Here is a 42,915-nt window from a genome sequence, read left to right as displayed (position 1 = left end):
CGCTGCCGCGTGAGCCTGACGTTTCGCAAAGCGATGTGAGGCCTGTGCGATGTGGCGAGCCGACGCCATCCCGCGGATCCCCAGGCGCCGTGAGGCGACCTGTCGAGCCGGCTGGGCGTTCATTGCGTCCATTCGGTGGTCCGCTTCGCGCATGCGGCTCGGCGGGAGATTGTGATGACTCTCCCGCTCATTAGCAAATCGGACTGCCTAAACCGTGCCTGCACACGCGCGCGAATCACGCTCCTTCTCCTTATCGACCTCTCCCCGGCCTGCGCACTGGACGGAGTCCTGCCCGCGAAGGCAACGCCGATCGAGCGCCCGACGGTGGGCGATCCCTATGCTGATCCAGTGAAATCCTGTCCGGGTCGCGAAATCGGATCGATTTGGCGCTATGACGCCCCGGCCTCACAATGCCACCTAAAGCGGCGGCAAACGCCGCGGCACAGGCTGGGATTTTACAATAGCGGTGACGGTTCGGGCGCGCTCATGGAAGCGTTCGAGGATGGCGTCGAGATCTTCGATCGAACGAATGTAGAGGCGGGCCACGAAGCAGTCCTCCCCGGTCACACGGTCGCATTCGACGAACTCGGGGGTCTCGACGATCATGCGTTCGACGATGTGGAGGGCCCCCGGCAGCGGGTCGAGACGAACGATCGCCTGTAGCTCATAGCCCAATGTGCGAGGGTTTATCGCGACCGTGAAGCCTGACAGCTCGCCACGCTCTTGAAGGCGTTTGAGCCTCTCGGCCACCGCAGGGGAGGAAAGACCAACCGCTCCGGCCAACTGCTTCAACGCAATTCTTGCGTCTGCGGCGAGAATTCCGACGATCCGTTTGTCGATGGCGTCCATGGGCGATCGTTCCATATTCGGCCAGAATCTAATATCGCCATCATAAATAAGCCAAATCCGAAAATTTGCCTTCCATATCGCGTAGATTTGGCGGCGTCTGGCGAGGATAGTGGGGGCCTGTTTCAATCGTCGGAAATAGGTCGGAGCAAAGTCCATGCGCGTGCTTGAAGTTCCACGCTCACACCGGCTGGAAGATTTGGCGCCGACGGAGCGGCCTGAGCCGCCGATGCCAGGACCAGGACAGGCCCTGGTCCAGATCAGCGTCGTGAGCCTGAACTACCGTGACCTGTTGGTCGCCATGGGACATGACCGCTGGCTGTCGCCCGATGGGCGTATCCTCGGCTCGGACGGGATCGGAAAAGTCATCGCCGTCGGGCCGGGCGTGGAACGGCTCGAGCCGGGCGATCGCGTGCTGACCACGATCCTCCCCAACTGGATTTCTGGCCCGTTGACCATAGAGAAGCGTAGCGGCGGCCTCGGCGGCCCGGCGGCCGATGGGGTTTTCGCCGAACGGGTCCTGCTCGATGCGTCAGGCCTGACGCTCGCCCCAGACTATCTGACCGATGCGCAGGCCGCGACATTGCCGGTCGCCGCCCTCACGGCCTGGCATGCGCTCACGCGGGCCGGCGCGCTTCGCGCCGGCGCCGAGGTTCTGGTGGAAGGGACCGGAGGCGTCTCCCTGTTCGCCCTGCAGATCGCCGTCGCCGCCGGAGCAAAAGTCATCGCGACGTCGCGCTCGAACGCGAAGCTCGCTCGCCTGCGCGAGCTCGGCGCGACGGCGACAGTGAACTATCGCGACCAGCCCGATTGGGGCCAAGCGGTTCTGACGCTCACCAGCGGCCGCGGCGTGGATCTCGCGATCGACATCGGCGGCGCCTCCTCGCTCGACCAATCGATCCTCGCCACCGCGATCGGAGGCGCGGTCAGCATCGTCGGTCTGGTCGGCGGCCTGCGTGCGGAAATCGATCTCGGAGAAATTTTCCAGAAAAACCTTCGCCTCGACGGGATCGAGACGGGCTCGCGAACCATGCTGGAGGAGATGATCGCCTGGTTCGAAGACCGGCGCATCCAGCCGGTCATCGACTGTGCCTATCCGGTCGATGAATGCAGAGACGCGTTTCTGCGCATCCGCGACGGCGCCCACTTCGGCAAGATTTGTCTCACTTTCTGATCGATGGCCTCATTTCGAAAATTCGGCTGAGTGCTCGATCGGAGACGGCGTCGCCAAGACTCCCGACGCGATTTCCCTTCCGCCGTCTACAGCGTCGCCGGCCCATCTCTCGCACAACTCTGCGACAGCGCCGGCAGCGGGGGCGGGCGATGTCGAGCAGTCCGGGCGTTCTCATTGCGCCTCTTCGGTCGCCCTCGCGGCTTCACGCATTCGGCTCGGCGGGAGATTGTGATGGCGTCCCCAGGCGCGACGCAGCTGGCGCGCCGAAGCGAAGCCGGCGCGTTCAGCGATCGTCTCCATGTCGAGACGCGAGCCGGTCAAAAGCTCCCGCGCCAGCGCGACGCGCATGCGGTTCACATAATCGGTGACGCTCATGCCCGCATGCGCGTTGAACAGGCGGGAGAGGTTGCGCGGACTCGTCGCCGATGCGCGCGCCAGCTGTTCGACCGACCACTCGCGCGAGGGATCGGCGGCGATGGCGTCCTGAGCGCGGTGAATCGCTGGATGGATGTGATTGCGCCCTTCGAGCCAGGGCGAGAGCTGCGGATCGTCGCCACCGCGCCGCAGATAGACGACGAGATGGCGCGCCACGGCGAGCGCTGTCGCATGTCCGGCCATTTGCGCGACGATGTGCAGCATGAGGTCGACGCCCGCCGTCACGCCGGCGCTGGTGAAGCGCTCTCCGTCCTCGACATAGAGGCGATTCTCGCGGACGCGCGCCGCGGGCGCGACGCGCGCGAGCTCGGCGACGCAGGCGTGATGAGTCGTGCAGGCATGGCCGTCGAGCAGGCCGGCGCGCGCGGCGAGCAGCGCGCCCGAGCAGATCGACACGAGACGAACTCCAGGTGGCACCGTGCGCGCGAGCCAATCGACGATCGCCGACTCGTGAATGACGTCCTCGTCGCGGCCTGCGCCCGCGACCGCGAGCGGCTCCTCGACGCTGCCGGGAACGACGACCAGCGCGCCATCCGGCAGACGATCCGGCAGCGGCGCCACGCCGGCGATCTCGAGGCCGATGGAGCTGCCGACGCTCGGCGCGGGACCGACATAGACAACCCTGAAGCGGACCGCGTCCTGTTCGAGATTCGCCTTGCGCAAAACCTCGATCGGCCCCGCGACGTCGAGCAGCAACAGTCGCGGCGGCGCGACGACAAAGACGTCGACGTCCTTCGCCCTCGGGCGGTCGCTAGGCCGCGATCTCTTCCGGGTGCCCAAGCAGAGCCTCCTCGACCGTCGCGATGCGTGCGAAACGTCCCGCGAGCACCAGTTCCGTGCGCGCCCGAATTTCAGCGGAGCTCCATTCGCGTCCAGCGGCGTCGGCCATCGGAAATGTCAGTGTCGCCTCGCCGACGAAATCAACCGCATAGCCGAGGTCCGAAGCGTGGCGCGTCGTCGTCTCGCAGCATTGTTCCGTGCGAATGCCGGAGACGATGAGGCGGCGCAAGCCATTCTCGATCAACCAGACGTCGAGCCCGCTGCCGACGAGCGCGCTGTGCCGTCGCTTGCGGAAGATCGCATCCGGTGCGATGGCGAGCGGCTCTAGCGTCCTAACGAAGCCGGAGTTCTCGGCGAATGGTCCGGAATCGGCGACATGGAAGACCTGGACGACCGGGATCGCGACGGCTTTCGCTCCGTCGATCAATGCTTGGAGACGGCCGACGAAAGCCCGCGCATCGTCGTCCCGCCAATAGGGACGCCGACGAAAAGATTCCTGAGCGTCGACGACGACGAGCGCCGTGTCGGAAGCGGACATTTCGATCCTCCCATCCGTTGAATGGAGAACATCTTACGCTCTATGATCCAAGGCGAAAGACCCTATCCAGACACAACGCGGACAATTCGCGCCATCCCGCCTTCGAGCGGCGCCTCAATAGACCGACACGATTTCCTTGTCGGAGCCGATCTCGATCTCGCCGAACTCTCCCAATCCTTCGCTTCGCCCCATCACGCTGGTCCCGATGAGTGTGAATCGGCTCAACGCCTTAACCTCACGAAACCAAGCCTTTGATTGCTCCGTTAAATTCTTATGGCCTCCACGCCGATAGGGGGTCAAGGCGCCGCGCCGAATGACACGCGACGAAGGCGAAAACGCTGGCGGCGCGCCATTCGGCAAATTGCAGATGGCCACAACTTTGGCGCGCCCAGACCGCCGTCGGGTCGCCGCCCAGCGGGACCACTTTCCGGGTGATCCAGGAGCGGTGGTAGCCGAGCCGTGTCCCGTCGCCGGCTATGCTATTACTTGCGCGCAGCGACGACTTCGATCTCCACGAGGAAATCTGGACTCGCGAGCCCCGCGACCTGGACGACGGTTCGCGACGGCAAAGCCGGCTGCTCGGCGGTTCCGAAGAACTGCTTGTAGGCCGCGTTGAAGCCGTTGAAGTCGAGTTTCCCGCCCGTCGCAGGATCTCCTACGAGATAGGCTCGCAGGAATACCACATCGCCCAGCGTCAAATGCAACGCCTCGAGAGATTGACGAATGCGTTCCAGCGTGAATTTCGCTTGCGCTTGCGTGCCTACCGGCGGCGGCAGCGTCTTGCCGTCTTTGTCGGGGAGCGAGAACGGCACCGCGCCGCTAAGAAACACGAGAGTCTTGCCAGCGGGAATCTCGACGCCGAGCGAGATCGGGACGATGGGCGTCGGTAGAGGATAGCGGATGATCTCCTCCGCACGCACCGTCGAGGAGACGAGCGTCCCTGCGATGGCGCCGATCGACAGAATTTCTAAAAGCTTCGACATATTCGTCTCCTGATTGAAGGCCCCGCGTCAACGCCGTGCCCGCCGCACGTCCGCCGCCTCCACGTTCGGTGAAAAACCGTTTCCGAGCGCCGCGCCGCGGGCGTAGTTCAGAACTGCAGCAACCTGCTCGTCGTCTAGCAGGTCCCTGAATGGCGGCATCGCCCCTTTGCCGGCTAGGACGATTTCTATCGCATGAGCCGAATGCTCGAGCGTCGCGCTTCCCGCCAGAACAGGATAGCGGCCGGCGCCGATCGCTCCTTCGCCACGCGGCTGGTGGCACCCGGCGCAGATCATCGCATAGACCTCGCCGCCGTCCCGCACCGTCTCGAAAGACGCCTCGGGAAGAAGGATGTAGAGTGAGTTTCTGCTCGCCGCTCGCGGAGCATTCGCAGAAGAAAAGAGCATGACGAGAGCCGCTGCGCCTCCAGCGACCAGAGCGATGAAATTTCTAATGCTTCGCCGCGACATGCTCGCTTTTCTCCAAAATGCGCTTGTGTAGACGAGTGACGGCGTCGAGTGCGGAGAGCGCCGCGCCCTCCTGCCACGCCGGCAGTAGCGAGACATGCTCGCCAGCCAGCACGAGCCGGCCATCGATTTCTGCGACATTCTTGTAATGCTCGGCGCGCGCCGCATCGCTCCAGAGGCCCGCGCAGCCAAGCGCGAAGGGAGCCCGATGCCAAGCGACGGCGACGCCATTCTCGAATTCAGCCGGATATTGCCGGTGAATACGAGCGCCGAGCGAGACCGAGCGCCGCACCCGCTCGGCGGCCGGAATTGAGGTATATTCAAGAGCCGGCGAGCCGAAGACATAGGCACCGAGAAGAACGCCCTTGCCGCTCCCCAGAAATTCTGAGTTCGGATAGCCGATCTGATGAATCGGCAGATCGGTCGTCGTCACTCCGCCGAAGATGAGGTCATCCTCCTCCCAGAAGCGGCGCTTGAACTGCAGGCCGACCTTGACCGCGGCTCCATAGGGCACCGCGGCGACGCCGGCCTTCAAGGCGTCGCTCGCGTCGAAATCGATCTGACTGAGGATCGAAAGAGGAATCGTGCAGACGACCCAATCGGCGGCGATCTCGCGGACCTCGCCGCGCGTGCGTAAATCCTCGTAGGCGACGCGCGCCTCGCGCTCGTCTTGGCGAATGGCCACAACCTTCGCATCGAAGCGAACGATATCCCCGAGTTCCCGATAAATCGCTTTCGAGATCTGGTCCATGCCGCCGACAGGCTGAAACAGAGTTGTCTGAAACAGCTGGAGCGATCCCGGCAGAAGCGCCTGCCAAAGGCCAGGGCGCAAAATATCCTCGAGCGCCAGCGGTTTCGAGACGGTGGGAAATGGGTCGACGCCGCCGCCGAGGGGCTTGTCGAAGCCGCGCCTCATGCTCGACGCGAAGCTCGCTCTATAGCGCAGCTCCTCGTCGAGCGCGCCCCAATTTCGCAAAGCCTCAATCAATATTTCCTTGTCTTCCTTGTCGACAGCCTGATCGAGCTTGGATTGGCCGAGGCTCTTGGCCAGAAGCTCCGCGACATAGCCTTGGAAATCGGCCGCCACCTCTCGATAACGAACCGGCCGGCCGTCGAGCGCCTTCGAGCTATGCACGAAGGCGTTGTGGTTGACCTGCACGAAGGGCTCGAGGGCGACTCCGAACTTGCGGCAATAATCGAGGATCGCATAATGATGATAGGGAATGCGCCAGGGGCCCGGATTAAAATAGAGCCCCTGGTCGAAAGCGACTGTCTGCCTCTCGCCGCCGAGCTCCGTATAGACGTCGCCGCCGCGCAGCGTCCAATTCCGGCCGCCGACGCGGGAATTATATTCGAGCACCTCCACCTCATAACCTGCCTTCCGCAACTCATAGGCGGAGACGAGCCCAGCCAATCCCGCGCCGAGCACGAGCACGCGCACGCCCCGGGGAGCGCCCGAGAGATTCGGCGCCGCCCGATAGCTCGATTCGCCGGCGAGGCCTAGGCTGGACATCGCCATGGTCATGGCGCCTGGCCCCGCTGTGGCACCGATCAGAGCTAGCAGATCGCGGCGCGACAAGCTGCGTATTTCCGACATGCTTTTCCTCACGTTCAATCGTCTTCCACGGTGAGCGCTCGAGATCACGAACACGTCGGCGCAGGGAATTTTGTGGCCTGCTCACGCCCTTCTTCGAGAACGCGCGAAAATCTCCGAACTCTTTCGTATCTCGGGCAGATCCGCACCTTACCGGAGGTCGTCGCCAATCGACAAAGCAGAAATTTTAAAGTGAGCAACGACGATCCACCACTCAATGGCTTATCGCCGAACTCGGCGCGGCCTCGGTTCTCGCTCGAGAGGCGAGCCGAGGCCATACGCCAAATCTAATCCGCGCGAGCTCCGCTCAAACGACCACGCCGCTCAAGAATTATCGCCTCTTCCTCCCTCCAGCGTGCATATCCAATAATAGTCGAAAATTCGCGAATCCGGCGTCCTTCCCGGCCAATAGCGTCGGAACAGCTCTGCGATCGAAAATCGATCGGCCACCTTCGCGCCGATTCTTTCGGCGAGACCCCCGATGTTGCTGACGCCATATGTCCAAGGCGCGCCCATCGCCGCGAACCGCGCCACGACGGCAGCTGTCTCCGGATCCCCGGTTTCGTTGGTGATCAGCGCCTGCGCGACATAGTCGAATGAGACCGAGAAACGTTGCAGGTTTTGCGCGATGCCGTCGAGAACGAGCGCGACTGCCGAGGCGTCGAGATAGGCGGTGTTTCCTTCCCAGATAAAATGCGTCGGTAGAGAAAAGTCGAAACCATTACGCCGAAGAAGCTCGGAGAGATCGTCCGCGATATAGTCGCCAGCAATATAGATCACACCTGGATCAATCCCATTCTCTAGAAGACGGGCACTTTTGAATGCGAGCGTAGAGCCATTGTCGATCTCGAAATAGGCGACGCCAGGCGAAGCCTTTCTCTGCGCACGCGTGTCCAGTCCTGCGCCGAGGATCACGACCTGCCGAAAACCTTTCTGCAATTGCCGGTCGAGCCAATCGTCGACATAGCGCGTTCTCACACGCACGCTCGCCTTCCATTGCGGAAAGGAGACGAAAATGCGATCCGCCGCACGCTTTGATTCCTCGTCGAGAAACAGACTCACGATAGGGTCGCGATAGAGAGGATGAGATTCGAGATTTTCCTCGGCGCGACATTCGGCGGCGACGAAGGCCGTGCCGGCGACGTTCTGTATGAGAGACATGATAGACCTCCGATTTGCCACGAGTCTGTGAATGCGCGCGTCGCCTGCATGTCAATTCGAACAAGAATGCGTCAATTCACGAATTTCCTTGAACCGACCTGATTGCAATCCGAGTTGCGCGCGCTCTTCGAGAATCGCCGCGAGATGCCTCGCGCGTTCGTCCGGCGACGACAGATATCCGGGAATCGTCGTGGCGCGACCACGTAGCGCGACGAGATCATCGAAGCGGTCATCGGCCTGCAGGATCGTTCTCGCGACCTTGGTGTCGACATTGCAAAGGCCGAGCACCGCGAAGAAGACGTCCGGATTTTCGATCCCGTAGATCTGCGCCAGCGCATTCAGCGCCGCCTTGGACACGGCGTAGGACAGCATGCCGGCGCGGGGGCGAATGGCCGAAATCGACGCCGAAAACGCCACGCATCGCGGCCGCTCGCTCCGGGACAGGCAGGCGTCCAGAACGGCTTTGACGGCGACCAGATTGATCGCCAAAATCTCTTGAAACTCGACGATCGACGTTTCGTCGGCCCGCTGCGGCGGCTGCCCGAATCCACCCGCGTTGAGAAACAATATCTCTGGCGTGGCGATATGGGCACGGTTCAATAGCTCATCGACCACTGCTGAGATCCCGTCGAAGCGGGTCAAATCATATTGGGCGAAGATCATGTCCGGATGATCGACCAGCTCCGAGGGCGTGCGTCGCGAAACGCCGCACACTCTAAAGCCTCGAGACAGATAGAGCTTCGCGAGCGCGTGCCCGATCCCCGCGCTCACTCCGGTGATGAGAACTGTCCGCACTCTCGCCTCTCAGAATTTTCCCGCATGATAGCCGCCGTCGACATCGAGTACGGCGCCCGTGATGTATGCGGCTCCTGGCCCGAGAAGATAAATGATGCTGTCGACAACTTCCTCGGGACGCGCGAAGCGCTTCATTGCCGTCACCGCGATTTTTCGCTTCGCGCTTTCCGGATTGGCGGCCAACCGCTCGACTGTGTTCATCCCCCCGAGAATTGGTCCGGGCGCTACAGCGTTCACGCGCACGGCGAAACCCCCGTCATGATCGGTCGCATTTTCGATCGCGGCCACTTGCGTAAGAATGTTCAACGCGGCCTTGCTGGAGACATAGGCAGCCTGATTGGGGACGGCGAGTCGTCCAGCGCAAGACGAGACGTTCACGATCGCACCGCCCGCCCCATGGCGAATGAGCTCGATCTCGCGACGCAGACAATAGAACGGCCCGCTGCAGTTCACTTGAATCAGCCGATCCCAGTCGCACGGATCCATGCTCCTGATCGGCGCGTGAAGGCCGGTGACGCCAGCGTTGTTGACCGCAAAATGCAATTGGAATCGTTCTGCGAGAGCGTCGAAGGCGTCATCGACGCGCCGCGAGTCGCCGATGTCGCATTCAATGAATTGGACTTGATCGCCGAGGGACGCCGCTGCGGCTTCGCCCTTCTCTTTTTGACGCCCCATGATCACGACTCGACTTTGGAGCGCCACGAGCTTCTTGGCGATCTCGAATCCCAGTCCCGTCGTGCCGCCGACAACGAGGCTCATCTTTCCTGCGAATGGCAAACTCGCCTCCTCACGCATACCGAATATGATCCGGGCGCTTGTATTTCGGATTCACGCAGCAATAGACTCTGTCGAGCGCCGGATTGCCTTTATCGCGGAAGCAATCGCCATCGAAAAGACATGCTTCGACAGCGCTCTGGTTCCCCGCCAGCGACTTTGCGACAAGATCATTGTCCGCGAAGATCGCGCGGGTCATGCCGATCAGATCCGCTGTTCGCTCGGCGAGAAGGCTTTCGGCCTGCTCGATCGACGCCGTGAATCCGGCAAAGCCTACGGGCAATGACGTTTGCGCGCGTATATGCCGTACCCCTTCGATCAGCCGTCGCCTCATCTCCGGCGTCGGATGGATCAGCGAGTGAAATGTCTCGCGGATGGATATGGAGCACATGATCGCGGCGACGCCCACGCGCTCGAGCGCGCGGACCACGCCGCCCAGAAGATGCGGTTCTTGTCCCTCTGAGCCGAGGCAGTCGTCGATGCCCAATCGTACAGATACATCGACGCCTCCGCGGGTCGCGGCGTGAATGTCATCGACGACCTCGAGAAGAAGGCGCGCTCTGCGTAAAGCGGATCCTCCATAGGCGTCCTCGCGTCGATTCGTGTACGGCGAGAGGAAGCTGCTCAGGAGATATCCGTTCGACGCCTGAAGTTGGATCATTTCGGCGCCGGCGCTTTGCGCGAGACGCGCGGCATTCACGAATTGGCGACGCACCTCGGCGATGTCGTGAACATCCATGATGCGCGACGTCCTATATTCGCCCGGCGCCCGCTGTGAATGATTTTTCGGCGCGCTTGGAACGAGCAGAGGCAGGCCGGTGAATCGGGTGCTGCCCTGCGCGCCATAATGCTGCAACTGTATAACGATCGGACAATTGCGAGAGGCTCCATAGGCGAGCAACGGCTCGAGCCGTCGCGCATGAGTCGCATCGTGCAGACAAAGACCGCGCTCATGCAAGCGAGTCGACGGGTCGATGGACGAATTTCCGAGCACGACCATCGCGCTGCCTCCGTCGATGACGCCATTGTAGAACTGCTCCAGCGGCTCGGACATGCGGCCGCATTCGTCGGCCATATCGAGGCCCATTGGCGCGAAATAGACGCGGTTCTTGAGGCTGAGGCGCCCGAGCCTCAGCGGCGCGCTCACCTCAGGAAATAGCTTCATAGCGTGACGCCGCCTGATCTACAGAGTTCGATGGTTTGGTCTCGTAGAGCCTCGTCGAGGAAAAATCTTCCCGCGTAACGAAGAAGAAATGCGATTTGATCGCCTCCTTCAACGCGATCGACTGGTCGCGAGACAATGTGTCGAATTGCAGCAAGATGCGATCTCCCGACACGACACGCGAGCCGATCGGTAGGCAGAGAAACCCGATTCCGTCGATGTGAATCGATACGCTCCTGATGTTGCCGATGTCCGCCAGCTCGGCCGAGCTTTTGACGGAAAGGCCTTTCAGCGAGAGCATTTGGAGATCGGCGCGCAAAGAGAGCCGCCCATCGGTTCCGACGAGCACATCGCGAAGTACCCGATCGGATGGCGCGAACCAATGGTCATCCGGAAAGTTCAATACGCGCATGCGCTTGAACAAAGGCATTTTCATCGCCCCGCCTTGCAGGCGGACTCTCGCGACCTCACGTCCGTTTTGAAAAAATCGAGCTGTCTTGTCCACGAATTTTGGGGTTTTACGGGCGATGCCTTCTGTCTGAGTAATCAGGACCTCGACCGCGTATGTCGACTCGACATAGGAAGAAAAGCGCACGTCGAGCTCGGACATGGAGATCGAGACCTCGCCTCGGTCGTATCCACTCGCGCTATAAAAATAATGATACATGGCTTGTCGCGCGACCTCGATGAGCATAAGGCCGGGCACATGCTCGTGCGATTTGCGATAAAAGAAATAGTTTTTGGTGTCGTTTAATATTCTGTACGAATTGACTCGGGCTCCGGCCCATTGTTCCGATTCCGTGAGCTTAGCGGCCAAAATCGTGGCGTCATCGCGGCTCATCGGCGTGACATGGGGCAGAAAAGTTCGCCGCAAGAGCTCCTCGACGCTGTCCGGCAGATACGATGCTACGAGATGCAGGCGCTCGCCGTCTCGACGATAAAATTCGGGGAGACTCAGCTCGAACTCTGACAGGGGCATAGTGGTATTCGAATCGATCGATGCAGGAACGCTTCGAAGAATGTAGAGAGGCCCTTCGGATCGATACGATTTGAAGAACAGTCGCTGGTCTTCAGGGCTCCAATCACGGACGACCGGGTCTGCCAATTCCCGGTCGATGCGAGCCGGAATTAGGGCGCGGACGTCGCTCAACAAAACGTCGTCGGCAAGGTCCTTGTGGAGAATTTGTGGGGTAATCGGCTTTTGAAAGGTCATGGCGCCTACGCCTCTTCATTGCGATCATAATGACCGTCTCCCGCTTCTCGGGACCGGAGTTCATTCGACTTCTTGCAAGGACAGAGTTTCGAGACGGCGTCTGCTCTTCGCGCTCACAGTGCTGATTGCTTCGATTCGGCCAGCACGACAATGCCGTCTTCGACGTTGTCGTGCCGACTTCTTCGTTCTGCGTTGGCGACGAGGATGGAGAGAACGACGCCCGGCACGATAAAGCCGAGCGAGATGACGAGACCCAGAAGCAGATGTGTGTACGGTTCCGGCAATGTGGCGATGAACTTCGTCGGCGACAGCCAGGGAGACAATTGGATGAACAGCGCACCGAGAAAAGCGGCCGGCCAAGCGAAGCTCACTCCGCGTCTGGCAGCGAGCCGCCAGGAAACGGCGACGAGGATTGCGGAAAAAGCGCCTTCCAGCAACCAGGATCCTATCCCCAGACCGGCCCAAAGGCCGCCACCGAGATGGCGCTCCGCGTGAGGATAGAGAGCGAGGTCGCTGTTGTGCAAAGGCAAGTCGAGCAGGAAATGAGAGAAGCTGGCGACGCCGGCGAGCAGTGCCAAGCGAGGGTCACGAAAAAACAGCGCGCCCCAGAGAATGGACAGGACTGTCGCCATGAGGAGGGAATGATCCCAATCGATGAAGGTCAAATCGAAATACAAATAAGGGCCGCTCGCGAGGTTCGGCGTGACGTGGTCGACGCCTGTCATGACCGCCAAACCGTTCACGATGTCGGGAAGGCCGACGCCGAGCAAGATCGGAAGCGGCTTCGCTTTCGGCGCCATGGCGACGATGATCAATCCGGCTGCGAAGTGCCCTACGTACATGACGCCGTCTCCCAATTTCACTGAGAATGAAAAGCTGATCTGCGATCGGCGAATGCGTCGAAGCATCGATCCGTATGCTCACCCCACTCAGAATTATCGAAAGCGGCCCAAAAGGTAGCTGCCGTCTATCGATCCAAAATACGAAAGCATAGCGCTGGGCCCAAATTTGTTATCGCGCCGCTCCCTTTGTCATTCGGCGGCCGAGACGGCCCGATCGGCGTCGCGACCGGAAGTCTCTTGCTTCACGATGGGGATCAACCTTCTGCCATATTCGACAGCGTCGGAAAGCGGGTCGAATCCACGTAGCAGAAATTGGCTTACGCCGAGCTCGTAATAATCCAGCAGCGACTCCGCCACTTGATCGGGCGTCCCGACCAGAGCGGTCGTGTTGCCGCTCGCATTTGGCAAGGAGACCATCTCGGTCCACAGCCGCTTGTCGACGACAGCTCCTTCTGCCGCGGTTCGCAGTAGACGGATCGTGCCGACATTGCTGGGAGCGCCTTGTTTGAGACGGCTGAGACTGGAGAGCGGTGCCTTGTTCGCGCCGGCCAGTGCCTTGGCGCGCGCCAAAATGCTTTCGGCGCGCTCCCACGCGGCCTTCTCCGTATCGGCCAGGACCGGTCGAACGGACAGGCTGAAGCGGATCTGATCCGCTCGGCCGTATTTTGCTGCGGCGGCCTTGATGCGCAAAATCTGGTCGCGCGTCCCGGCGAGCGATTCAGCCCACAACATATAGACGTCCGCGACACGCGCGCCGACAGAGATCGCCGCATCCGACGAACCGGAAAAATAGATTGGAATATGCGGTTTCTGCACCGGCTTCACCGGGGAAAAATTGTCGTTCAGACGGTAGAATTGTCCTTCGTGATTGAACGGTCTTTCGCTGGTCCACGTCGCTTTCAAGACATCGACGAATTCCGCCGTGCGCTCGTAACGTTCGTCGTGCGACACGTAGTCGCCGTCACGGCGCTGTTCCATATCGTGGCTGCCGCTGATGATATTTACGGACACCCGGCCATTGGTGAACTGGTCGAGCGTGGCGAACTTGCGCGCCGCGACAGTCGGCGCGACGAAGCCCGGACGATGTGCGATGAGCACTCCTAGCCGCTCCGTATGCGCCGCCGCATGCTGTGCCACGACAAAGCCGTCACCGGCATTCGAAGCATAGCCGATCAACACGCGATCGAAACCGGCGTCTTCCTGGACCCGCGCGAAATCGCGCACGAAGTCGGGTTGGACCTCAGGACCTTTCGGCTCGAGACTTTCGGACGTCTCGTGATAATGGACGAAACCGATGAACTGGACGGGCATGCGAGCCTCCATGGACAGATATTTCGAGTCCCGTTCCGCGCGGGTCAACGCCATACAGCCTATAGTTTAGTAGATTATTCGATTTTGAATATTTCATTCGCCAAATAGGAGTCTTGAGAAAAGCTAATCGGCTCAGGAATGCTTCACAGAGTGAGTCGCGCGGATGCACACCGCTCCCGCTCGACCCGCCGGGATGTGGTCGGACCGTTCCGACGCCTCTCCGTCCGGTCCGTCGGCGCCTCGGATGGCGAAGCTTTCGGCCCCGAGCGGCAAATCGGAACATACAATATATAAAGCCGAGCGATCTTGTAGACTAAAGTCCGTCGGAGTGTTAAGTTATAGGGAGAGTTGCCGGGCCCTCGGGCAGCCCGGAAAAGCAATTTGCCGCGTTCGCGCGTCGCAAAAGAAAGGCTGCACGATGCTGCCGATTAACCTCGACATGGACGTTCTTCGCTCATTGGTCGTCGCAACCGACCTCGGGAGCTTCGTCAGAGCGGCAGGCCGCCTCGGCCGCACTCAATCCGCGATCAGCCTGCAGATGAAGAAGCTCGAGGATCAGATCGGGCATGCGATCTTCCGCAAGAACGGACGAGGAGTCGCACTCACCGACACGGGAGACATGCTCCTCGGCTACGCCCGCCGCATTCTGGCGTTGAACGACGAGGCGGTGACAGCGATGCGCGGCGGCGCAGTCGCGGGCGTCGTGCGCCTCGGCCTACCGCAGGATCTCGCGGATCAGTGGCTGACGAGAGTCCTCGGGCCGTTTCACAGCGCATATCCGCATATCGTCTTCGAGGCGGTCATCGGGCGCAGTCGCGATCTTCGCGAGCAGGTGGCGCAGGGGGCGGTGGATATCGCGCTCGTTTTCGGTGAGATCGGCGGCGGCTGCGATGAGCCGGACGCCGTCGCCTATCTTCCCGTGGCGTGGATCGGCCCGCGCGGCTTCGTCGCTCGTCCCGAGGAGCCGGTGCCGCTCGCTCTGCTGGACGCTCCCTGCATGTTCCGCAATTTCGGCATCGGAGAACTCGACGCAGCGGGTCGGCCATGGCGAATCGCCTTCACCAGTCCCAGCCTCCCCGGACTTTGGGGGGCGCTCGAAGCCGGACTCGGCGTGACCGTCCGCACGGCGTTTCAATTGCCGGACTCGCTCTGCGTGCTCGACGCGCGCAGCGGCCTTCCCGCGATCGCCGACGTGACGCCCTTGTCGCTGCTGCTCACGCCCAACAGCCGCAGCGAAGCGCTCGAGCATCTGCGATCCATGCTGCTCGAATCCTTGCTGGCGCATTTGCCCGAAGGCGCGTTGCGCGGGCCGGCGCTGCCCCCCGAACCAAATGCGCGCCCGGGCAGGCGACCGCGTGTGATCGCCAGCCCCATCGCCGCCGAATGAATGGCGACCGTTGAAAACGAGTCATGGAAGGCTGGAGAAAAACTGACTATTCCGCCGCCTATCGATCGATATAGTGCCGTTAGCGCGCGTTGAACGAGGCGGCGGACATGATCTTTCTCGAAATGGAGCTCATTTGCGACGCGCAGGGAAGCGCAGGACGGACATCCGCGACGCCGGAGAAAGGCTCGTCGGCGTGAGGAAGAGATTGTCTGAGACCGCTTCTCCCATACTGGTCGTTCACCAGCTCGGCGAAAGATTTCAAGCGGACGTCACTCCGCTTCTGCCGCCCGACGTCGCGCTCATAGCGTTGTCGCCCCGGCACTTCTGGGATGTTCCGAACGAGGCGCAGGCGTTGATCGCAATTCCGCCGCGTGGAGTCGCGCGCCCGGAAATGCCGTCGGGCTGGCCCGGCAAACTGCGCTGGATTCAGGCCGTCTCGGCAGGTGTCGATGAATTTCCTCGATGGATCTTCGATGCGCCCGTGGTGACATGCGGGCGCGGAGCGACTTCCGTCCCATTGGCGGAATTCGTGATCGCAAGCCTGCTCGCCGTCGAGAAGCGCTTTCCCGAAATTTGGCTCACCGGTCCGCCCAAGGGCGCGCCGCCGGAACTCGGCGCATTGTTCGGCAAGACGCTCGGGCTGCTCGGCATAGGGTCGATCGGGATCGAAGTCGCGAAGCGAGCGCAAGTCTTCGGCCTCCGCGTTCTGGCGCATCGCCGCACCGACGCGCCGAGCCCCGCCCCCAATGTGGAGTTGGCGGCGCTGGAGGCGCTTCTCGCGCAATCCGATCATGTCGCCGTCCTGTTGCCCCTGACCGATCGAACGCGCCATCTGCTCGATGCGCGCGCGTTCCAGGCGCTCAAGCCCGGCGCGCATCTCGTCAATATATCGCGTGGCGGCGTCATCGATCATGACGCCCTCCTCGCCGCTCTCGAGACAGGGCGCGTCGGCTTCGCGACCCTCGACGTGACGGAGCCGGAGCCGCTGCCGACCGGCCATCCACTCTACTCGCATCCGCATGTGCGCATCTCGCCGCATGTTTCCTACGGCGGACTACCGCTCCGCGAGCTGTTGGTTCGACAGTTCCTCGCAAATCTGACGCGATTCCTCGCCGGCGAGCCGCTCGCCCAACAGGTCCGCCCCGAAATCGGATATTGACGCCATGAGCTCAGCCAGAATCGAGCCAGATCCCGCCATCATCGAAGACGCCCTCGAACTCGGAGCGAGATTTGCTCTCGACGCCGCCGCGCTCGACGAGTCGGCGCGGTTTCCGGTCGACAATCTCGCCGAGCTGCATCGGCGCGGCTTTTTCCGCGCCGCCGTTCCGCCGCCGTTCGGCTCGGCCGGAAGCCTCGTCGAAGCGGTGAAGGTCGTGTCCGCTCTATCGAAAGGCGAGCCCAACACCGGGCTGACGCTCGCTCTTCAATATCTCCTCCACATGCCCCTGCTGCGTCTCGATCGCGATGCGCCGTCCTGGCGGCTGCGCGCGCGCATCGCGGAGAGCGCCGTGGAGGACGGCTCGCTCGTCAATGTGCTGCGGGTCGAGCATGAGCTCGGCACGCCGGTTCGCGGCGGCCTGCCGGCGACGATCGCCCGACGCGTGACCGGCGGCTGGCGCCTCTCGGGAAGCAAAATCTACAGCACGGGCGCCGGCTTTCTCACCTGGAACGCAATCTGGGCCCGTAGCGACGATGACGCTCCTCTCGTGGGCGTGTGGGTGACGCCACGCGGAGCCGAGGGGATCGGTGTCGTGAAAAACTGGAACCATCTCGGCATGCGTGCGAGCGCGAGTGACGAGGTCACCTTCGACAATGTCTTCATTCCCGACGATCATGTGCTCGATATTCGTAAACCCGAAGAATGGGCGCAGCCGGACAGCTTCGAGTTCGCCTGGACATTCTCGCTCTTCTCCGCCATCTATGACGGCGTCGCGCGCGCCGCGCGAGATTGGTTCGTCGAATTCTTGAAGCGGCGCAAGCCGACCAATCTCGGCGCCGCCCTCGCCACCGTGCCTCGCCTCCAGGAGGCGCTCGGCGAGATCGAACGGTTGCTCTACATCAATGAGACGCTGCTCCTTTCGACCGCCGCCGCCGTCGATCGCGGCGCAGCGCCGTCAACGACGCAAACGAGCTTCCTCAAATGCACCGTCGCCGATAATTCGATCGCCGCGGTCGAGAAGGCGCTTTCGTTGACGGGAAATCATGGCCTTTCCCGGCACAATCCTCTGCAGCGTCACTATCGCGACGTGCTCTGCAGCCGTATCCACTCGCCACAGAACGACACCGTGCTCACCGCCGCCGGCGCTGCAGCGCTGCGCTGACCGCAGAAGCAAATTGTCTTTCGACCGGCGTTCGGGCGATGAATTTGGTCCGCACGGGAGTGATGTCGGAGGAGGGTCGTCTGTTCTGTTTTTCGAATGACCGAATTGAGAATTACTCGTTTTCGAGGCTCGATCGATCGTGCGAATGACCATTGTGTTTCAGTTAGGAGGGGAGCCCGCTCAGATTCTGAATCGATGAATATCGAAAGCACAGAAGGACCAATTGGATGAGCGCGATCGCTTTCGCTACTTCGAAGTCGGAAGGACTCGAGAGAAGCGTCGGTCCCAAGGAATGGGCGACGCGCGTGGAGCTGGCCGCGCTCTATCGGCTGACGGCGCTCCATGGCTACGACGATTTCCTCTACACGCATATCTCGGCGCGGATTCCCGGGCCGGATCGCCATTTTCTGCTCAACCCATTCGGGCTCTATTTCAGTGAAGTGACAGCGTCGAATCTCGTGAAGATCGACCTCGACGGCAATGTCCTGCAGGGCGATCATGGGATCAATTACGCGGGCTTCGTCATCCATTCGGCGATCCACGCTGCGCGAGAGGACGCGCGTTTCGTGGCCCATTTCCACACCGACGACGGCGTCGCGGTGTCATCGCAGAAGGAGGGGCTGCTGCCGCTCAATCAGCGCGCGCTCGCGCTTGTTCCTCGTCTCGCCTATCACGATTATGAAGGCGTTGCGCTCAATCTCGAGGAGCGCGCGCGTCTCGTCGCGGATCTCGGTGCGCAGTCGCTGCTGCTGCTGCGCAATCATGGGACTTTGGCGCTCGGGCCGACGGCGGTTCGGACCTGGCTCGACATCTGGTCGCTCGAGCGCGCGGCGACCGCGCAAATCCGAACGCTCTCGGCCGGGCGCGAGAATGTGCTGATCGCGCCCGAGGCGGCGCAGGCGGAAGTCCTGCGTCAGTTCGAACGCCTCGACGAAAAATTCATCGCCAATCATGACCGGCTCGCTTGGGCCGCGCTCCTGCGTCGCCTCGACAGGGAGCTTCCGGGCTATGCTGCGTGAAGACCAAGTGATCGCGGCGCAATGCGGCGCGCCGGTCGCGAAAGGACGAGGAGCGCCGACATGAACGGCATGCGACGATTTTTCATTCCATTGCTTTGCCACCGGGCCGCGTCGGCGATGATTCTCGCGCTCTCGGCGCTCGCGTGTTCGGCGTTCCCCGAGCAGGCGATGGGCGGGGGCTCGCGCGCCCAGACGTTGCGCATCGCCTTCAACGCGGACAATCCGCTTCTCACCAGCCTCGATCCGTTCCAGGTCTATTGGATCGAGCATCGCGTGACGCTGCGCAATGTGGTCGAATCCCTGACGGATCAAGACCCGGTGACGGGCAAGATCATGCCGTGGCTAGCCGAGAGCTGGGAGGTCGGCGCCGACGGCGCGAGCTATACATTCAAGCTGCGCGACGGCGTGACGTTCAGTAATGGCGAGCTCTTCGACGCGGAGGCGGTGAAGATCGCATTCGAGGCCGACAAGGCGTTTCTCGCGTCCTCTCCCGGCGCATTCGGCGCGGCCTATCTCGAAGGCTACGACCATGCCGAAGTGATCGATCCCCACAGGATCAAGATCGTGCTGTCGAAGGCGAACGCCGGCTTTCTGCAGGCGATCTCGACGACGACCCTGGCCATTCTCGCGCCCGAATCCTACAAGCGCAGCGCCAAGGAGCGATCCCTCGGCGCGATCATCGGCACCGGACCTTTCGTCCTCGCCAGCTACACGCCGGAAGTCGGCCTCGAGCTCGTCCGACGCAAGGGCTATGGCTGGGCGTCCCGGGCGGTCGAGAACGGCGGCGAGGCCTATCTCGACCGGATCGAGGTCCGCTACGTGCCCGAGGCGAGCGTCCGCAATGGGCAGTTTACTCTCGGAGAGACCGATATTCTCTGGCCGAGGGATCCTTTCAGCGAGGTCGATATACGCTTGTTCAAAAGCAGGGGCGCCGAGATCGCGAGCCGCTCGCTGCCGGGACCCGCTTATAATCTCTATCCCAATGTCGCGAGCGGGCGACCGCTCGCAGATCCCGGACTGCGCAAGGCAGTGCAAAAGGCCATCGACCGGACGAGCTATGCGAGGACCGTCTACAGCGACGACTTCCCCGTGGTGCAAGGCGTGCTCGACGCGACAACGCCCTATTTCAAATCCGAGAAAGAAAAGCTCGCCTATGATCCGGAAGGCGCGGCGCAGCTGCTCGAAGCAGCGGGCTGGACCCTCGCCAAGGATCGCTATCGATACAAGAACGGCAAGCGCCTCTCGCTGCTCTACGTCCTCTGGAGCAAGGAGACCGCGGGCGACCTGCTGCTTCAGGATCAATTGCGCAAGGTCGGAATAGAGCTCAAGTTGAGCTTTCTCGTCCCGGGCGAGATGATCACGGCGCTCTCCGCCGGAAAATACGATCTGGTCGCGCTCTATCTGACGCGCGGCGATCCGATCGTGCTGCAGAGCGTTCTCGATCCTCGCTTCGCGCCGACGGGCAGCCGCGCCGCGGCGCGCAACGTCTACCCGCCGGAAATCGGTCCGTCGGCGGAGAAATTGTTCGACGCTGGGCTTTTGGCCACGCGCGACGACGACAGGGCTCGCGCTTATGGCGAGCTCCAGGATCTTCTCATCGACAATAATCTCGCCTTTCCTCTCTTCGAGCGCGTTTGGCAGGCGGCGCTCGGCGACAAGGTGAGAGGCTTCGCCTGGACGGCCGAGGGATTCGCGACATTGAGCAACGTGAGGAGAACGCCTTGAAGCGTTATCTTCTTCTGCGCACGGCTCAAGCTCTGCTCGTGTTGTTGGGCGCCTACACCATCGCCTATCTCATTCTCTATCTACTGCCCGGCGATCCCTTGGCCATTCTCCTCAATGCCGCGGGCCAGGACATTGACGCATTGTCGCCTGTGGAAATCGCGGAGGCGCGGATTTTCTACGGTCTGGATGGGACGGCGCTCGAGCGTTATTTCAAGCTTCTCTGGAATGCCCTTCATGGCGACTTCGGATTTTCGGCGAGCAAGAATGCGCCGGTCGCGCAATTGGTCTCGGAGCGGCTGCCGCAAACGCTCGCGCTGGGCGGATTCGCCGTCGTACTTTCGGTCGTCGAGGGCGTCGGCTTCGGCTATCTCGCCGCCTCTGTGCGCTCTCCTGCCCTGGCTCGCCTTCTCGCCCGTCTGCCGGCCTTCGGCGTCTCCATTCCGAGCTTCTGGCTCGGGCTTCTGCTGATCCAGCTTTTCGCCTTCACGCTCGGCTGGCTCCCCGCAACCGGAAACGACGGCTTTCAGTCGCTGATCCTGCCCGCCTTCACCTTGTCGATCTACAGCGCGGCGATCTATGCGCAGCTTTTGATCCGCGGCTTCGAGGAGGTTTCACGCGAACCCTTCATCGCAACCGCCTACGCCAAGGGCCTGACCCGAGGCGAGGTGCGGTTCCGGCACGCCTTCGGCAACGCCGCACTACCCGTTTTGACTCTGGTCGGCCTCCAGATCGGCAACACATTCTCTGGAGCCGTTCTCACCGAGACCGTCTTCACCCGCACCGGCGTCGGGCGCCTCGCCGAAGAAGCTGTCCTTCGGCAGGATATTCCCGTAGTGCTCGCCGTGGTGACGCTGTCCGCGGCGGGCTTCGTGCTGGTCAATCTCCTCGTCGACCTCCTCTATCCGATTCTCGACCCGCGTATCGTCCATGCGCCGAAAGGATGACGACAATGGTCGACGACACGCGATCCGAACAGTCCTCGGCTCGCCTTCGCGTCGCGGGCGGCCGAGCGGTGCTCGCGATGGGACCGCGGAGATCGGCGCGCGGCGCCGCGCGCCTCGGATTTCTGCTGCGCAGACCAGGCCTCGTCCTGTCGCTCGCCATCCTCGCTTTCGTCTTCGTCGCTGCTGCGGCGCCGACGCTTCTCACATCCTATGATCCCTATCTGACCGCGCCGGCCGAAAGGCTGGCGCCGCCGAGCGCCGCGCATTGGTTCGGCGCGGACGAGCTCGGACGCGATCTGTTCGCGCGCATCGTCCATGGCGCGTCGCTGTCGGTGCAAGCCTCGTCGATCGCGGTCGGAATCGCCTTCTGGATCGGCCTCGCGCTCGGGGTAATCTCGGGCTTCATCGGCGGTCGCGCCGATGCGGCGATCATGCGCTTCATCGATGTAATTCTGGCCTTGCCGAGCCTGCTGCTGTCGCTCGCGATCATCACGGCAATCGGCTTCGGAACCATTCCGGTCGCAGTCGCGGTCGGCGTCGGAATCATGCCTGGCTTCGCGCGCACCACGCGCTCCGAGGTGCTGCGCGTCAAGACGCTCCCCTATGTCGAAGCGGCCCGGCTCGGCGGCGCCAGTCAAACGCGGACCTTGCTGCGGCACATTCTGCCCAATTCCTGCGGACCGGTGATCGTGCTGGCGACGCTCGATTTCGGCGTCGCCATCATCGCCGTCGCCGGCTTGAGCTTTCTCGGCTTCGGCGCCGCGCCGCCCGCCGCAGAATGGGGCACTCTGATCGCCAATGGGCGCAATTTTCTCGTCACGGCCCCATGGCTCTCGCTGATTCCCGGCTTCTTCGTCATGGCCGTCGTTCTCGCCGCCAATCATGTCGCGCGGACGCTTGAGGAGCGGCGGCCATGAGCATCCGCCCGCCGCTTCTCACGGTCCGAAACCTCTCCATCGCCTATCGCGCCGGAGGATCGCTCGTTCCCGCGGTCCAGAATGTGGAGCTTTCGATCGAGCGCGGCGAGACGCTCGCCATTGTGGGCGAGTCGGGTTCCGGCAAATCCACCATCGCTCATGCGATCCTCGGTCTTCTCCCCGTCAATGCGCAGATTCTCGCCGGCGATCTCTCGATCGACGGCGGCTCGTCGACGTCCGTAGCCGATGTGGAGACGCTCGGCCTGCGGGGCAAGGTCATCGGCTTCGCGCCGCAAGATCCGATGGTCGGGCTCAATCCGACCATGCGCATCGGCGGACAAATCGGCGAGGCGGTGACGAAAGCGAGCGGACTGCTTGGGCGCCGGGTGGAGGCGGATGTCGCCGCGCTGCTGGAACAGGTCGGCATCGACGAGCCGGCGCTTCGCGCGCGGCAATATCCGCATCAATTATCGGGAGGCATGCGCCAGCGTGTGCTGATCGCCATCGCGCTCGCCGGAAATCCGGCGCTCATCATCGCGGACGAGCCGACGAGCGCGCTCGACCCGACGGTCCAGAAGAGCATCCTCGACCATCTCGCTCGTTTGGCAGCGACGCGCGGGGTGGCGCTTCTCATCGTCACGCATGATCTCGGCCTGGCGGCGGATCGGGCCGATCGCATCTTCGTCATGAAGGATGGGCGCATCATAGAGCAAGGTCCGCCTCGCGCCCTTCTCGCGGCGCCCGAAGAGGCGTATACGCGCGCGCTCATCGCCGCCGCGCCCATTCTCGGCGGCAAAGGCGCTCTCGTCCCTCGGCGCGCGAGCCGGCCGCCCGGCGTCGAGCTTCTGCGTTTCGAGAATGTGTCCAAGCGCTTTCCCACACCGACTCCCGGCGCGCCGTCGCGCGCTTCGACGGCGCTGGACGATGTCGGCTTTGCGGTCCACGCCGGCCAAACCCTCGCCATTGTCGGGGAATCGGGATCTGGAAAGACCACGATCTGTCGGATCGCGCTCGGCCTCGAGAAGCCGAGCGACGGTCGCGTGTTGTTCGAGAATCGCGATATCGGCGGATTGAGCTGGCCCGCGTTTCGGCCCCTTCGTCGACGCATTCAGCTCGTGCAGCAAGATCCTTTCGCCTCGCTCGATCCGAGATTCACCATCGCCGAATGCGTGGTCGAGCCACTCGTCTCCTTCGGGCTAGAGAAGCGCAGGGGGCTGCAAGCCGCCGCGAGCCGACTGATCGATCTCGTTCAGCTGCCGCGCGAGGCGGCGAGTCGCTATCCGCGCGAATTATCCGGCGGACAGCGGCAACGCGTCGCGATCGCGCGCGCTCTCGCGCTGGAGCCCGAACTGCTGTTCCTGGACGAGCCCGTATCGGCGCTCGACGTCTTGATCCAGTCGCAGATTCTCGCCCTTCTCGACGATTTGCAACGGGCGCTGGGCGTCGCCTATGTCCTCGTGTCACACGATCTTTCCGTCGTGGCTTCGGTCGCCGATCACGTCGTCGTCATGCGCAGGGGCAGGATCGTCGAGCAAGGGCCGATCGCCGACGTTTTTGGCGACCCCGCCCATGCCTATACGCGGGAGCTGCTCGACGCTACGCCCGGTCGACGCTCGGCGGCGCTCGTCGCCGTGTGAAACCGCCGAGGCGTCAGAGAAGCGCTTCGGGCTCAGAGCGAGACATGACAAGCGACCGCCCGCGAATCCGCGCCGATGGAAGCGAGAGCCGGCGCCTCCTCACGACAGCGCGCGACCGCGGTCGCGCAGCGTGGATGAAAGGCGCAGCCGGACGGCGACGATACAGAAGACGGGATCTCGCCCTCGATCGGTGAGAGGTCTCGGCGAAGACGCGGGTCGAGCTTCGGGATCGCCGCGAGCAGAGCCTTGGTGTAAGGGTGCGCCGGATTATGGAACAGCGCTTCGGCGGGACCGATCTCGACGAGCCGACCGAGATACATGACGCCGATGCGGTCGGATACATGGCGCACGACGTCGAGGCCATGTCCGATGAAGAGCATGGTGAGGCCGAGGCGCTCCTTCAGCTCCTGCAGCAGATTGACGATCTGCGCCCGAACCGAGACATCGAGCGCCGAGACGGCCTCGTCCGCGACGACGAAGCGCGGGCGCAGCGCGATCGCCCGCGCAATGGCGACGCGCTGGCATTGACCGCCGGACAAGCGATGCGGATGCGCGCTCTCCAGCGCCGGATCGAGTCCCACTTCGGCAAGCAGCGCGGCGACCTTGTCGCGCCGTTCCGCAGCGGTCCCCCTCTCATGCGTCACGAGCGGCTCGGCGATGATCTCGCCAACGGTCCAGCGCGGATCGACCGAGCCGTGTGGATTCTGGAAGATCATCTGCATGTCGCGACGCATCCGCCGCAGCGGCGGCCCCCCGAGCCGCGCGAGATCGACGCCGTCGAAATCGACGCGGCCGGCGTTCGGTCTCTCCAATCGCAGCAGCAAGCGGCCGAGCGTCGACTTGCCGCTGCCCGACTCGCCGACCAGGCCGAGGGTCTCGCCTCTCGCGATCGTCAGGGACACGTTGTCGACGGCGCGCAGGCTCGTCCGCCGCGCGCCCGGCCGAGCGGAACCGATCGGATAATGCCGGACGAGCCCGACGGCTTCGATCAGCGGCGTGGCGGAGACCGGCCGCGGCGCGCGAGGCGGCGCGGGCTCTGCGACCGAGGCCGCGAGGCTCGGGCTCTCCACATGCGGATGCCAGCAAGCGACGCGCGTGGAGCCTGTCTCGACGAGCGGTGGCGTCTCCACCGAGCAGCGCCAGCTCGATATCGGGCAGCGCGGATGAAACCGGCAGCCGGTTGGCAGAGCGGCCAGGTCGGGAATGGCCCCCGGAATGGCGCGCAACGAACGGGAGGGCACGGCCTCTCCGATGAGGGACTGCAGCAGTCCTCGCGAATAGGGATGCGCGGGCCGCGTGAAAAGATTGGCCGTCGGCGCGTCCTCGACGATGCGCCCGGCATACATCACGACGATCCGATCGGCGATCTGAGCAGCGACGCCGAGATCATGGGTGATGAGCAGCACCGACATGCCCGTCTCGCTCTGCAGCTCCTGCAGCAGCCTCAGGATCTGCGCCTGAATGGTCACGTCGAGCGCCGTCGTCGGCTCGTCGGCGATCAGCAGATCGGGGCTACAGGCGAGCGCCATGGCGATCGACGCGCGTTGGCGCATCCCGCCCGACAATTGATGCGGATATTGATCGATGCTCAGCTCGGGATCCGCGATACGCGTCCGCCGCAGCAGAGCGATCGCGTCGCGCCGTGCGTCCGCGGCGCCGATGCGTCGATGGCGGCGGATCGCCTCGGTGATCTGGCCCCCGATGGTGAGGAGCGGATCGAAGGCCGTCATCGGGTCCTGGAGCACGACGCCGATCCGCCGACCGCGCAGCGCGCTCATCTCCTCCTGCGTCCGGCGCGCGAGATCGCGGCCGTCGAACCGTATTTCGCCGGACGTGATCGCGCCGCCCGCGTAATCGATGAGGCGCAGCGCCGAGAGCGCCGTCACGGTCTTGCCGCTGCCCGACTCGCCGACGAGACAGACCGTCTCTCCGGCGCCGATCGTCAGATCGATCGCGTCGAGCGCCTCGACACGGGCGCCGCGCCCTTGCAGAGTAACCGACAGTCCGGCGATCTCGAGGCGCGTCATCGCGGCGCCCATGTTTCGAGACGCGGGTCGAGCCGATCCCGCAGCGCGTCGCCGAGGAGATTGACGGACATGACGAGCGCCGTGACGGCAAAGCCGGGGAAGGCGGCGAACCACCAGGCGACCGTTATATAGCCGCGGCCCTGATGCGTCAGAAAGCCCCAATCGGGTAGGTCGTCGACGACATCCAGGCCGATGAAGCCGAGGGCGGCGCCCGTCAGAATGGAATCCGCGACGCCGAACGTCGCCATGACGAGCAGCGGCGAAAACGCGTGCGGCAGCACGTGACGCAGCAGGATCGAGCCGTGGTCGACGCCGATCGCGCGCGCCGCCTCGACGAATGGACGACGCGAGATGGCGAGCGATTGAGCGCGCATCAGTCGCGCATAGCGCGGCGCGCCCACTCCACCGACGGCGAGGATGATGCTCCAAAAGCCTGGCCCGAGCGCAGTAGCGATGAGGATCGCGAACAGGATCGGCGGCGTCGACAGCCACAGATCGACGAAGCGCATCGCCACGAGATCGAGTGCGCCGCCGAAATAGCCGCAGACGAGGCCGATCGCCCCACCGACCGCCGCTCCGAGCAGCGCGGCGAGCGCGCCCATCAGCACGGAGTGGCGCGCGCCGTGGATCACGAGGCTGAGCACGTCACGACCGAAGTGATCCGTCCCCATCCAATGGGCGAGACTCGGCGGGCGCAGGATGGCATCGGTATCGAAGTCGGTCGGGTCGTAGGGCGAAAGCCAATCCGGCGCGAGCGCGCAGAGCGCAATCACTGCGACGACGAGCGCTGGCAACGCTATCGCGAAACACGACGATCGACTTCGTCGCAGGCGCGTCGATGACGACATCGCGCCTTTCACGATTGCACTCGATCCGCGCGCCTCGTTAGGCTCCACTGTCCGGTTCACGACTCGATCCTCGGATCGATGACGCGATAGACGATATCCGTCAGAAGATTTACGATGCAGAAGACGATCGAGGCGAGCAGCGTCGCTCCGAGCGCCATCGGAATATCCTTGCCTCCGACCGCTTCCGCAAGCAGGCGGCCGAGACCCTGGCGCGCAAAAACCGTCTCGACGACGACTGCGCCAGAGAGCATCTCACCCGTGAGAACGCCGAACACGGTGACGGCCGGCGCCAAAGCATTACGCAGAACATGCCGGTAGAGCACCGCGCGTTCGCCGAGGCCCTTGCCGCGCAACGCAACGACGAAAGGCTCGTGCAAAGCCTCCAGAACATTGGCGCGAACGAGGCGCGCGAGGGGGCAAGCGGCGATGAGGCCGAGACAGAAAGCCGGCATCACGAGCTGCGCCGCCGCGCCGTTTCCGACCGCGGGCAGCCAGCGCAGGCTAACGGAAAACAAGAGGATCAGCAAGACGCCGAGCCAGAAGGGCGGCATGGAGGCGAAAAAAAGCAGCGACGATCGAATCGCGTAATCGCCCCATCGGCCGGCCTTGACGGCGCTGACGACGCCGAGCCCAATTCCGCTCGCGAGCGCCAGGACGCCGGCGGCGAGCGTGAGCTCGAAGGTGGCGGGCGCCTGCTCCACCAACCGCTTCGAGACCGGCTCGCCCGTCGTGAACGAAACGCCGAGATCGGCATGCGCGAGACGGACGACATAGCTCAAATATTGCTCGACGACTGGCTTGTCCGCGCCGAGGCGATTGCGGATCGCCGCGACTGTCGCCGGATCGGCGTCCGGCCCGGCGACGAGCTCGGCCGGATCGCCGGGCAACCAGAACAGAATGAGGAAGATGAGCGTGACCGCGCCATAAACGACGACCGCCGCGCTCAGCAGACGCTGGAAGAGAAAAGCGATCACGTTTTGCGTCTCAACTGCTCAACCAGGCTTCATGAAATTGTGGAAAGCCATGCGCGTCGATGACGACCCCCTGCGTCGAGGCGGAAACGGCGAGATTATAAAGCAGCACATAGATCGGTATCGCATAGACCTCGTCGATGATCCGTCGTTGTGCTCGCATATAGAGCGCTTTGCGGGCCTCCGGCTCGTCCTCGCGCGCCGCCTTTCGCAGCCAGTCGGCGAGCGGGTCATCCTCGATCTGCACCACCGATAGACGATTGCGCGCCTCGGGCGCAAAGACACGCCGCAGCACGTCGGGATCGTCCGCGAATTGCGCGCCGCCCGAAATATCGTAGTCACCCGCGAGCTGACGCTGGACGAGAAGCGGTCCGCTCTGGCTCTCGATCGTCAATGAGACGCCGATCTTGGCGAGCTGCCGACGGACGAGCTGCACGACGTCGAGACGCTGCTCGCGGTTGCCTTGAGCATCGACGAAGCCGAGCGCAAGCTTCTTGCCCGCCTTCTCGCGGACGCCGTCGGCACCGCGACGCCAGCCCTTGCTCTCGAAAATATCGGCTGCCTGCTTGGGATCTGGCTTCCACGAGCCTGCGAGCTCCTGCTCCGCGGAGGCGAACATCGAAGGGGAGAGCGGCGACCAGGCGCGGGCGAGCGAGCCGAGATAGACGGCGCGAACGATGGCGTCGACATCGATCGCGAGACGAAGCGCGCGGCGAAGATCGGGATCATCCCAGGGCGTGCGCCGCGGATTGACGAATAGCGCGTAATTGGTGTTGAGCAGCTCCTGCTGCACCAGACGGAGATCTGGCGAGGAGCGGATCGTCGCCAGATGCTGCGAGGGGACGAGGTCCGCCACGTGGACTTGCCCACTCTGCAGCGCGGCGACGCGCGTCGAATGGTCCGGCACATTCTTGAACGTCAGACGATCGAGCCGCGCCGGGCCTGAAAGAGTCGACGTCGACGGCGCCGAGCGATAGTCCCGATTGCGCTCGAGCCGAATCTCCGCGCCCGCCGCGAGGCCGATGAAACGAAACGGACCGGTGCCGACCGGATTCTGACCGATCCCCTCGCCGTATTTCGTGATCGCGGTGGGAGAGACGATCCCGAGCTTCGTCGAGCTCAAATTGCGCAGCAGCGGCTCGAAAGGCTCGGCGAGCGTGATGCTCAGCCGATTCGGAGCGAGCGCTTCCGTCGCGACGAGAGGGCCGAGCTCGCCGCGCGCATAGGTCGCGACATTCGGGTCGATGACGCGATCGAAATTGAACTTCAACGCCGCCGCGTCGAAGCGAGAGCCGTCGTGAAACAGCACATCCTCGCGCAGATCGAATACATAATGCCGGCGATCCGGCGAAATCTCCCAGGAGCGCGCCAGCCATGGGCCGACGGTCTGATCGGCGCGTAGCACGACGAGACTGTCGTAGATCGAGCGAAAGACGCGGTTGTGGGGCGCGAACAGCGAATTATGCGGGTCCAGCACGAATTTGACGATCGAGGCGCCGTCGAACGCCACCGTCAGCTCCCCGCCAGAGAGCGGCGATTGCGCCGCGAGCGAGCTCCCGAATGGCGCGGCGACGAAGGCGCTCGCCAGCAGCCCATTGAACCGACGCCTCGTCGTCATCGTGACGCGTCCTCACTCAGTGATCAAAGCCATATCAATCTACCATTTTCAGGCGCCCGGGCAATGCGATGATCGGACGTCGATCCGCGAGTTTTCTCAATCGATCGAGTTGGGCAAATCAACCTCTCACTGCGATGGGCGCTTCGGGATCCAGCGTCGTCGCCCCGACGGTCGCCGCGCGAAAATTCGCGACTCTCGATCAGTTCACCAGAGGTCGCGCGTCCGTCAACATCATCAGTGGCGGCGACGATCATGAGCGGCGCCGCGACAGCGACTATCTTATCCATGACGAGCGCTACGAACGCCGGCGAATATATCGAGATCTACAAGAGGATTTGGACGAGCGATGCTTCGATCGACCATGCCGGCCGGCATTGTCTTTTCGAAGATAATGTCTCGCGGTGAAGCCGGTTCAAAAGCCTCACGTTCTGATTTACTTCTCGGGATCGTCGGATGCGGCGATCGAAATCGGCGCGCGCTTAGCCGACGTCTATATGCTCTGGGCGGAATCGCTCGCAAGAACGCGCGATCAGATCACGCGCATCCGCGCCGCCGCCTCCAGGCACGGGCGCGCCGACGCGATCCGCTTCAGCCTCTCGGTTCGTCCAATCCTCGCTCCGACGGAAAAGAAGGCCTGGGAGCGCGCGCATTCCATCCTCGAGGCGGCGAAGGCGTTGCGCGAAGCGACCACGTCGATTGTGGCGGCCTTTCTTCGCCGGCGTAACGATGCTCCGGCCAATACGGGCTCGCTCCGCTTGTTGAAGGTCGCCGCCGAGGTCGCGGTAGTCGACATGAGACTTTGGACCAAGATCGCGCCGCTGACCAACCGGCGCGAGCGGCAATTCGACGGCACTCGTGGGCATGGCGGAGCAGGTCGCGGAATCTTTGCTCGACTATCGTGCGATCGGCCTCGACGCCTTTCTCATCCGCGGCTTCGATCCTCTCGCCGACGCCCTCGATATGGCGAGGAGCTCATTCCGCTCGTTCGGCGCGAAGCCGCGCTTCGATACGCTGTGCGCGAGCCCCACGAAACTCCGAAACTCGCGCCGCGGTCCGCCGACACGAGCTCCGCGACGATCGTCGGCCTCCTATCTCACGACGTGAAAGTTGGCAACGCCGTCATTGGCCAGCTGCGCGACGAGCTGAAGCTCCCAGTCGATATAGGCCCGCATCGCCTCGCGCGCATTGTCCGTTCCCTCATAGGGTCTCTTATAGACGTCGTCTGGCGCGCTGATCCAGATCGCGTCTTCCGTCGTCAGCACGCCGAAGGCGGCGTTCCCGCCTGCGAGCGCGAGAACTTCGTCCCCTCTGCTCGCTCTTGCGCGCGAGAGATTGTCGAGAGCGATCTCGCCGTCGGTCGACGTCAGCACGATCGTTCGCTCGCTCGGGAGCGCCGCGAGGTCGCGTTCGAGATGAGCGGCCGCCGCCCAATGGGCGCCCCGGATATGACCGGCGCGATATTCCGTGGAGCGGCCGATGTCGACGACGATGAATTCCCCGCGCCGCGCGACGACCTCCGCCGCGAGGATGACGTGTCCGGCGAGCGCCGGCGAGAGCGGACGTCGACGCGTCGGCGAGCCGAGCTTATTCGTGGCGCCGGCGTCGGGCGACAACACATAAGTCTCCCAGCCGAGTTGAACGAGCCAGGACGCCGTCGTCAGCGCGCGCGCCTCGGCGTCGTCGTAGAGCACGATGCGCGCGCCGCGCACGCCGATCCACTCGTCGGTCGCCTGCACGAGCTGGCCACCCGGAGCGGAGCGAAATCCTGCGACATGACCGGCCGCGAACTCCTCGGGCGTGCGAACGTCGAGCAGATAGAGAGTGCGTTCGGCGCGCTGCTCGAGAAGGGTTTCGAAGCGGGCCGCATCGATCGTCTCCACCCCGACATGCTCCGCCCGCGCGCGAGCGGCGGCGACCGCCTGCGCTCGGCCGATATCACTCGTCGGTGGGCAGCGGCGCGTCTGGCCGACATCGAGCGCGAGACCCTCGAGCGTCCAGCCGATGGTTCCGTTCCGAAGCGCGGCGACACGATTGGGAAGACCTGTATCGACGAGCGTCTGCGCGCCGATGATGGAGCGCGTGCGGCCCGCGCAATTGACCAGGATGAACGTGTTTGGCGAAGGCGCGATATCGAAGATGCGCAGCGCCAATTCGCCGCCGGGCGTGCTGACGCCCTTGGGGATGCTCATCGCGCGATACTCCTCGAAGCGACGGGCGTCGACCACGACGAGATCCGGCTCCTCCGCAATGAGCTTCGCCGCGTCCAGCGCCGGGAGCGAGGGCGTGTGGCGTATGGATTCGACCAGTTCGCCGAACGCCTTTGATGGAACATTGACGTCACGAAACAATTCGCCGACCTCACCATAGGCGGCGAGACCGCCTCGGAGCAGGCGCACATCAGCGTAGCCGAGCTCCTCAAGACGGCGCGCCGCTCGTTCGGCGAAGCCTTCGCCATCGTCATAGACGACGAGCGTCGCCGAGTGGCGCGGCGCGAGTTCAAAGATCCGGGCGTCGATTTCGGAGATCGGGAGGGATATGGCGAAGAACGGATGCGCCCGCGAATAGGGTCCTTCCTCGCGAGCGTCGAAGAGCGCGACCTCGCCGCCATCCCGCCAGATTTGCCTCAATGCGCGGGCGGAAATAGATCCTGCCATTCAATTCAGCTCCCGAGAACGATCCCAGAGATTGGGCGTCGCGAGGTTCGAATAGCCGGATATGAAGGCTTTCTCGACGCCCGTCGCCGGGTCGAATGTCGCGCGCCGCACGGCGCCAATATTTCCGCCATAGACGTGTATACTGATCGAAACGCCATCGGGCCGGGCGTTGGAAATTTCATGAATGTCGCCGAGGCGCGGCGAAACGGCGACGACCGCGCCTTGCTCCAGCCGCCGCGGTGCGCCGGCCGTCAGCCTTCCGTCTGGCGCGCGGCGATAGTCGATCGACTGTTCCGCGCCGCGCAGCAGGCCGACGAGGCCCCAGACGCGATGGTCATGCACGGGCGTCTTTTGGCCCGGTCCCCAGACGAAGCTCACGATCGACAGACGCTCGAGGGGATCGGCGTGCAGAAGGTATTGCCGGTAGAATTGCGGATCCGCGGCGCCATATTCGTCCGGCAGCCAGTCGTCATGGGCGACGAGCTCGTCCAATCGGGGAAGAATGTCGGCGAGCGTCTGGGCTTCATCCCATCCGCGATCGATGATTTGCGTCGTCTCCACGACGAAGTCGCGCAGCCGTCGGATCGATGTCATTCTCGCGCTCCCGAGCTTTCGTTTTCGATCTTCATTGGCGAGCGGGGTCGGCCCGACAAGTGAGTTCTTCGAATAGAACCCATGAGCGAGGTCGTGGGATTCCGACACGAATGTCTTGCATTGGCTTTGGTCCGCGCTCAGGCGAAGTGTCCGGCGCAGCAGCAGGCGGCACGGCTCTCCGCGACGAATTGCGTGCTGTGCCACCAATATTCGGACTCCCGAGCCGCCGTTTCGATCTCAACGCAGCTCATTCGCTTGCGCGCATTGGCCCCGGAAAATGGCGCTCGCAACGCCGCGGCCGTATGAACGACGCCATTTGCGACAATGGCGTCGATCGCCGCCGCATCCTCTATGCGGCTCAGTGGGTCGCCGTCGACAAGTAGAAAATCGGCGAGCGCGCCCGGTTCGATCACGCCGATCGGCTCTTCGAGGAACTCGCCCGAAAAGCGCGTCGCCGTGGACAGCGCTTCCCAAGGCGCGACGCCGAATCTCACCATTGCACGGAGATTGAGATGCAGGCTCAGGCCAGAGAAGTCGAGGGGCGCGTCGGTGCCGGTGACGACGCGACCGCCGGCGTCGAGCGTGTCGCGGATTTGCCGAACGCTGCGCTCGAGAAAGGCGAGCAGAACGGCGCGCGCCGTCCGGTCCTCGACGATACGCTTCGCCATCGCATTCAGCCGGGCCTGCTCCCAAGCGGGATAGAGCGTGCGCACACGCTCGTCATCGACGATCGATGGAGTCTCGCCCAGCAAGGCCCAGGCATGGAACAGGGTCGGCGTACGCGCCGCCTGCGCGGCGCCGAACAGACGAGTCACATCCTCATAGCCCGCGCCGAGCGCGCTGATGGTACGCGAATAGCCGAAACGGCTCGTCGCGCCCAAATGCTCGACGCCGTCGACGCCGAGGGCGAGCGCCGGATAATGATAATGTGAGGTGACGTGCCGGCCCCACCCCTGCGCGATCCGCGCGATCTCGGCCTGTGCGGCGTGCGGCAGGCGCACATAGGTCTTGATCAAGTCATAGGAGAGCGCTCGCGCCCGCGACAGCTCGAGGGCGAGCTGTCCCTCCTCGGTCACCGGCCGCATGAAATTATAGAAGATGCGCGAGCCATCGAGCGGCTCGCCGGTCCCGAAGAGACGCGGGCCGAGCTTCACGCCCGCTTCGGTCGCTTCGCGGTCCTCGACCATATGATAGGACGGCCCGCCGGGCGAGCGTGTCGTCGTCACGCCATAGGTGAGCAGCAGTCGCCCGAAGCGATCGCCGAAGCGTTGCGACTGGCGATGCAGATGCATGTCGATGAGGCCGGGAATGGCGGTTCGGCTCGAGGCGTCGAGGAAGCGCAGATCGCCATCGCCGGGCGGAGCGGCAGTCGACGGCGAGAGGCTCCCGATGCGATTGCCTTCGACAAGAACATCCACGCGTTCGCGATAATCACGCCCTTTTCCGTCCCAGAGCCGCCCGACACGGACAAGCATTCGTGCGGCCGGCGACGCTCTGGCCCAGGTCAGCGGCAGATCGATCGGACGCGGCGGTCCACCCTCGATGTCGACGCGGCGCAATTTTCCGTTCGAGAGATAGAGGAGCGTGCGCGAATCGCCGCTCCAGCTCGGCGCGTCGGCGATCTCGTCGCTGAGCCGGCGCGGCTCGCCGGCAAAGCGTCCCTGCTCGTCGACCGGAACGATCCAGAGCGTGCTGGCGAACACATAAGCGAGATGGCGACCGTCCGGCGACCACACCGGACCATCGTCGCCGCGCGTGGCGATAGAGCGATGAGGCGCGATCGGAGCATAGCTCGCCTTGCCGGTCGCGCGCTCGATCGTGAGTATTTCGTTCAGCCCCTCGCGATAGCGCGCCGAATAGGGCTTGAACGCGGCGAGCGCGATATAGCGACCGCCCGGGCCGAAGCTAGGACGGCCCGGCTCCCACAATGGGCCATGCGCCATGCGCGTCTCGCCGGTCGCGACCTCCACCGTGTGCACGGCGCCGTTCTGGTCGAGAAAGACGAGCGACACACCGTCCGGCGACCAGCTAGCCGCAAAAGAGGCGTCGGCGCGACGCGTCAGTTGCCGGTCTTCCCCCGTGGCTAGATCGCGCAGCCAGATGTCGAGCACGCCGGCGCGATCGGACGAATACGCCAGCCATTTTCCGTCCGGGGACCAAGCAGGGTCGCATTTGTGAAAACCGTCCCGGATCAAAGGCGTCGCGCCGCCGCCGATCTCCAGCACATAGATGTCGTTCAAGGCGCGAAAGGCGATGCGTTTGCCATCGGGGGAAAGGCTCGGGCTGCCGATGCCGACGACCGGCCGCGGCGCGGTGGAATCGAAATCGCGACGCCGCTTGGCGTAGCTCGGCGCGGCGGCGGAAACCGTCGCCGCGAAGGGAACGACCCTCGCGGGCCCGCTCGTCGCCGCCAGCCGCCTGATCTTCCCGTTCGAGGCATAGAGAATATCCCCGGTCGCCAAATTGCTCGCGCGGAATGGAAACACATCCTCTCCGGTCACGACGGCCGCGCCGTCGCGCATCAGCCGCGTCTCTCCATCCGCCAGCGCGACATGAAGCAGGCCGCCATCGGGCGCGAAGCTCGGAGCGAAAAGGCCGGACGGGCGCAGCAGATCCGTCGAGCGAGGAATGGAGAGTCGCGTCTCGGCGCCGCCGTCGAAGTCGGCGACGATCAGCTTCGCGCCGCCTGCGACATAGGCGATGTGTGCGGCGTCCGGCGACCAGGCGGGCTCCGAATCCTGTGTGTCGCCTCGTGAAAAGAGACGGATCTCGCCGCTCGCGAGATCAAGGATATGTATGGCGTAACGGCCCTCGCTACGATCCGAGGAAAAGGCGATGCCTCGCCCATCCGGTGAGAAGCGCGGCTCTCGGTGATCATAGGGGCCGCTGGTCAGCTGCTTTAGACCCGATCCGTCGGCGCGGATCGTCCAGATATGAAAATTGCCCGAGCGATACGATTGGAAGCAGAGCGTCTCGCCGTCGGGAGACCAGTCGGGCTGCGCGATGTCGGCGAAATCGTCGGTGAGTCGACGTGCGACGCCGCCTTCGGCGTCGACGATCCATAGCACACCTAGGAGATCGAAGGCGATGCGCCGCCCATCCGGTGCGGCCGCAATGGCGATATTCGTACCCTCGTCGAGGATAATCTCGTGCTTCGACGCCAGATCGGCCTCGTCGACCGTCGCAAGCGCGCCGAGCGTGGGCGCGCTCGCAGTGGCGAACGTCACTCCTCCAGCCATGAGCAACGTCCTGCGATCGACTCCTCGGTGAAACTGGTCGACCATAGTATTCTCCGTGAGAACTTTTCATTTAATACGGCCGCGGACCACGCCTCCAAACCTGCATCGGCGACGTGTCATTCAGAACTTCCACGAAGCACGAGCGTAGTAGTAGCCGCCGTTGAAGCCATAGGGAGCGAAGAAATTATACGTGTTGGCGTGATAATACTGGGCATATAAGGGCGAAGCGTCGGGGCGAACGCCGAACACATTATTGCCACCGATGGCGGCATGAACGCCGAAATCAAAATCGTAGCCGATCTCGAGATCGGTTATGAGCTTCGGCGAGGTGACGGCGACGGTGTAGGGCGCTGCGCCCGTGAGGAAATAAGCCGTGGTCGAGGAAACCCAACCGTAATGCGTGAAATTCAGCGCGAACGTCCAATTGTCGCGAAGATAAGTTCCGCCGAAGATGATCTTTTCATGCGGCACGTTGGAGGTGAGATAGGATCGCGCTTGCGCATCGAGCAAGGGCGCGCCCTTGAACGCTGACGGTGAATCGGCGACCCGCAGGATCGCCGTCTCGAAGAAGGTCGCCGCCGCGTGAAAGCGAAAAATGCCATCCAGGCCGGTGTCGATCGAATAGTCCGCCTTTACATCGACGCCACGCGTGCGCGTGTCGGCGCCGTTCACATAGAAGCTCACATAGCCGGCGGAGCCCGGAGGGGGCGTATTACCGCTCGCCGCTATCGCGGCGTCCGCCGCCGGACCGTTCACAGTGCCAGTCGAGACGATACGATCGCGAAGATCGATCTGATAGGCGTCGACCGAAGCGTGGAGATTCGGCAATGGCTCCAGTACGAGGCCGACCGTCACATTGGTCGATTTTTCAGGCTTCAGGGCTTTCGCGCCGGCGAGCGCCGCGGCTGCCGAATTCGGAGCGAGCTGAATGATCGCCGAGAATGGCGAGACTTTTGACTGGGTGTAGAACTCCTCGGCCAGCGTCGGCGCGCGAAAGCCGGTGCTGACTGTTCCGCGGACCGCGATCTCCGGGGAGATATCATAGCGCGCGGAGAGCTTGCCGTTCACGGTGTCGCCGAAATCGCTATATGTCTCGTAACGGCCAGCGATATCCACTTTCCAACGCGGCAATGGCTTGGTGGCGACGTCGATATAGCCGGCGAAGGAATCTCGGGTGTGGTCGCTCGCGTCGGTCGGACGGATCCCTGCCCCGGCGGCGGCTCCGCTATTATAGTATGACCAGTAGTCGCCCTGTATGATGCGATAGGTGTCACGACGGTTCTCGGCTCCGATGGCCACATTGATCGGCTCGGGAAAAAAAGGCAATGACAGCGGCTTGACGAAATCGAGATTGAGCGTGCGTTGGGAATTGGAATATTGTCCGATATAGAACTGCCTGGGCGTCCAGCCGCGGTCTCGGAACAGCTCGGGATTGGCTGTTGTGTTGGCGCCAACGTCGATGACGTTTGCGCCATAAGTGAAGCCGAGATCCCAGCGACCGTCTTCGAGGAAGCTCCCCTTGAGTCCGGCCGTCACTGACCAATCGCTTTCGTGAATCGTCGTCGCCGGAGCAAAGCCGTAGGGATAGACCGATAATAAATTCACGCCGCTCACGACCGGCGTTCGAAAATTCTGGAACGACTCGCCTCTCCGCCCCCCGCCCGTGCCGAAGACATAAGCTTCGACGCCATTGTCGAATTCATAGCCGCCATTCAGTCCCGCCGCGCCTCGAATATAGGCGGCGTCGCCAGAAATGACGCCGACGGTTTTCGGATCGATCCATGGGTAGGCCGTGCCCGGCCCGACGCGCGGCGTATAGCCGTACAAGTTCGTATCTGAACCGCTCTGATTGGAATGCAGATGCGAGACGAGATCGGCGCTGAGATGCAAGAAGCCCTGGCTGCCCAAGGCGAAGCCTTTGTCGATCTGGCCCGTTCGAGTCAGCCCATTTCCGTGAGCGCTCGCGTTGTCGCTTGGGCCGTAGGAACCGACGAGAACGCTCGCCTGGCCCGAATCGAACGAGCTTTTCAAGATGATATTAATGACGCCGGCGATGGCGTCCGAGCCATATTGCGCGGCAGCGCCGTCTTCCAAGATCTCGATATGATCGATTGCCGAGACGGGAATTTGCTCGAGATCGACGCCGCTCGCGCCACTGTTGACGAGCGAACCTATGTTGGCCGTGCTGTGTCGGCGCTTTCCATTGACGAGCACGAGCACATGATTTGACGTGAGTCCGCGTAGGCGCGCTTGACGTACGAGATTGTCGAGCACTCCGTCGAAGCCGGTGAATGAAAAGGACGGAGCGAGCTTTTGCAACGCGCTCGCCAGATTGCTCTGGCCGGTCTGCTCGAGCCGATTGGCGCTGAGGACTGTGACGGGCGCGGCGCTTTCCCACGCCTTCACGGAGTAGTCGCGGGTTCCGGTGACGATGACGTCATCGATGGCGATCCCCGCCGCTCGTTCCTGCTTGGTGTCTTCGGCGTTGGCGGAATGCGTCGCCAACGCCAGACTCAGCGCGACGACGCTCGATTCGACCAGACCTCTACGAAAGACGGAGAGCTCCTTGCTCTGAACAGACACCATTTCATCCCTCATCGCAATCATCATTCGGCGAGGACTTCGCGGATGCACGCAAAGGCGACGACACGCTCGACCAGCGCTAGCTGAGCTGAAAGGCTAGCAGCCGCAGATCGATATCGACAAAGGAGAAATTCTAAACTCAAGCATGAGAGGTTCTGCTGCATTTCGGGGCCGGGTCGGAGCGGGTCGGGCTGAGAGATCGTCACTATTTCGTGTCGGAGCCTGCGCGCCGCGGCGACGCTGTGTGACAGGCCAGCGGCGTTCGCCGACCCGAGTCGAACTGAATTGCCTATCTCGAAATCGACCGGAGATCGCCTCTCGTTGTGGCGGATTGTCTTGCTTCATGCAACGTCGCGCCCGCACGAACGGGTATTGATGTTTCTTTTGCCTTCATCCGAAGTTCGACGCGTACGCGCGACAAATCTACGATTCTCATGTCAGCCTTTAGATTTTCTTCTTTGTCGTATCCACGAGAAGACTGATAGAGCAGAGGCTCCGGGGCGCGATACCTATGTTCGGCGCTTTCATGTGCTTCTGCGAAGTGCTCGCGGAATGCGAATTTCGACGAGGCTCGAATGGTCGTTGTTCAGCGCAAAATCTTGACCATATCCCATCGGCGCTCCATCGAAGCGAGCGCCGCTGCGCTCATTCTGGCGCTGGCCGGGCTATCCGCTCGCGCGGAGGACCGCAAGCCGACCGAGCTCTCAGTCGACGACATCATCGTCACCGGGACGCGCGACTACAATGTGAAGGCGCGCGAGAGCGCCTCGCCGGTCACCGTGCTCGGCTCCAATCGAATTGCGCAGACGGGCGCGAACAATCTGTTCGACGCGCTGCAGAAGCTCGATCCTTCATACGCCTTCAGCGGCTTCGGCGGCGATCTCGACAATCTCGTCCGCACGCCGAGCTTGCGCGGACTCACGGCTAATCATGTGCTCGTGCTCGTCAACGGCAAGCGCCGCCACAGCACGGCCAATATGGGCGAATTCAACAACAATGGCGTGAATGGCGTCGACCTCGAGCAGATTCCCCTTTCGGCGATCGACCACGTCGAAATCCTGGAAGATGGAGCAGCGGCGCAATATGGCTCAGACGCGATCGCTGGCGTCATCAACATCATTTTGAAGGACTCGCCGGACTGGGGCGAGGTCGGCGCGCTCATCGGCTCGTACGGACCGAGCAACAACACAAACACTCACGGCAACGGCCTTACGCGAACCGGGCGCGTCGACAAGGGATTTGCTCTCGGCGAAAGCGGGTTTCTGCATCTTTCCGCCGATCTCGCTTCGCATCTGCATTCCAATCAGAGCGGACCGGACAGAGGATTTTACAGCGCCTCGCCACGCGTCGGACCGGGCACGCCCTTTCCCTGGCTCAATCCCGATACGGTCGGGCTCTTCTACGGCGACGCTGCCTATCTGCGCGGAGCCGGTGGTCTGAACGCGGGCTACCAGTTCGACAATGGCGTCGAAGCCTATCTGTTCGGCACGGGCGCGCGACGTCGGGGTGAATCGTTTCAGGGATTCCGTACGCCGACCCTCAACGGGGCGCTTCCGACGATGCTCACAGTAAGCGGATTTCTCCCGGCCGAGACGATTCACGAGACCGACTGGTCGATCACCGGCGGTCTGAAAGGCTCCTTCCTCTCGGACGGCCGTTGGGATCTCGCCTTCACCTATGGGGCCGACGTGGTAGACGTCGGAATCAACGACACGGCGAACGCCTCCCTGTTCAACGCTCGAGGATGGACGCCGCGCCAATTCTACATCGGCCAATATTCCAACTCGCAACGCACAATCAACCTCGACTTCACTAAGCCCGTTCCCTTGCCCTTCTGGGCGTCTCCCTTCAACATCGCCTTCGGTGCGGAAAGCAGACGGGACACCTATCGCATCATTCAGGGCGACGCTTGGTCCTACTACGAGGGTGGACCCGCGGCCTTGGTGGGAATTCGTTCGACAGACGCAGGAGCGCATGGCCGCGACTCCTTTGCCGGCTATGTCGATGTGAGCAACAAGCCCTTGTCGCACTGGAAAATCGAGATCGCGGGCCGCTACGAGACCTACAGCGACTTCGGCGATACGGTGAATGGCAAGCTCTCGACGCGTTACGACGTGACGCCGCAGATCGCGTTGAGGGGAACCGTAAACACAGGCTTTCGTGCGCCGACGCTCGCCGAGGAATTCTACACCAAATCGCAGGTCTCCCCAGTGTCTGCGATCATTGTTCTCGCTCCCAATTCGCCGGCGGCCGCACTCGCCGGCGCGAAGCCGCTGAAGCCGGAGAAATCTACCAATGTGACGGTCGGCCTCGTGCTGGAACCCGTGCCGAATATGCACGCTTCGGTCGACGCCTATCAGATCGATCTTCGTGATCGTATCGTCTCGACCGGCACGTTGACCGGCGACGCGGCCAATGCGGCGATCGCCGCGAGCGGAAATGTGGTGTCGCCAGGCTTCGCGGGGTTCGTCAGCTATTTCGTCAATGGCGCCGATACGCGCACGCGCGGAGTCGATGTGAAGGCTGACTATTTGATCGATGCGGGTTCCGACGGCGCCTTCCACTTCGACTTTGCGGCGAGCTTCTTCGACACAACCATACTTCGCGTCGCCGAAGCGCCAGCGGCTTTCATCGGCTCGCCGCTGCTGGACGCGTCGGCGAAGTCATTCCTCACCGACGGCGTGCCGCATGAGAAGATCATTTTTGGCGGCTCCTATCTGCTCGACGCATGGACATTCACACTTCATTTCACGCATTATGGATGGACTACCCAGGTCACACCGAACTACGTGACCGGCGGCGCACCCTACACGACCGCCATCAACTCGCCGAAGCTCATCACCGATCTCGAGATCGGCTATGATTTCGATTTCGGCCTACATACCGCAATCGGCGGAAATAATGTCTTCGGCGTGCGTCCAGACGCCTCTCCTTTCTACGCACGCTTCACAAATGCGAATGGGACTAATAACTTCTCTCCCTACGGCATCAACGGGGGTTACTATTACGCCCGCGCATCGTTGAACTTCTAACGGACTTGCGAGATCCGTCGCGAGACGCCGCTACTCTCTGAACTCGAAGGCATTGCCTCGCCTATGTCCAAAATCTCGTCGCGCCACGGCGCTCGCGCAACGCGGTCCCGCCTTCCGTCAAACCACTTTCTCGCTGCTGCTTTCGCGACGCTCATCGCGGCAGCTCCCACTGCGCGCGGCGACTCCGTAGACGATCCCTCGACCGCCGCGGCCGACGCGATCCACAAGCGCTTGCTGACGCTTGACACGCATGTCGACATTCCATTCGAATTCATGTCGCCACAGGCCGACCCGGGCAGGCCGAGCAAATTGCAGGTAGACCTGCCCAAGATGCGAGAAGGCGGGTTGAGCGCCGCCTTCTTCGTCGTCTATGTTGGCCAGACCTCACGCACGGCGGAGAACTACGCGCAGGCGCGCCTGGGCGCCGAGACGAAATTCGCGGCGATCCACAAGATGGTGGAGACATATCCCGATCAGATCGAGCTCGCCCGGTCGGCCGCCGACGTCACGCGCATTCGCGCGAGCGGAAAGCTGCTCGCACTGATCGGCATAGAGAACGGCTTCGTCATCGGCAAGGATATACGCCTTCTCCAGCGCTATCACGATCTCGGCGCGCGCTATTTCGGCCTCGTCCATGCGGGGCACAACGACCTCGGCGATTCCGCCAATCCAGTTTCCTGGCTCGACAAAGGGCCCGAACACAGTGGTCTCAGCCCGCTCGGCCGGCAGGTCGTCGCCGAGCTCAACCGGCTCGGACTTATCGTCGACATTTCGCACGCGTCCAAGGAGACCGCGCTGCAGGCGATCGAACTGTCGCGCGCCCCGGTCATCGCTTCGCATTCGGACATCGGCGCGCTCAATCCGATCTCGCGCAATCTCGACGACGAAACTCTGGAAGCATTGGCGAGAAAGGGCGGTGTCGCACAGATCGTCGCCTTCGACTCTTATCTGTGGGTCGGCGCCGTCGCCAAGCAAAAGGCGCAGGAGGCGCTGCGTCGGGAATATGGGCTCGTCGATCCGTTCGCGGTCGGCAAACTCCCGCCCGACAAGGCCGCCGAGTATTTTCGTCGCCTGCTGGCGCTTGACCAGGTTTGGTCTCGCACGGATGTGAAAAGGCTCGTAGACCATATCGACTATGCTGTGAAAAAGATCGGCGTCGATCATGTGGGCATCGCATCAGACTTTGGGGGCGGCGGTGGCATCGTCGGTTGGAAGGACGCGAGCGAAACGTACAACGTGACGCGCGAACTGGTGCGGCGGGGCTATAGCGAGGACGACATCGCCAAGCTCTGGAGTGGTAATTTGCTACGCGTCATGGCGAAAGTA

32 protein-coding genes and 1 pseudogene (1 of these 33 cut by a window edge) are annotated in these 42,915 nt (G+C 63.0%); 12 read left to right on the top strand and 21 right to left on the bottom strand.

The window, feature by feature from the left end; all coding sequences use genetic code 11:
- Positions 1 to 417: 417 nt before the first annotated feature.
- Positions 418 to 849, bottom strand: coding sequence for an Lrp/AsnC family transcriptional regulator (locus ACT53T_RS22355; RefSeq protein ID WP_476162903.1), 432 nt, complete (start codon positions 847 to 849; stop codon positions 418 to 420).
- A 226-nt stretch (positions 850 to 1,075) separates the two neighbouring features.
- On the opposite strand from ACT53T_RS22355, the gene ACT53T_RS22350 reads away from it, so the two are divergent.
- Positions 1,076 to 2,020, top strand: a complete 945-nt coding sequence (locus ACT53T_RS22350) for a zinc-dependent alcohol dehydrogenase family protein (RefSeq protein WP_476162902.1) — start codon at positions 1,076 to 1,078, stop codon at positions 2,018 to 2,020.
- 171 nt (positions 2,021 to 2,191) lie between these two features.
- Here the strand turns inward: ACT53T_RS22350 and ACT53T_RS22345 are convergent, their stop codons facing one another.
- The 12 genes from ACT53T_RS22345 to ACT53T_RS22290 form a co-directional block, all read right to left on the bottom strand.
- Entirely contained in the window at positions 2,192 to 3,151 is a 960-nt protein-coding gene (locus ACT53T_RS22345) for a GlxA family transcriptional regulator (RefSeq protein ID WP_476162901.1), read from the bottom strand.
- 55 nt (positions 3,152 to 3,206) lie between these two features.
- Positions 3,207 to 3,773, bottom strand: coding sequence for an isochorismatase family protein (locus ACT53T_RS22340; protein ID WP_476162900.1), 567 nt, complete (start codon positions 3,771 to 3,773; stop codon positions 3,207 to 3,209).
- 482 nt (positions 3,774 to 4,255) lie between these two features.
- Positions 4,256 to 4,756, bottom strand: a complete 501-nt coding sequence (locus ACT53T_RS22335) for a RidA family protein (protein ID WP_476162899.1) — start codon at positions 4,754 to 4,756, stop codon at positions 4,256 to 4,258.
- A gap of 27 nt (positions 4,757 to 4,783) precedes the next feature.
- Positions 4,784 to 5,161 carry a c-type cytochrome gene (locus tag ACT53T_RS22330; protein ID WP_476162898.1) on the bottom strand — a complete coding sequence of 126 codons (378 nt, stop codon included), beginning with the start codon at positions 5,159 to 5,161 and terminating at the stop codon, positions 4,784 to 4,786.
- Between the two features lie 43 nt (positions 5,162 to 5,204).
- Entirely contained in the window at positions 5,205 to 6,740 is a 1,536-nt protein-coding gene (locus ACT53T_RS22325; protein WP_476162897.1) for a flavin monoamine oxidase family protein, read from the bottom strand.
- A gap of 399 nt (positions 6,741 to 7,139) precedes the next feature.
- On the bottom strand, positions 7,140 to 7,976 hold the full coding sequence (locus ACT53T_RS22320) for a class I SAM-dependent methyltransferase (protein WP_476162896.1): 837 nt from the start codon (positions 7,974 to 7,976) through the stop codon (positions 7,140 to 7,142).
- 51 nt (positions 7,977 to 8,027) lie between these two features.
- The gene (locus ACT53T_RS22315) at positions 8,028 to 8,771 is read right to left on the bottom strand and encodes an SDR family NAD(P)-dependent oxidoreductase (protein WP_476162895.1); all 744 of its coding nucleotides are present in this window, start codon (positions 8,769 to 8,771) and stop codon (positions 8,028 to 8,030) included.
- Positions 8,772 to 8,780: 9 nt separating this feature from the next.
- Positions 8,781 to 9,530, bottom strand: coding sequence for an SDR family NAD(P)-dependent oxidoreductase (locus tag ACT53T_RS22310; RefSeq protein ID WP_476162894.1), 750 nt, complete (start codon positions 9,528 to 9,530; stop codon positions 8,781 to 8,783).
- A 28-nt stretch (positions 9,531 to 9,558) separates the two neighbouring features.
- Positions 9,559 to 10,710, bottom strand: a complete 1,152-nt coding sequence (locus tag ACT53T_RS22305) for an oxidoreductase (protein WP_476162893.1) — start codon at positions 10,708 to 10,710, stop codon at positions 9,559 to 9,561.
- A complete protein-coding gene (locus ACT53T_RS22300; protein WP_476162892.1) occupies positions 10,694 to 11,920 on the bottom strand; it encodes an AfsA-related hotdog domain-containing protein in 1,227 nt (408 codons plus the stop codon). The genes ACT53T_RS22305 and ACT53T_RS22300 overlap by 17 nt, the downstream gene beginning before the upstream one ends.
- 113 nt (positions 11,921 to 12,033) lie before the next feature.
- The gene (locus tag ACT53T_RS22295) at positions 12,034 to 12,828 is read right to left on the bottom strand and encodes a hypothetical protein (protein ID WP_476162891.1); all 795 of its coding nucleotides are present in this window, start codon (positions 12,826 to 12,828) and stop codon (positions 12,034 to 12,036) included.
- Between the two features lie 123 nt (positions 12,829 to 12,951).
- The gene (locus ACT53T_RS22290; protein ID WP_476162890.1) at positions 12,952 to 14,073 is read right to left on the bottom strand and encodes an LLM class flavin-dependent oxidoreductase; all 1,122 of its coding nucleotides are present in this window, start codon (positions 14,071 to 14,073) and stop codon (positions 12,952 to 12,954) included.
- A gap of 439 nt (positions 14,074 to 14,512) precedes the next feature.
- Here ACT53T_RS22290 and ACT53T_RS22285 point away from each other — a divergent pair, with 439 nt between their 5' ends.
- The 8 genes from ACT53T_RS22285 (at position 14,513) to ACT53T_RS22250 (ending at position 24,023) form a co-directional block, all read left to right on the top strand.
- Complete coding sequence (locus tag ACT53T_RS22285) at positions 14,513 to 15,460, top strand: LysR substrate-binding domain-containing protein (protein ID WP_476162889.1); 948 nt, start codon at positions 14,513 to 14,515, stop codon at positions 15,458 to 15,460.
- A gap of 205 nt (positions 15,461 to 15,665) precedes the next feature.
- On the top strand, positions 15,666 to 16,619 hold the full coding sequence (locus tag ACT53T_RS22280) for an NAD(P)-dependent oxidoreductase (RefSeq protein ID WP_476162888.1): 954 nt from the start codon (positions 15,666 to 15,668) through the stop codon (positions 16,617 to 16,619).
- 4 nt (positions 16,620 to 16,623) lie between these two features.
- Positions 16,624 to 17,781, top strand: a complete 1,158-nt coding sequence (locus ACT53T_RS22275) for an acyl-CoA dehydrogenase family protein (protein ID WP_476162887.1) — start codon at positions 16,624 to 16,626, stop codon at positions 17,779 to 17,781.
- A 236-nt stretch (positions 17,782 to 18,017) separates the two neighbouring features.
- Positions 18,018 to 18,800: a class II aldolase/adducin family protein gene (locus tag ACT53T_RS22270; protein ID WP_476162907.1), complete on the top strand. Its 783-nt coding sequence runs from the start codon at positions 18,018 to 18,020 to the stop codon at positions 18,798 to 18,800.
- Between the two features lie 60 nt (positions 18,801 to 18,860).
- A complete protein-coding gene (locus tag ACT53T_RS22265) occupies positions 18,861 to 20,525 on the top strand; it encodes an ABC transporter substrate-binding protein (protein ID WP_476162886.1) in 1,665 nt (554 codons plus the stop codon).
- A complete protein-coding gene (locus tag ACT53T_RS22260; RefSeq protein ID WP_476162885.1) occupies positions 20,522 to 21,469 on the top strand; it encodes an ABC transporter permease in 948 nt (315 codons plus the stop codon). The genes ACT53T_RS22265 and ACT53T_RS22260 overlap by 4 nt, the downstream gene beginning before the upstream one ends.
- 77 nt (positions 21,470 to 21,546) lie before the next feature.
- Positions 21,547 to 22,386 (top strand): ABC transporter permease, encoded by an 840-nt coding sequence (locus tag ACT53T_RS22255; protein ID WP_476162884.1) that lies wholly within the window; start codon positions 21,547 to 21,549, stop codon positions 22,384 to 22,386.
- Positions 22,383 to 24,023 (top strand): dipeptide ABC transporter ATP-binding protein, encoded by a 1,641-nt coding sequence (locus tag ACT53T_RS22250; protein ID WP_476162883.1) that lies wholly within the window; start codon positions 22,383 to 22,385, stop codon positions 24,021 to 24,023. Before ACT53T_RS22255 ends, ACT53T_RS22250 begins: the two co-directional genes overlap by 4 nt.
- A gap of 32 nt (positions 24,024 to 24,055) precedes the next feature.
- Here ACT53T_RS22250 and ACT53T_RS22245 read toward each other — a convergent pair whose 3' ends face one another.
- The 4 genes from ACT53T_RS22245 to ACT53T_RS22230 all read right to left on the bottom strand — a co-directional run bounded on the left by ACT53T_RS22245 (position 24,056) and on the right by ACT53T_RS22230 (position 29,487).
- Positions 24,056 to 26,050, bottom strand: coding sequence for a dipeptide ABC transporter ATP-binding protein (locus tag ACT53T_RS22245; RefSeq protein WP_476162882.1), 1,995 nt, complete (start codon positions 26,048 to 26,050; stop codon positions 24,056 to 24,058).
- Complete coding sequence (locus ACT53T_RS22240) at positions 26,047 to 26,844, bottom strand: ABC transporter permease (protein ID WP_476162881.1); 798 nt, start codon at positions 26,842 to 26,844, stop codon at positions 26,047 to 26,049. Before ACT53T_RS22240 ends, ACT53T_RS22245 begins: the two co-directional genes overlap by 4 nt.
- Before the next feature lie 110 nt (positions 26,845 to 26,954).
- A complete protein-coding gene (locus ACT53T_RS22235) occupies positions 26,955 to 27,872 on the bottom strand; it encodes an ABC transporter permease (RefSeq protein WP_476162880.1) in 918 nt (305 codons plus the stop codon).
- A gap of 10 nt (positions 27,873 to 27,882) precedes the next feature.
- Complete coding sequence (locus tag ACT53T_RS22230) at positions 27,883 to 29,487, bottom strand: ABC transporter substrate-binding protein (protein ID WP_476162879.1); 1,605 nt, start codon at positions 29,485 to 29,487, stop codon at positions 27,883 to 27,885.
- 68 nt (positions 29,488 to 29,555) lie between these two features.
- On the opposite strand from ACT53T_RS22230, the pseudogene ACT53T_RS22225 reads away from it, so the two are divergent.
- Positions 29,556 to 30,146: pseudogene (locus tag ACT53T_RS22225) on the top strand (LLM class flavin-dependent oxidoreductase); the annotation flags it as partial.
- Positions 30,147 to 30,575: 429 nt separating this feature from the next.
- Here ACT53T_RS22225 and ACT53T_RS22220 read toward each other — a convergent pair.
- The 4 genes from ACT53T_RS22220 to ACT53T_RS22205 form a co-directional block, all read right to left on the bottom strand.
- Entirely contained in the window at positions 30,576 to 32,141 is a 1,566-nt protein-coding gene (locus ACT53T_RS22220; RefSeq protein WP_476162878.1) for a rhodanese-like domain-containing protein, read from the bottom strand.
- On the bottom strand, positions 32,142 to 32,735 hold the full coding sequence (locus ACT53T_RS22215) for a cysteine dioxygenase family protein (RefSeq protein WP_476162877.1): 594 nt from the start codon (positions 32,733 to 32,735) through the stop codon (positions 32,142 to 32,144).
- Positions 32,736 to 32,872: 137 nt separating this feature from the next.
- Positions 32,873 to 35,974, bottom strand: a complete 3,102-nt coding sequence (locus ACT53T_RS22210; RefSeq protein WP_476162876.1) for an amidohydrolase family protein — start codon at positions 35,972 to 35,974, stop codon at positions 32,873 to 32,875.
- Between the two features lie 120 nt (positions 35,975 to 36,094).
- A complete protein-coding gene (locus tag ACT53T_RS22205) occupies positions 36,095 to 38,560 on the bottom strand; it encodes a TonB-dependent receptor plug domain-containing protein (protein WP_476162875.1) in 2,466 nt (821 codons plus the stop codon).
- Between the two features lie 596 nt (positions 38,561 to 39,156).
- Between ACT53T_RS22205 and ACT53T_RS22200 the strand changes: the two genes are divergently transcribed.
- Positions 39,157 to 41,589 carry a TonB-dependent receptor plug domain-containing protein gene (locus tag ACT53T_RS22200; protein WP_476162874.1) on the top strand — a complete coding sequence of 811 codons (2,433 nt, stop codon included), beginning with the start codon at positions 39,157 to 39,159 and terminating at the stop codon, positions 41,587 to 41,589.
- A gap of 231 nt (positions 41,590 to 41,820) precedes the next feature.
- Positions 41,821 to 42,915 carry the 5' portion of a dipeptidase gene (locus tag ACT53T_RS22195; RefSeq protein WP_476162873.1) on the top strand. It continues 30 nt past the right edge of the window, so the window shows 1,095 of its 1,125 coding nt (coding positions 1-1,095); it begins with the start codon at positions 41,821 to 41,823; the stop codon falls past the right edge of the window.

Source organism: Methylosinus sp. DMC45 (genome assembly GCF_056313885.1).
The sequence above is the reverse complement of the archived record's forward strand: the minus strand, read 5'-3'. Positions and strand labels throughout refer to the sequence as shown.

Coding starts and splice junctions, on each gene's coding strand:
- ACT53T_RS22355 (WP_476162903.1), bottom strand. CDS start 849: ATGGACGCCATCGACAAACGGATCGTCGGAATTCTCGCCGCAGACGCA.
- ACT53T_RS22350 (WP_476162902.1), top strand. CDS start 1,076: ATGCCAGGACCAGGACAGGCCCTGGTCCAGATCAGCGTCGTGAGCCTG.
- ACT53T_RS22340 (WP_476162900.1), bottom strand. CDS start 3,773: ATGTCCGCTTCCGACACGGCGCTCGTCGTCGTCGACGCTCAGGAATCT.
- ACT53T_RS22335 (WP_476162899.1), bottom strand. CDS start 4,756: ATGTCGAAGCTTTTAGAAATTCTGTCGATCGGCGCCATCGCAGGGACG.
- ACT53T_RS22330 (WP_476162898.1), bottom strand. CDS start 5,161: ATGCTCTTTTCTTCTGCGAATGCTCCGCGAGCGGCGAGCAGAAACTCA.
- ACT53T_RS22325 (WP_476162897.1), bottom strand. CDS start 6,740: ATGGCGATGTCCAGCCTAGGCCTCGCCGGCGAATCGAGCTATCGGGCG.
- ACT53T_RS22320 (WP_476162896.1), bottom strand. CDS start 7,976: ATGTCTCTCATACAGAACGTCGCCGGCACGGCCTTCGTCGCCGCCGAA.
- ACT53T_RS22310 (WP_476162894.1), bottom strand. CDS start 9,530: ATGAGCCTCGTTGTCGGCGGCACGACGGGACTGGGATTCGAGATCGCC.
- ACT53T_RS22305 (WP_476162893.1), bottom strand. CDS start 10,710: ATGAAGCTATTTCCTGAGGTGAGCGCGCCGCTGAGGCTCGGGCGCCTC.
- ACT53T_RS22300 (WP_476162892.1), bottom strand. CDS start 11,920: ATGACCTTTCAAAAGCCGATTACCCCACAAATTCTCCACAAGGACCTT.
- ACT53T_RS22295 (WP_476162891.1), bottom strand. CDS start 12,828: ATGCTTCGACGCATTCGCCGATCGCAGATCAGCTTTTCATTCTCAGTG.
- ACT53T_RS22290 (WP_476162890.1), bottom strand. CDS start 14,073: ATGCCCGTCCAGTTCATCGGTTTCGTCCATTATCACGAGACGTCCGAA.
- ACT53T_RS22285 (WP_476162889.1), top strand. CDS start 14,513: ATGGACGTTCTTCGCTCATTGGTCGTCGCAACCGACCTCGGGAGCTTC.
- ACT53T_RS22275 (WP_476162887.1), top strand. CDS start 16,624: ATGAGCTCAGCCAGAATCGAGCCAGATCCCGCCATCATCGAAGACGCC.
- ACT53T_RS22265 (WP_476162886.1), top strand. CDS start 18,861: ATGAACGGCATGCGACGATTTTTCATTCCATTGCTTTGCCACCGGGCC.
- ACT53T_RS22255 (WP_476162884.1), top strand. CDS start 21,547: ATGGGACCGCGGAGATCGGCGCGCGGCGCCGCGCGCCTCGGATTTCTG.
- ACT53T_RS22250 (WP_476162883.1), top strand. CDS start 22,383: ATGAGCATCCGCCCGCCGCTTCTCACGGTCCGAAACCTCTCCATCGCC.
- ACT53T_RS22245 (WP_476162882.1), bottom strand. CDS start 26,050: ATGACGCGCCTCGAGATCGCCGGACTGTCGGTTACTCTGCAAGGGCGC.
- ACT53T_RS22230 (WP_476162879.1), bottom strand. CDS start 29,487: ATGACGACGAGGCGTCGGTTCAATGGGCTGCTGGCGAGCGCCTTCGTC.
- ACT53T_RS22220 (WP_476162878.1), bottom strand. CDS start 32,141: ATGGCAGGATCTATTTCCGCCCGCGCATTGAGGCAAATCTGGCGGGAT.
- ACT53T_RS22215 (WP_476162877.1), bottom strand. CDS start 32,735: ATGACATCGATCCGACGGCTGCGCGACTTCGTCGTGGAGACGACGCAA.
- ACT53T_RS22210 (WP_476162876.1), bottom strand. CDS start 35,974: ATGGCTGGAGGAGTGACGTTCGCCACTGCGAGCGCGCCCACGCTCGGC.
- ACT53T_RS22205 (WP_476162875.1), bottom strand. CDS start 38,560: ATGGTGTCTGTTCAGAGCAAGGAGCTCTCCGTCTTTCGTAGAGGTCTG.